The sequence below is a fragment of the Streptomyces sp. ATLC9 genome, from assembly GCF_057196705.1.
The window spans coordinates 1-51,023 of sequence record NZ_JBXUOY010000008.1; the positions used below are offsets into that span (position 1 = coordinate 1).

Annotated in this window: 45 protein-coding genes and 1 riboswitch; of the genes, 11 read left to right on the top strand and 34 right to left on the bottom strand. The window is 72.1% G+C overall.

The features are described from left to right. The 4 genes from AC2CJA_RS01825 to AC2CJA_RS01840 all read right to left on the bottom strand — a co-directional run. Positions 1-2,159: putative bifunctional diguanylate cyclase/phosphodiesterase (locus AC2CJA_RS01825; RefSeq protein WP_484600855.1), on the bottom strand; the 2,159-nt coding region annotated here is incomplete at its 3' end. A 223-nt stretch (positions 2,160-2,382) separates the two neighbouring features. Next, positions 2,383-4,575: an NAD-dependent DNA ligase LigA gene (gene ligA / locus AC2CJA_RS01830; protein ID WP_484600856.1), complete on the bottom strand. Its 2,193-nt coding sequence runs from the start codon at positions 4,573-4,575 to the stop codon at positions 2,383-2,385. Between the two features lie 15 nt (positions 4,576-4,590). Then, a complete protein-coding gene (locus AC2CJA_RS01835; protein ID WP_484600857.1) occupies positions 4,591-5,616 on the bottom strand; it encodes a methionine synthase in 1,026 nt (341 codons plus the stop codon). Then, on the bottom strand, positions 5,613-6,302 hold the full coding sequence (locus AC2CJA_RS01840; RefSeq protein WP_484600896.1) for an SDR family oxidoreductase: 690 nt from the start codon (positions 6,300-6,302) through the stop codon (positions 5,613-5,615). The genes AC2CJA_RS01835 and AC2CJA_RS01840 overlap by 4 nt, the downstream gene beginning before the upstream one ends. A 196-nt stretch (positions 6,303-6,498) precedes the next feature. Between AC2CJA_RS01840 and AC2CJA_RS01845 the strand changes: the two genes are divergently transcribed. Further along, positions 6,499-8,394 carry an NAD-binding protein gene (locus tag AC2CJA_RS01845; RefSeq protein ID WP_484600897.1) on the top strand — a complete coding sequence of 632 codons (1,896 nt, stop codon included), beginning with the start codon at positions 6,499-6,501 and terminating at the stop codon, positions 8,392-8,394. A gap of 28 nt (positions 8,395-8,422) precedes the next feature. Here AC2CJA_RS01845 and AC2CJA_RS01850 read toward each other — a convergent pair whose 3' ends face one another. Both AC2CJA_RS01850 and AC2CJA_RS01855 read right to left on the bottom strand, forming a co-directional pair. Beyond that, positions 8,423-9,268 (bottom strand): class I SAM-dependent DNA methyltransferase, encoded by an 846-nt coding sequence (locus tag AC2CJA_RS01850; protein ID WP_484600858.1) that lies wholly within the window; start codon positions 9,266-9,268, stop codon positions 8,423-8,425. A gap of 189 nt (positions 9,269-9,457) precedes the next feature. Beyond that, complete coding sequence (locus AC2CJA_RS01855; protein WP_484600859.1) at positions 9,458-9,934, bottom strand: ATP-binding protein; 477 nt, start codon at positions 9,932-9,934, stop codon at positions 9,458-9,460. Between the two features lie 269 nt (positions 9,935-10,203). Here AC2CJA_RS01855 and AC2CJA_RS01860 point away from each other — a divergent pair, with 269 nt between their 5' ends. Together AC2CJA_RS01860 and AC2CJA_RS01865 are read left to right on the top strand one after the other, a co-directional pair. Next, a complete protein-coding gene (locus tag AC2CJA_RS01860) occupies positions 10,204-11,058 on the top strand; it encodes a helix-turn-helix domain-containing protein (protein ID WP_484600860.1) in 855 nt (284 codons plus the stop codon). 11 nt (positions 11,059-11,069) lie between these two features. Next, entirely contained in the window at positions 11,070-11,270 is a 201-nt protein-coding gene (locus tag AC2CJA_RS01865) for a DUF397 domain-containing protein (protein ID WP_484600861.1), read from the top strand. A gap of 336 nt (positions 11,271-11,606) precedes the next feature. On the opposite strand, the gene AC2CJA_RS01870 is transcribed toward AC2CJA_RS01865, so the two are convergent. Both AC2CJA_RS01870 and mnmA read right to left on the bottom strand, forming a co-directional pair. After that, on the bottom strand, positions 11,607-12,410 hold the full coding sequence (locus AC2CJA_RS01870; protein WP_484600898.1) for a serine protease: 804 nt from the start codon (positions 12,408-12,410) through the stop codon (positions 11,607-11,609). A gap of 320 nt (positions 12,411-12,730) precedes the next feature. Continuing rightward, positions 12,731-13,888, bottom strand: coding sequence for a tRNA 2-thiouridine(34) synthase MnmA (gene mnmA / locus AC2CJA_RS01875; RefSeq protein WP_484600862.1), 1,158 nt, complete (start codon positions 13,886-13,888; stop codon positions 12,731-12,733). A 72-nt stretch (positions 13,889-13,960) separates the two neighbouring features. On the opposite strand from mnmA, the gene AC2CJA_RS01880 reads away from it, so the two are divergent. Then, complete coding sequence (locus AC2CJA_RS01880) at positions 13,961-14,647, top strand: N-acetylmuramoyl-L-alanine amidase (protein ID WP_484600863.1); 687 nt, start codon at positions 13,961-13,963, stop codon at positions 14,645-14,647. A 48-nt stretch (positions 14,648-14,695) separates the two neighbouring features. Here AC2CJA_RS01880 and AC2CJA_RS01885 read toward each other — a convergent pair whose 3' ends face one another. From AC2CJA_RS01885 to AC2CJA_RS01940, 12 genes are all read right to left on the bottom strand, one after another. Further along, the gene (locus AC2CJA_RS01885) at positions 14,696-15,865 is read right to left on the bottom strand and encodes a cysteine desulfurase family protein (RefSeq protein WP_484600864.1); all 1,170 of its coding nucleotides are present in this window, start codon (positions 15,863-15,865) and stop codon (positions 14,696-14,698) included. A gap of 107 nt (positions 15,866-15,972) precedes the next feature. Next, positions 15,973-16,449 (bottom strand): Dps family protein, encoded by a 477-nt coding sequence (locus AC2CJA_RS01890; RefSeq protein ID WP_484600865.1) that lies wholly within the window; start codon positions 16,447-16,449, stop codon positions 15,973-15,975. Positions 16,450-16,860: 411 nt separating this feature from the next. Continuing rightward, a complete protein-coding gene (locus tag AC2CJA_RS01895) occupies positions 16,861-17,694 on the bottom strand; it encodes a thioesterase family protein (protein ID WP_484600866.1) in 834 nt (277 codons plus the stop codon). 69 nt (positions 17,695-17,763) lie between these two features. Beyond that, entirely contained in the window at positions 17,764-18,429 is a 666-nt protein-coding gene (locus AC2CJA_RS01900) for a trimeric intracellular cation channel family protein (protein ID WP_484600867.1), read from the bottom strand. Positions 18,430-18,531: 102 nt separating this feature from the next. Next, positions 18,532-19,650 carry an ABC transporter ATP-binding protein gene (locus AC2CJA_RS01905; RefSeq protein WP_484600868.1) on the bottom strand — a complete coding sequence of 373 codons (1,119 nt, stop codon included), beginning with the start codon at positions 19,648-19,650 and terminating at the stop codon, positions 18,532-18,534. Further along, on the bottom strand, positions 19,647-20,759 hold the full coding sequence (locus AC2CJA_RS01910; protein WP_484600869.1) for an ABC transporter ATP-binding protein: 1,113 nt from the start codon (positions 20,757-20,759) through the stop codon (positions 19,647-19,649). Before AC2CJA_RS01910 ends, AC2CJA_RS01905 begins: the two co-directional genes overlap by 4 nt. A gap of 4 nt (positions 20,760-20,763) precedes the next feature. Then, entirely contained in the window at positions 20,764-21,717 is a 954-nt protein-coding gene (locus AC2CJA_RS01915; RefSeq protein WP_484600870.1) for an ABC transporter permease, read from the bottom strand. Further along, on the bottom strand, positions 21,717-22,721 hold the full coding sequence (locus AC2CJA_RS01920) for an ABC transporter permease (protein ID WP_484600871.1): 1,005 nt from the start codon (positions 22,719-22,721) through the stop codon (positions 21,717-21,719). The genes AC2CJA_RS01915 and AC2CJA_RS01920 overlap by 1 nt, the downstream gene beginning before the upstream one ends. Positions 22,722-22,811: 90 nt before the next feature. After that, the gene (locus AC2CJA_RS01925; RefSeq protein ID WP_484600872.1) at positions 22,812-24,479 is read right to left on the bottom strand and encodes an ABC transporter substrate-binding protein; all 1,668 of its coding nucleotides are present in this window, start codon (positions 24,477-24,479) and stop codon (positions 22,812-22,814) included. Between the two features lie 263 nt (positions 24,480-24,742). Further along, the gene (locus tag AC2CJA_RS01930) at positions 24,743-25,510 is read right to left on the bottom strand and encodes an enhanced serine sensitivity protein SseB C-terminal domain-containing protein (RefSeq protein WP_484600873.1); all 768 of its coding nucleotides are present in this window, start codon (positions 25,508-25,510) and stop codon (positions 24,743-24,745) included. 171 nt (positions 25,511-25,681) lie between these two features. Continuing rightward, complete coding sequence (locus AC2CJA_RS01935; RefSeq protein ID WP_484600875.1) at positions 25,682-26,461, bottom strand: enhanced serine sensitivity protein SseB; 780 nt, start codon at positions 26,459-26,461, stop codon at positions 25,682-25,684. Between the two features lie 104 nt (positions 26,462-26,565). Then, complete coding sequence (locus tag AC2CJA_RS01940) at positions 26,566-27,267, bottom strand: AAA family ATPase (RefSeq protein ID WP_484600876.1); 702 nt, start codon at positions 27,265-27,267, stop codon at positions 26,566-26,568. Between the two features lie 205 nt (positions 27,268-27,472). Further along, positions 27,473-27,582: riboswitch (glycine riboswitch) on the top strand. A gap of 173 nt (positions 27,583-27,755) precedes the next feature. Here AC2CJA_RS01940 and gcvT point away from each other — a divergent pair. From gcvT to AC2CJA_RS01960, 4 genes are all read left to right on the top strand, one after another. Continuing rightward, positions 27,756-28,871, top strand: coding sequence for a glycine cleavage system aminomethyltransferase GcvT (gene gcvT / locus AC2CJA_RS01945; protein ID WP_484600877.1), 1,116 nt, complete (start codon positions 27,756-27,758; stop codon positions 28,869-28,871). A gap of 119 nt (positions 28,872-28,990) precedes the next feature. Then, on the top strand, positions 28,991-29,368 hold the full coding sequence (gcvH, locus tag AC2CJA_RS01950; RefSeq protein WP_241716060.1) for a glycine cleavage system protein GcvH: 378 nt from the start codon (positions 28,991-28,993) through the stop codon (positions 29,366-29,368). Positions 29,369-29,441: 73 nt separating this feature from the next. Continuing rightward, positions 29,442-30,710 carry a serine hydroxymethyltransferase gene (gene glyA, locus AC2CJA_RS01955; RefSeq protein ID WP_484600878.1) on the top strand — a complete coding sequence of 423 codons (1,269 nt, stop codon included), beginning with the start codon at positions 29,442-29,444 and terminating at the stop codon, positions 30,708-30,710. Between the two features lie 176 nt (positions 30,711-30,886). Further along, entirely contained in the window at positions 30,887-32,317 is a 1,431-nt protein-coding gene (locus AC2CJA_RS01960; RefSeq protein WP_484600879.1) for an L-serine ammonia-lyase, read from the top strand. Positions 32,318-32,797: 480 nt separating this feature from the next. Here the strand turns inward: AC2CJA_RS01960 and ddaH are convergent, their stop codons facing one another. From ddaH to AC2CJA_RS02030, 14 genes are all read right to left on the bottom strand, one after another. Beyond that, positions 32,798-33,613: a dimethylargininase gene (gene ddaH / locus AC2CJA_RS01965; RefSeq protein WP_484600880.1), complete on the bottom strand. Its 816-nt coding sequence runs from the start codon at positions 33,611-33,613 to the stop codon at positions 32,798-32,800. 136 nt (positions 33,614-33,749) lie between these two features. Further along, positions 33,750-35,015 (bottom strand): ATP-grasp domain-containing protein, encoded by a 1,266-nt coding sequence (locus AC2CJA_RS01970; RefSeq protein WP_484600881.1) that lies wholly within the window; start codon positions 35,013-35,015, stop codon positions 33,750-33,752. Between the two features lie 10 nt (positions 35,016-35,025). Then, a complete protein-coding gene (locus tag AC2CJA_RS01975; protein WP_484600882.1) occupies positions 35,026-36,333 on the bottom strand; it encodes an MFS transporter in 1,308 nt (435 codons plus the stop codon). Then, entirely contained in the window at positions 36,330-37,676 is a 1,347-nt protein-coding gene (locus AC2CJA_RS01980; protein ID WP_484600883.1) for an ATP-grasp domain-containing protein, read from the bottom strand. The genes AC2CJA_RS01975 and AC2CJA_RS01980 overlap by 4 nt, the downstream gene beginning before the upstream one ends. An 80-nt stretch (positions 37,677-37,756) precedes the next feature. Beyond that, positions 37,757-39,010: an ATP-grasp domain-containing protein gene (locus AC2CJA_RS01985; protein ID WP_484600884.1), complete on the bottom strand. Its 1,254-nt coding sequence runs from the start codon at positions 39,008-39,010 to the stop codon at positions 37,757-37,759. A 43-nt stretch (positions 39,011-39,053) separates the two neighbouring features. Next, positions 39,054-39,944, bottom strand: a complete 891-nt coding sequence (locus AC2CJA_RS01990; protein ID WP_484600885.1) for a hypothetical protein — start codon at positions 39,942-39,944, stop codon at positions 39,054-39,056. Between the two features lie 47 nt (positions 39,945-39,991). Next, on the bottom strand, positions 39,992-40,738 hold the full coding sequence (locus AC2CJA_RS01995; RefSeq protein ID WP_484600899.1) for an SDR family oxidoreductase: 747 nt from the start codon (positions 40,736-40,738) through the stop codon (positions 39,992-39,994). A gap of 44 nt (positions 40,739-40,782) precedes the next feature. Next, positions 40,783-41,478, bottom strand: a complete 696-nt coding sequence (locus AC2CJA_RS02000) for an SDR family oxidoreductase (protein ID WP_484600886.1) — start codon at positions 41,476-41,478, stop codon at positions 40,783-40,785. A gap of 5 nt (positions 41,479-41,483) precedes the next feature. Further along, on the bottom strand, positions 41,484-42,245 hold the full coding sequence (locus tag AC2CJA_RS02005) for an HAD family hydrolase (protein ID WP_484600887.1): 762 nt from the start codon (positions 42,243-42,245) through the stop codon (positions 41,484-41,486). Then, the gene (locus tag AC2CJA_RS02010) at positions 42,238-43,266 is read right to left on the bottom strand and encodes a beta/alpha barrel domain-containing protein (RefSeq protein WP_484600888.1); all 1,029 of its coding nucleotides are present in this window, start codon (positions 43,264-43,266) and stop codon (positions 42,238-42,240) included. Before AC2CJA_RS02010 ends, AC2CJA_RS02005 begins: the two co-directional genes overlap by 8 nt. Continuing rightward, positions 43,263-43,649 carry an L-rhamnose mutarotase gene (locus AC2CJA_RS02015; protein WP_484600889.1) on the bottom strand — a complete coding sequence of 129 codons (387 nt, stop codon included), beginning with the start codon at positions 43,647-43,649 and terminating at the stop codon, positions 43,263-43,265. The genes AC2CJA_RS02010 and AC2CJA_RS02015 overlap by 4 nt, the downstream gene beginning before the upstream one ends. Next, positions 43,646-44,563, bottom strand: a complete 918-nt coding sequence (locus AC2CJA_RS02020) for a dihydrodipicolinate synthase family protein (protein WP_484600890.1) — start codon at positions 44,561-44,563, stop codon at positions 43,646-43,648. Before AC2CJA_RS02020 ends, AC2CJA_RS02015 begins: the two co-directional genes overlap by 4 nt. Continuing rightward, a complete protein-coding gene (locus tag AC2CJA_RS02025; RefSeq protein ID WP_484600891.1) occupies positions 44,560-45,696 on the bottom strand; it encodes an NAD(P)/FAD-dependent oxidoreductase in 1,137 nt (378 codons plus the stop codon). Before AC2CJA_RS02025 ends, AC2CJA_RS02020 begins: the two co-directional genes overlap by 4 nt. A gap of 4 nt (positions 45,697-45,700) precedes the next feature. Beyond that, on the bottom strand, positions 45,701-47,062 hold the full coding sequence (locus tag AC2CJA_RS02030; RefSeq protein ID WP_484600892.1) for a lysine N(6)-hydroxylase/L-ornithine N(5)-oxygenase family protein: 1,362 nt from the start codon (positions 47,060-47,062) through the stop codon (positions 45,701-45,703). A 980-nt stretch (positions 47,063-48,042) separates the two neighbouring features. Here AC2CJA_RS02030 and AC2CJA_RS02035 point away from each other — a divergent pair. From AC2CJA_RS02035 to AC2CJA_RS02045, 3 genes are all read left to right on the top strand, one after another. After that, on the top strand, positions 48,043-48,408 hold the full coding sequence (locus AC2CJA_RS02035; RefSeq protein ID WP_484600893.1) for a cupin domain-containing protein: 366 nt from the start codon (positions 48,043-48,045) through the stop codon (positions 48,406-48,408). Continuing rightward, positions 48,405-49,997 carry a methionine--tRNA ligase gene (locus AC2CJA_RS02040; protein ID WP_484600894.1) on the top strand — a complete coding sequence of 531 codons (1,593 nt, stop codon included), beginning with the start codon at positions 48,405-48,407 and terminating at the stop codon, positions 49,995-49,997. The genes AC2CJA_RS02035 and AC2CJA_RS02040 overlap by 4 nt, the downstream gene beginning before the upstream one ends. A gap of 13 nt (positions 49,998-50,010) precedes the next feature. After that, a partial coding sequence (locus tag AC2CJA_RS02045) for an ABC transporter substrate-binding protein (RefSeq protein WP_484600895.1) occupies positions 50,011-51,023 on the top strand: 1,013 nt, incomplete at its 3' end.

Genomic DNA, 51,023 nt, shown 5'->3' on the forward strand with positions numbered 1-51,023 from the left:
GGCCCCGGCAGCGCGGGGTGCGCCGTCTCGACCGGCGGCGGCGCCCCGTCGCGCGCCCGCAGCCAGGCGGTGGCCTCGGCGGGGGGCATCGCGGCCGACACCAGCCAGCCCTGTACGGCGTCGCAGCCCAGGTCGCGCAGGCGCTCCCAGGTCTCGTCGTCCTCCACGCCCTCGGCGACGACGAGCAGGCCGAGGGAGTGCGCGAGGTCCACCGTGCAGCGCACGATCTCGGCGTCCTCGGTGTCCACCGCCAGGCGGGCCACGAAGGAGCGGTCGATCTTCAGCTCGCTCACCGGCAGTCTCCGCAGGTGCACCAGCGAGGAGTAACCGGTGCCGAAGTCGTCCAGGGACATCCGCACACCGTGGCCGGTGAGCGCGGCGAGGGTGTCGGCGGCCTGCTGCGGGTCCTCCAGCAGGACGTGCTCGGTGATCTCCAGCTGGAGCGCCCCGGCCGGGACACCGTGCCGGGCCAGCCGGGCCGCCACCGATCCGGCGAAGCCGGGGCTGTGGACGTCGCGGGGCGAGACGTTGACGGCGACCGGCACGGTCAGGCCCCAGGAGCGCCAGCGGGCGACCTGGGCGAGCGCGGTCTCCAGCACGTAGTCGGTCAGGCGCGGCATCAGGCCGGAGGACTCCGCGATGGCGATGAACTCGTCCGGGGGCACCCTGCCCCGCTCGGGGTGCACCCAGCGCACCAGTGCCTCCAGCCCCGAGACGGAGCCGTCGAAGGCGACCTTGGGCTGGTAGTGCAGCTCGATCTCGCCCGCGTCCAGGGCGCGGCGCAGGTCCCCCAGCAGGCCCAGCCGGTCGGGTGTGTTGCCGTCGCGGGTGGCCTCGTACACCTCCACACCGCTGCGGTCGCGTTTGGCCTGGTACATCGCGACGTCGGCACGGCGCAGCAGGCCCTCCGCCTCGCCGGCGTGGTCGGGGAAGACCGCGACCCCCGCGCTGGCCTCCAGTTCCAGGGTCAGCCCGTCCAGGTCCAGCGGCGAGCCGAGAGCGGAGACGAGGGCGCGGGCGATGCGCTGTGCGCTGGTGGGCGAGTCGGCGAGGGGGAGCAGTACGGCGAATTCGTCGCCGCCGAGCCGGGCCACCTCGGCGCCCCGGGGCAGCGCGGCCCGCAACCGGTCCGCGATCTGCAGCAGCAGCCGGTCGCCCGCCAGGTGGCCGAGGGTGTCGTTGACCGACCGGAAGCGGTCGAGGTCGATGAGGACGAGGGCGGAGCGGGCGCCCATCCGGTCGGCCTCGTCCAGTGCGGACCAGGTGCGTTCCAGCAGCCACTGACGGTTGGCGAGCCCGGTGAGGGGGTCGCGCAGCCGCTCCTCGGCGCGGGCGCGGGCGATCCACAGGGCGGAGTCCAGCGCGACCAGCGGCACGGAGAACAGCGGCAGCAGCAGCGGCATGTGGACGGCGACGACCACGATCAGCGGCGAGATGGCCGGCAGCGCGAGGACGACCAGGCCCTGCCGCACCAGGGCGGTGCGGGCGACGGTGGGCAGCTCCCCCCGGCGCGGGGCCAGGATGCACCACAGCAGGGTCCGGGTGACGAGCAGGTAGGCGGCGGCGGCCAGGAAGACCTCGGGCAGCGCGTACGGGCTCCAGGCGGCCGGGCGCCAGGGCTCCCCCACGGAGGGGTGCACGCCGAAGGCCGCCAGGCACAGCGCCGCGGTGCCGATGCCGAGGATGTCCACCGCGCCGTGCCGCAGTGCCTGGCGCCAGCGGTGCCGCCGGGCCGCGCCGACCAGGACCACCACCGCGAGGCTGACCAGGAGGGCCGGGATCCAGCCGTACAGCAGCAGGATGGCCAGGGTGAGGGCGGCGCCGGAGCCGGTGCCGCCCCACCAGCGGTCACGGCCGAGGGCGACCAGGTGGCCGACGATGAGGCCGGTGAGGATGGCGAAGGACCAGCCCGCCGTGCCGCCGGGGAAGAGAGCGCGCCCTTCGGAGACCACCTGGTGGACCCCGGCGGCCAGGACGGCGGCGGCGACCGCCAGGACCGCGCGGGAGAGCCCGGAGGTCTCCGGGGAGGTGACGCGCCGCGGCTCCGGCGCGCCGCCGGAGCCGTCGCCCGGTGGGACGGTGCCCGGCGGGGCGGCGGTCGGTCGAGGCCGCTCGTGGCGGAGCCACTGCTGTCCCCGGCCCCGGGGTTTGTGCTGCATGCGCGTCCCTCTCACAGCCGTCGGTGCCCACGCCACGGCAGGCGCACCCCGTCAACAGTAGGGCGCGGGCGGCCGGCTGGGCAGTGATCGATCGGGGTTGCCCGGATGCCGACCGGTCGATCGCGTCCGTCTGATAAGCGCCGCGCAGCCTCTCCTCATCACTCAGTCAAGGGCATTGCCCTGAAAAGGATTTGGCGATGACGCCACCACCACCGACGATCCGTCATCCGGCGGGCGACTCGGCGTCGGGCTCGGCGGGGGCGACCGCGGCCTCCCGCGCGGCGTCGGGCCCCCGCTCCAGCAGGACGGCGAGACCGGCGTCGTCCAGGATCGGGACCTTCAACTGCACGGCCTTGTCATACTTCGATCCAGGGCTGTCGCCCGCCACAATAAAACCGGTCTTCTTCGAAACAGAACCGGTCACTTTTGCTCCCCGGCTCTGCAGCGCCTCTTTTGCGCCATCCCGCGTGTACGACCGCAGGGTCCCGGTGACCACCACCGTGACCCCCTCCAGCGGACGTGGCCCCTCCTCGGCGCCGCCCTCCTCCTCCATCCGGACGCCGGCCGCCCGCCACTTCCCGACGATCTCGCGGTGCCACTCCTCGGCGAACCAGGCCTTGAGCGAGGCCGCGATGGTCGGGCCGACCCCCTCGGTGGCCGCCAGCTCCTCCTCGGAGGCCTCGGCGATCCGGTCCAGGGAGCGGAACTCCCTGGCCAGCGCCTCGGCCGCGACCGGGCCGACGTGACGGATCGACAGTCCCGCGATGATCCTGGCCAGCGGGCGCTCCTTGGCCGCCTGGATGTTCTCCAGCATCGCCAGCGCGTTCTTCTTCGGCTCGCCCCTGAGGTTGGCGAAGAAGGTGACGACCTTCTCCTCCCCCGTCTTCGGATCCCGCTTGGGCAGGCCGCTGTCCGGATCCAGCACGTAGGTCCTGATGGGCAGCAGCTGCTCGACGGTGAGGTCGAACAGGTCCCCCTCGTCCCGCAGCGGCGGTGCGGCCGGCTCCAGCGGCTGCGTCAGCGCGGTCGCCGCCACGTACCCGAAGTGCTCGATGTCCAGGCACTTGCGCCCCGCGAGGTAGTAGAGCCGCTCACGCAGCTGGCCCGGACAGGAGCGGGCGTTGGGGCAGCGCAGGTCGACATCCCCCTCCTTGGCCGGCTTCAGCCCGGTGCCGCACTCGGGGCACTCGGCGGGCATCACGAACTCCCGTTCACCGCCGTCCCTCAGATCGGCGACGGGGCCCAGGATCTCGGGGATGACGTCACCCGCCTTGCGCAGCGCGACGGTGTCCCCGATCAGCACGCCCTTGGCCCTGACCACGTCCTGGTTGTGCAGGGTGGCGAACTCCACCTCCGAACCGGCCACCGTCACCGGCTCCACCACGGCGAACGGCGTGGCCCGCCCGGTGCGGCCGATGCTCACCTTGATGTCCAGCAGCCTGGTGTTGACCTCCTCCGGCGGGTACTTCCAGGCGATCGCCCAGCGCGGCGCCCGCGAGGTGGAGCCCAGCCGCCCCTGGAGTGGGATCTCGTCCAGCTTGACGACGACCCCGTCGATCTCGTGCTCCACCGAGTGCCGGTTGGCGCCGTGGTACGCGATGAACTCCCGCACCTCGCCGATGGAACCGGCCACCCTGTTGTGCGCGGCGGTCGGCAGGCCCCACTCGCGCAGCAGCCCGTAGGCGTGCGAGAGCCGGTCGATGTCGAGGCCCTCGCGGGCGCCGATGCCGTGCACCACCATGTGCAGCGGGCGCTCCGCGGTGACCTTGGGGTCCTTCTGCCGCAGCGAACCGGCGGCCGCGTTGCGGGGGTTGGCGAACGCCGGCTTGCCCGCCTCGACCAGCCGCGCGTTCAGCTCCTCGAAGCGCTCCATGGGGATGAACACCTCGCCGCGGATCTCCACCAGGTCCGGGACGCGCTCCCCCTTCAGCCGCTCGGGGATCTGCGCGATGGTGCGGACGTTGGGCGTGATGTCCTCCCCGGTGCGGCCGTCGCCGCGGGTCGCGGCACGCGTCAGCCTGCCGTGCTCGTACGTCAGGTTGACCGCGAGCCCGTCCACCTTCAGCTCGCACAGGAAGTGGTATGGCACGCCGCCCAGTTCGCGCGCGATCCGGTCGGCCCAGGAGTCCAGCTCCTCGTCGTCGAAGGCGTTGTCCAGCGACAGCATCCGCTCGCGGTGCCGTACGGCGGTGAACTCCGTCTCGTAGGAGCCAGCCACCTTCTGCGTCGGCGAGTCCGGCGTGGCCAGCTCCGGGTACCTCGCCTCCAGCTCCTGGAGCTCGCGCATCAGGGCGTCGAACTCGGCGTCGCTGACGACCGGTGTCGTCACGTAGTACCGGAAGCGGTGCTCGTCGACCTCCTGGGCCAGCCGCGCGTGCCTCTCGCGCGCCTCACTGTCCGGGCTCACCGTCTCCATGTGTCAAGCCTCCCGTTACTCAGGGTCGTTCGCGAGTGAGCGTGCGGCCCGGACACAGTGCGCGAGCGCGGCCCGCGCGTAGGCGGGCGAGGCGCCCGCCAGACCGCAGGCGGGCGTGACGACCACCGATCGCGCCAGCAGCTCCGGAGACAACCCCAGCCTGCGCCACAGCGTCCTGACACCCATGACGCTACCGGCAGGGTCTGACAGCGCGCTCGAGTCCGGCTCCACCGCCGGGACCGCCCCGGCGAACAGCGCCGTACCCGCCTCGACCGCTTCCCCGACCGCCTCGTCGTCACGTTCGGTGAGCAGCGAGAGGTCGAAGGAGATCCCGTCCGCGCCCGCCCTGCGCAGCAGCCCGAAGGGCACCCCCGGAGCGCAGGAGTGCACCACCACGGAGCCTCCCTCCGCCGCCTCCCGGGCCGCTCCGACCACCTGCCGCAGCGCCCCCTCGGCCACACCCCGGTCCACGGCCGGATGGGTGCGGTAGCCGCTGGCGGTGGACACCCTGCCCAGCAGCACCGCCGTCAGCGACGGCTCGTCGAGCTGGAGGACGACCCGGGCCCCCGGCACCCTGCGCCGCACCTCGGCCAGATGGGCGCGCAGCCCCTCGGCCAGGGACTCGGCCAGATAGCGGCAGGCTCCCGCGTCGCCGAGCATCGCCTCGCCGCCGCGGCGCTCCAGCGAGGCCGCCAGCGTCCACGGCCCGACGGCGGAGACCTTCAGCGCCCCGGTGTGGCCCTGGGTGAACTCCTCCAGCGCGTCCAGGTCCTCCCCCAGCCAGGACCGGGCCCGCCGGGTGTCGCGCCCGGGTGCGTCGCCCACCCGCCAGCCGCTCGGCTCCAGGCGGACGTACAGCTCCGCCAGCAGCCCGGCCGTCCGCCCGATCATGTCGGCGCCGGGCCCGCGCGCGGGCAGCTCCGGCAGGTACGGGAAGTGCTCCAGGCTGCCGGTGACGGTCCTGGCCGCCTCCCGGGCGTCGGTGCCGGGCATCGACCCGACGCCGGTCGCGGCCTCCTTGCCCCACACGTGCTCCCTCACGCCGACGGCCTCACCCTCAGGTCGGTGATCTCCGAGCCCGCGGGCAGATCGAGGGCGGTGAGGACGGCGGTCGCCACCGCGGACGGGGGGATCCAGCGCGCCGGGTCGTACTCCCTGCCCTCCTGCCGGTGCACCCTGGCCTGCATGGGCGTGGCGGTGCGCCCCGGGTAGACGGAGGTCACCCGCACCCCGGCACCGCCCTCCTCCGCGCGCAGCGAGTCGGCGAGCGCCTTCAGCCCGTGCTTGCTGGCCGCGTACGCGCCCCAGTCGGCGTTGGCGTTCAGGCCCGCGCCGGAGTTGACGAAGACCACGTGGCCGTGGGCCGGGCGGAGTTGCGGCAGCAGCAACCGGGTCAGCTCGGCCGGGCCGACGAGGTTGACCGCCAGGGTGGCGTTCCAGACCTTCGGCGTCAGCTCCCCGATCCTCCCCAGGTCCACCACTCCGGCGACGTGCAGCAGCGAGTCCACCCGCTCCGGCAGCTCCTGGTGGGACAGCGCCCACGACAGCCGCTCGGGCTCGGCCAGGTCCGCGACGAGGGTGCGGGCGCCGGGGAAGCGCTCGGCCAGTTCCCTGGCGCGGCCCGCGTTCCGCGCCGTAAGCCACAGTTCCTCGCCCCGCTCCCGAAGACGCTCGGCGATCTCGGCCCCGATGCCGGAGCCCGCCCCGGTGATCACATGCGTTCCCATGCGCACATCGTCCCATCCGCCGCCCCGGGTGGCGGGAATGGTGCCGTCCACCGCGGCGGGCGTGGTCGAATCAGGTCCCATGGCCGCTCCCGTACCGCAGCCCCCTCGGCCGGAGTCCTCCGCGCCCGCCGCCGTTCCCGTCCCCGCCGTCCCCCCGCAGGGCGGCCACCGGCGGGGCGGCGGGCGCTCGGGCCACATGGTCGTGTGCGGCGACAACTCGCTGTCGCAGCGGCTGGTGCGCGAACTCACCACCGTCTACGGCCAGCGGGTCACCGTGGTCCTGCCCTCGCTGCGCGGCGGCGACCAGGGCCCGCAGATCGCCGCGCTGGTCGGCGACCGGCGTCTGGACGTACGGGCGGTGGAGGCCCAGGCACCCGACGACGAGGCGCTGCGGGAGGCGGGCGTCGAGCACGCCGCCGCGCTGGCGCTGACCTCCGGCGACGACCAGATCAACATCCACACCGCCCTGCGCGCCCGTCGCATCAACCCCGAACTGCGCCTGGTCATCCGGATGTTCAACCGGACACTGGGCCGCTACCTGGAGGACCTGCTCGACCGGACCATCACCGCCCGCGTCCCCGGCCTGGACCAGAGGGTCGTGGACGCCTCCACCACCGTCCTGTCCGACGCGGACACCGCCGCCCCCTCCATGGTGGCGGCGGCCGTGGTCGGCAGCAGCAAGGTCGTCCACGCCGGCGGGCTGTTGCTGCGGGCCAAGGAGCGCACCGTCGGCACCGCCGGCCGCCGCGCCCCGCTGTGCACCCTGGCCCTGCTGCCCGACGCGCCGGACTCCGACGAGGGCGACGTCTACACCGACCCCGAGGACCACGACGGCCCCGTCCTGCTGCCCGACCCGCGCGAGCTGGAGGGCCTGCCCGACGAGCGCGGCACCGTCGTCCTGGAGGCGATCACCCGCCGCCCCGACCGGGCCGGCGCCCCCGCCCCCCGTGTACCGAGACTGCCGGTGGGCAGCTTCTTCTCCCGGAAGCTGCGGGCCGCCCTGCTCGGGCTCACCGCGGTGGTCGTCCTGCTCGCCGCCGCTAACTGGTACGTCACCCGCGAGACGCCGCTGCACGCCGCCTACATCACCCTGCTCAACGTGATGTCCATCAACGAGCCCGAACTGGGGGGCGGCACCGGGGAGCAGGTCCTGCAACTGCTGGGCGGGCTGGCGGGCACCGCGCTGCTGCCGCTGATGTTCGCCGTCGTGCTGGAGAGCTACGGCACCTTCCGCCGGGCGGCCGCCCTGCCGCCCCCGCCGCCCGGTGTCGAGAAGCACATCGTCCTGCTGGGGCTGGGCAAGGTCGGCACCCGTGTGCTGGACCAGCTGCTGGAACTGGGCATCCCCGTGGTGTGCATCGAGCGCGACGCCGAGGCCCGCGGCATCGCCACCGCCCGCGCCCGCCGGGTGCCGACCCTGATCGCCGACGTCACCGAGGGCGGAGTGCTGGAGGAGGCGGGGATAGCGCGCAGCCACGCCCTGCTGGCACTGACCAGCGACAGCGGCACCAACCTGGAGGCCACGCTCTACGCCCGCCAGGTCAACCCCGGTCTGCGGGTGGTGATGCGCCTGTTCGACGACGAGTTCGCCGCCACCGTCTACCGCACGCTGCGCGACACCTACCCCGCCGCGCAGACCCGCAGCCGCAGCGTCTCGGCGCTGGCGGCCCCGGCCTTCGCCGGCGCCATGATGGGACGCCAGGTGCTGGGCGCCATACCCGTGGGCCGCCGGGTGCTGGTCTTCGCCGCGGTCTCGGTGGAGGGCAACCGGCTGCTGGAGGGCCGCACCGTCGGCGAGGCGTTCCGCCCCGGCTCCTGGCGGATCCTGGCCCTGGACACCGCCCCGCCCGACCGCCGCCGCGCCGATCTGGGCTCCCTCACCTCCGGCGCCCGCACCTACACCCTCACCGGCGATCTCGCCTGGCGGCTGCACGACGGCTACGTGCTGACGGCCGGCGACCGCGTGGTGGTGGCCGCCACCCGCGAGGGCCTGGGCACCCTGCTCTCGGGAGAGGACCCGCGCGGAGCCGGCGCAGGCGGGACGAGTGACACGGACGGCGCGGGAGCGGGGGACCCGGCTCCCGCGCCGTGAACCGCGCCCCCGTCCGCGCCGGGGCGCGCTACACGGGGCTGCGCTCCGGTTCAGCGCCACCCGCTGCCGCCCGGTCGGGCGCCGGGCGGGTGACGCGGATCTTGGACTGGCCGTGCGGGCGCCGCTCCCAGTCGTCCATGAGACGGGCCTCCAGGCCGTGACCGGCCGCGAGGCCGGTCAGCGTCTCGGTACGGTAGTAGAAGTCCTCGCGCAGCACGTGGTGCTCGCGGCCCTCGGTGCGGTCGAAGGTGAAGTCGAAGAAGCCGCCCGGCGCGAGGACCCTCCCCACGTTCTCCAGGCACTGGTCGATGACCTCCAGTGGTGAGTGGGAGAAGACGCTGTGGGCGTGGACGACCGTGAAGTGGTTCTCCGGCAGGAAGTCGAAGGTCAGGTCGTCGGCGATCGTCAGATGGGGCAGCTTGTCCTGGAGCCCGTGGCGCACCACGGTCCGCTTGGCCTCGATCAGGATGTCGGGCGAGATGTCGATGCCGTGGTAGTGGCCCGGCTCCAGGTGGTCGATGAACAGCCGGCCTGCCCGCAGGTTGCCGCAGCCGATCTCCAGCATCCGGTCGTCCGGCCTCAGCCCGTGCTCCATCAGGTAGTCGAACTGCATCTGCCCGAGGGCCAGCCAGCGCTCGTACGACGGCCGGCCGCCGACCGCCGCCTCGGGGCTGCGGGCGGCGTCGGAGGCCATCACCGCCCGGTAGTAACCGATGTGGTCGCCGCGGTACCTCGCCCGCAGCCAGGCGTCCCGGGCGGTCCGCCGCAGATGGGCGGGGACGCGTCCGGGGTGGGCGAGTGCGTACCGCGCCCTGTGCGCGAGGGCGGCGCGGTTCCGGGAGAGCTTGGAGTCGGACGGATTCCTGGCTCCCATGGGCACCTCCGTGTCGCTGGGTGACGGGACGGCCGCACACGGTTCAGGCGATCCGCCCGGTTACTCCGATTGGTCAGTGTTCCCCGCACTCCGCCTGATCACAACCGATGCCGCACCGGGCAGGCCCCGGCCGGAGAACACGCGAGCGCCGACCGCGGGAGCACCCGGTGCACCGCGCCCGCCGCTCCGTCAGGCGGCGGGCACCAGGGCGGACGGAGGCGGAGGCCCGCCCCAGAGCAGTTCGAACCAGACGGTCCTGCCGCCCGGTCCGGCGGGTCCGCCCCCGGCCGGGCAGTCGCCCCAGCGGTCGGCGAGCACGTCGAGGATGAGCAGCCCGCGCCCGCCCTCCCGGTCGGGAGGCGGCGGGGACGAGGACGGCGCGGGCACCCCGCCGGGCCCGGCGTCCCACACGCTGACCCGCAGGACGGGATGGAGCCACCGCAGCGTCACGGCGGCGGCGTGCTCGCCGTACCTGACGGAGTTGGTGGCCAGCTCCGAGGTCAGCAGTTCCGCCCGGCCGGCCAGTTCGGGCAGCCCGTGCGCGGCCAGGACGGCCCGCAGGGTCCTTCTGGCGATCCCCGGGCCGCGCGGGTCGCGGGGGAAGCGCAGTTCGTACTCCCAGGGTTCGGCGAACGGGATCGGCTTCGGGAACGGTGGCGTGCTCACGCGGTCCTCCGGTGGGGTGTGAGGGCTGGTCGCGCCGCCGGGCGGCCGGTACACGGGGCGGTGGCCTGCCGTACGCCCTCCCGGGCAGGCCGCACGGTGCGCTTCCGCCGCGCGCTCGGCGGTGCGGCGCGGTGCTGTGACCCACAAGTTAGGGCAGAACGACTCACAGGTGAGCCCAAGAATCACGAAAGAGTGAAACATTGGTTGACTCACTGGAGCGCTCCGCGCACTGCTGGAAAACTGTCCACGCCCACGGCGAGAGAGGACAGATGGCAGCCCGGAACACCCCTACCGCACGTCAGCGCCGCCTGGCGACGGAGATGCGCAGACTGCGCGAGCAGGCCGGTCTCTCCACCACGCAGGCAGCCGCCCTTCTCGGCTCCGACCGGACGATGGTCTCCAACATCGAAGCCGGACGGACCGGACTCAGCGGAGAGCGGGTCCGCCAGATCGCGTCCCTCTACCGCTGCCCGGACCCGGCACTCGTCGATGCCCTGGCCGCCATGGCCGGAGGCCGTCGGAGTCACTGCTGGTGGGAGGAGTACCGGGGAAAGCTGCCGGACGGATTCCTCGACGTCTCGGAGATCGAGCACCATGCGGCCCGGATCCGCACCGTGCAGACGGTCCACCTACCAGGTCTGCTGCAGACCGAGGACCACGCCAGGGCGCTCTTCGAACTCGTCGTACCCGAACTGTCCCGACTGGAGGTCGAGTTGCGCGTGGCCCACAGGCTGGGCCGCCAGGCCGTTCTGAGCGGAGCCGACCCGACTCCCTACTCCGCCGTCGTCCACGAGACCGCCCTGCGCATGCGGTTCGGCTCCCGGAGGACCGTCATCGCCCAGCTCAGGCACCTGATCGAAGCAGGCGAACGGGACAACGTCACCCTCACGGTGATCCCCTTCCACGCCGGCGGCTTCCCCGGAGCGGACCAGTCCGTCCTGTACGCGGAGGGCGCGGTCCCGCAACTGGACACCGTGCAACTCGACTCCGAGTTCGGTCCCGTCTTCATCGACTCCCCGACACCGCTGGTCAACTACCGGACGCTGCTGCGACTGATCGGGCAGTGCTCCTTGCCTCCGGCCGAGTCACGGGATTTCATCCACTCGATCGCCCGTGACGTGTGAGAGGAACAGCGGTGTCCGAACCCTCCTGGCAGAAGTCCTCGTTCTCCGGCGGCGGCGGCAACAACTGCGTGGAGGTGGCCGCCGATGACGGCGACGGCATAGCCGTCCGCGAGAGCACCGACCCCGGCCGCGTCCTCACCACCGACCGCGCCGCCTTCCGCGCCCTCGTCCGGGGTGCGAAGGCCGGGGCGTTCGACCGTCTCGTCCGGTAGGGCCGCCCAGGCGGTACTCCAGTCCGGTTCCGCGATCTCGCTGGTGGACCCGGCTGGAAACGCGTACGGCCACCGCGTGATCATCGGGGGCCGTGCGGACCCCTGAAGACCGTACGGTGGCCGCGAACCACGGCGTGGACACTGTCCGCCGGCGGCAGATGTCCGGCCGGGCCATGGCCTGGATCGCGTTACATTCCGGCCGAGTTGAGTCGCGGACTGTCGCCTGGGCCGGAGCGGTTGACCGGCCGGCCGCCGCTCCCCGTACCGCCACCCGGTCGGCGGTCCCGCGCGGCCACGGTCATGCGGCGGTCCCGTGACGGGTGGCGGACAGCGATGTCATCGCCAGGAGTCGGCCTGGCTCGGCCTCGTCGCGTAGACGGCGCCGGGGGTGTTCCGGAGAATCCATTCCAGGTAGGAGGAGACGCGGGTGTTCACGCCGGGGCTGCTACCGGCGCAGCCCCTGCCGTGGGAGATGACGCCGACCAGGACGGGGTAATGGGCGTTGCGTTCGGCGTAGTGGATCACAGGACCGCCGCCGTCGTACGTACAGGCATCCCGGCCCGGTGCGTAGGTGCAGATGCTGTCGGAAGTGATGTCGGGCCAGTCTCGGTTGACGCACTCGGCGTTGGTCATCGTGTCGAGCTGGGCGCTCTGCAGGACACTGCTCACCGGGCCGTTGAGACTGAGGGCGCCCCAGCCCATGGCCTCCACGGCGACGTTGTCGAAGCTGTCGGGCGCGTGCTCCCAGGGCAGGTAAGCCACATCGATCCCCAAGTTCGTCTGCACCGGCTCCACGAGTTGCACCAAGGCGATGTTGTTCGCCATGGTCTCGGGGACGTAGTTCTCGTGAACCACGATGCCCTTGGCCTGGACCATCCGCGTGTAGTAGGAATCCTCGGACGTACTGTAGTCGTGATCGCCCAGCAGAACCCCTACCGATTGCACAGATCTGCGGTCAACGCAGTGTGCGGCGGTCAACACATACCTGGGGGAGATCAGCGTCGCCCCGCAGAACAGGCTCCTCCGCTCGACATCGATCAGGCCGGCCATGAACTGATGGTGACGGGGCTTCGCCTCCTCTCCTCCGACGATGGCCGCGGCCGGTCCGGCCTGCGGGCCCGCCGCCAGGCACACGCCCATCAGCAGCACAGCCAGTTTCCTCTTCCAGCGCACAGTGGTTCCCTCCGTTTGCCCGATACGTCAGACGACCATGGCATGGTCGCGCCAGCTCCCCGGTCGAGGGCACCGGTTTCCAGAAATCACCCGAACGGGTGACTGTGCCACCCAGAGCAATCAGCCCTCTTGCCGACACCGGGAAAAGGGCGCCCGGATCCACGGGCTTGCCGGACCGCGGGACGGACGGCGCTCCGAAGAGAGGACGAAGGGCGGCGTCCCGGAGGAAGAGGCCGGGTCGCTCCGTCACCCACTGAAGACGGTCCGATACCCGCCCGGCGGAAGGGCTACCGGACGGCGGCAGCCGCGGCGCGGCGTTCGGTGGCGGCGATGGTGGCCGAGCCGACCACGCGGGTGCCGTCGTAGAGGACGATCGCCTGGCCCGGGGCGACGCCGCGCACCGGCTCGGTGAAGGCGACCCTCAGCTCGTCGCCGTCCGGACCGCCGACCAGCTCGGCCGTCACCGGCGTCTCGCCGCCGTGGGCGCGCAGCTGGGCGGTGTAGGTGCCCGGCCCGGCGGGCGGGGTGCCGCACCAGCGGGGGCGGATGGCCCGCAGCGCGACCACGTCCAGCGCGGAGGCCGGGCCGACGGTGACGGTGTTGTCCACCGGGGAGATGTCCAGCACGTAGCGCGGCTTGCCGTCGGGGGCGGGGTGGCCGATGCGCAGCCCCTTGCGTTGGCCGACGGTGAAGCCGTACGCGCCGGAGTGGGTGCCGATCCTGTTGCCGTCCTCGTCGAGGATGTCGCCCTCGGCGGTACCCAGGTGCCTGGCGAGGAAGCCCTGGGTGTCGCCGTCGGCGATGAAGCAGATGTCGTGGCTGTCGGGCTTCTTCGCCACCGCCAGGCCCCGGCGCTCGGCCTCGGCGCGGATCTCCTCCTTGGTGGTGGCGGTGTCGCCGAGGGGGAACATGGCGTGGGCGAGCTGCCGCTCGTCCAGCACGCCCAGCACATAGCTCTGGTCCTTGGCCATGTCGGTGGCGCGGTGCAGCTCGCGGGCGCCGTCCTCGCGCAGCACGACGGTGGCGTAGTGGCCGGTGCACACCGCGTCGAAGCCCAGCGCCAGGGCCTTGTCCAGCAGCGCGGCGAACTTGATCTTCTCGTTGCAGCGCAGGCAGGGGTTGGGGGTGCGGCCGGCCTCGTACTCGGCGACGAAGTCCTCCACCACGTCCTGGCGGAAGCGCTCGGCCAGGTCCCACACGTAGAAGGGGATGCCGATGACATCGGCGGCGCGGCGGGCGTCGCGGGAGTCCTCGACCGTGCAGCAGCCGCGGGCGCCGGTGCGGAAGGACCGCGGGTTCGCCGAGAGGGCGAGGTGGACGCCGGTGACGTCGTGGCCGGCCTCCACCGCACGGGCGGCGGCGACGGCGGAGTCCACCCCGCCGGACATGGCGGCGAGGACGCGGAGGCGGGGGGCGGGGGTGGGCGCACCGGTCGTGTCAGTCATAGCGCCTCCAGGGTACGGGTCCGGGCGCGGGCCGATGGAACCGTACGGGTGTTCCCGGGCGTTGTGCGGTGTGTGAGTGAGAGAGAAGCCCCCGCACGCCACCGGGCGGACGGGAAGGGGCGGCCGGTGGGCCGCCGCGCCCTGCTGGTCGGCGGAGCGGCGGTGGGCCTGGGCGCCCTCGGATACGCCGCCCGCGACGACCTGGCCCGGACGTGGTGGAAGGTGCCGGGCGTGGACCGGCCGCGCACCGAGGGCGAGGTGGACCACCCGGGCGCGGACTGGGTGCCGGCCTCCGGGGCGAACTGGCGGCGGGCCGACCGGCCCTACGACTACACCGTCGACCGGGTGGTGGTGCACGTCATCCAGGGTTCCTACGAGGTGGCCCTGAAGGTCTTCCAGGACCCGTCCCACCGCGCCGCGACCCACTACGTGGTGCGCACCTCCGACGGGAAGGTGACGCAGATGGTGCGGGAGCTGGACGTGGCCTACCACGCGGGAAACCGCGAGTACAACGAGCGCAGCGTCGGCATCGAGCACGAGGGCTTCGTGGGCCGCCCGGAGACGCTCACCGACGCCACCTACCGGGCGTCGGCGGTGCTGACGGCCGGGATATGCGACCGGTACGGCCTGCCCCGGGACCGCGAGCACGTCGTCGGCCACGTCGAGGTGCCCGGCACCGACCACACCGACCCCGGGCCGCACTGGGACTGGGAGCGGTACATGCGGATGGTGCGGGACGTGCCGGTCCGCAAGGCGTGAGCGGGCTCTGAGCGGGCCGTGGGCCGCGCCCGGCCCACGACCCAGCCCTTACGACAGTCCGGCGCCGCGGGCGCGCTCCACGGCCGGGCCGATGGCGGCGGCCACCGCCTCCACGTCCGCCCCGGTGGAGGTGTGGCCCAGCGAGAAGCGCAGGGTGCCCCGGGCCAGCTCCGGGTCGGTGCCCGTGGCCAGCAGGACGTGGCTGGGCTGGGCGACGCCGGCGGTGCAGGCCGACCCGGTGGAGCACTCGATGCCCTGGGCGTCCAGCAGGAGCAGCAGCGAGTCGCCCTCGCAGCCGGGGAAGGAGAAGTGGGCGTTGGCGGGCAGCCGGCCGGCCGGATCGGGGTCGCCGCCCAGGACGGCGTCCGGCACGGCCTCGGTCACGGCCGCCACCAGCGCGTCCCGCAGCGCGCCGATCTCGCGGGCGAACTCCTCGTGCCGCCCGGCCGCCAGCCGTGCGGCGACCGCGAAGGCGGCGACGGCGGGTACGTCCAGGGTGCCGGAGCGCACGTCGCGCTCCTGGCCGCCGCCGTGCAGCAGCGGCGTGGGGGCCCACTGCCTGCCCAGCAGCAGCGCGCCGATGCCGTACGGGCCGCCGATCTTGTGGCCGCTGACCGTCATCGCGGCCAGGTTGGAGGCGGCGAAGTCCACCGGCACCTGGCCGACGGCCTGGACGGCGTCCGCGTGCATCGGAATGCCGAACTCGGCCGCGATCGCGGCCAGTTCGGCCGTGGGCTGGAGGGTGCCGATCTCGTTGTTGGCCCACATCACGGTGATCAGGGCGATGTCTCCGGGCTCCTTCTCCACCGCCTCGCGCAGCGCCTCGGGGTGGACCCTCCCCAGGGAGTCGACCGGCAGCCACTCCACCCGGGCGCCCTCGTGGTCGGCGAGCCAGTGGACGGCGTCGAGGACCGCGTGGTGCTCGACGGGGCTGGCCAGGAGGCGGGTACGGACGGGGTCGGCCGCGCGCCGGGCCCAGTACAGGCCCTTGACGGCGAGGTTGTCGGCCTCGGTGCCGCCGGAGGTGAGGACCACCTCGCTCGGCCGGGCGCCGAGGGCGGCGGCGAGGGTCTCGCGCCCCTCCTCCACCGTGCGCCGGGCCCGCCGTCCCGCCGCGTGGAGGGAGGAGGCGTTGCCGACGGCGCCGAGCTGGGCGGTCATCGCCTGCACCGCCTCCGGGAGCATGGGGGTGGTGGCGGCGTGGTCAAGGTAGGCCATGGTCAACCGATTCTACGAGCCGCCCGGGCCGCGGCGGGAGCGAGGACCGGCCAGTGGACCGGTCCTCGCTCTCCCGCCCCGGAAAGCCGTGAGGCGGGCGGCCGTCCTCAGTCGACCTTGTGCTCGGCCTGGAACATCCAGTGGTGCTTCTCGAGGTCGGCGATGATCGCGATGAGGATGTCCTGGGTCACCGGGTCGGGCTTCTCCGTGGCGTCCATGCGCTCGCGCATCCGGTTCACCACGGAGGCCAGCGCTCCGACCATGACCTCGACGGCCTTGTCGTCCTGGTGCCAGCCGCTCTCCACTCCGGTGATACCGCTGCCGGACGCGAGGGCGGAGGCACGGCCGTCGGGGGCCAGACCCAGGGCCGCGGCGCGCTCGGCGACGGTGTCGGAGTAGGTGCGCGCGGTGTCCACGACCTCGTCGAGCTGGAGGTGGATGGAGCGGAACCGCGGGCCGATCACGGTCCAGTGGACCTGCTTGGCCACCAGCGACAGGTCGACCAGGTCCACCAGTGCGCCCTGCAACGCCTCTCCGACGACCTTGAGGTCCTGGTCGGGCAGTGTGCTCTTCACGGCGTACATCCGTTGACCACCTTCACTTCTCTCACTGGGGAGCTTTGTCGCACATAGTGTTTTTCACGTTGTCCGTCCCTTTTCAGGCTACCCGTGAAGGGTTCCGTCACTCCCGTGCCGCCGGCCCCGCCGATCCGGTCGCGCACCGCGTTCACGCCGGTCACAGCGGGTGCCGGGGCACTGGGGCGACATCGCTACGTGTGCCCAGCGCCGCCCGGCGCATGCGGAAGCGGGGGGGGGGGGGGGGGGGGGGGGGGGGGGGGGGGGCGGCGGGGGGGGGCGGCCGGGCCGCCGCGCGCGCCGGGGGCCCCCCCCCCCCCGCCGCCCGGGGCGCGGCCCCGGCCCCCGCCCGGGGGGGGGGCCCCCGGGCCGCGAAGCGCGCGACGGAGACGGCGGCCGGGGTCGAGTCCGGGTCCGGGCTCAGACCGGCAGGGTGCGGGCGAGCTGGCGGGACTGGGCGACCAGCCGGTCCTCGCCGTCCCAGACCTCGGCGTCCTCCTCCAGGAAACCGCCGGCCAGGTTGCGGGTGGTGACGGCCACCCGCACCGGCCCGGGGGCCGGTCGGCGGCGGACGTGGACGGTCAGCTCCACCGTCGGCACCCAGCCGGACAGGCCCAGCTCGAAGGCGGTGGGCGGCAGGGCGTCCACGGCCAGCAGCAGGGAGAGGGGATCGTGGTCGCGGCCGTCGGCCAGCCCGAACCAGCCGCGCATCTCGCCGCGCCCGCTGGGCGCGCCGACCGCCCAGCCGACGGTGGCCGGATCCAGACGCAGGTCGACCTGGTGGGTGATGGGCGGAACGGCGGACGGATCCATGCCGTCCGCGGCCCCGAGGCAGCTCTCGTACGGCGGGATCCGCGGCGGCTTGGCGCTGGTGCGGACGTCGTCGGGCAGCGCGGCCAGGTCCCCGTAACTCGCCAGCACGCGGATACGCTCGACCTCCTGTCCGTCCTCGTCCCGCTGGAGGAGGGAGGCGGCGCCGGTGGACAGGGTGCGGCCGGCGCGTACGGCGGTGGTGCGCACGGTCGCCGGGCCCGGCCGGGAGGCGGTGAGGTAGTGCGCGGTGATGGAGAAGGGGTCGGGGTGCGGCAGGGCGTCGCCGAGGGCCCGGCCGAGCAGGGCCAGCAGATAGCCGCCGTTGACGGCGTGCCCGATGGTCCACTGGGCGGAGAGATCGGCGCCGTAGACGCCCTCCCCCTGTGCTGTGACGGCCGTGTCGCGATCGAACGCGCTGGTACCGATGGTTGCCTCGGTCATGGCAGTACACGGTACAGGTTTTTATTACCGGCTAGTAGCCAAGTTCAGGCAGGACCTGCCCGCGTCCGCTCAAGCCTCTCCCCCGCCCTCCTCGGTCCGCCGGCTGCGGCGGTGCCAGGCCCGCGGCGCGCGCCAGTTGTAGCGCAGGGCCAGTAGCCGCAGGACGAAGGCGAGGGCCGCCGCCGCGCCGCTGGTCACCCCGTTCAGCTCCCCGGCCTTGACCAGCAGCGCCACCGCCGTCGCCCCGACGACGGCCGGTACGGCGTAGACCTCGCGGTCCCAGCGCAGCAGTGAGGGCACCTCGTTGGCCAGGACGTCGCGCAGCACGCCGCCGCCGGCGGCCGTGGCCAGCCCCATGACGACCGAGGCGGTCAGACCGAGCCCGTAGGCGTGCGCCTTGACCGTGCCGGTGACGCAGAACAGGCCGAGCCCGGCCGCGTCGAAGACCATCACCGCCCGGTTGATCCGCTCCACCTGCGGGTGGAGGAAGAAGACCAGCACCGTGGCGGCCAGCGGGGTCAGCAGATAGCCGAGGTCGGTGAAGGCGGCCGGGGGCACCGCCCCGATCACCAGGTCCCGGAAGAGCCCGCCGCCCAGCCCGGTGACCGAGGCGAGCAGCGCCATGCCGACGACGTCGAAGTTCTTGCGGACGGCGAGCAGCGCGCCGGAGACGGCGAAGACGAAGATCCCGGCCAGGTCGAGCCAGTGCTGGACGGAAGGGGTGAACAGATCCACCCCCCGGTTGTAACAGGTGCCGTACGCGCGCCACCGCCCGCCTCCGGCCCTTCACGGGTGCGGAGGCGGGCGGTGGCGACGGCGGGGCGTGCGTCGTGCGGCTCACTCGGCCGCGGTCGCGGCCTCCTCCGTCTTCTCCGGCCTCACGGCCTTCTCCGGCTCCACGGCCTCGGTCGGCTCGGTGTGCCCGGCCGGGACCACCTGGGCCGCGTTGTGCGCGGGGCCGATCCGGCCGTCGGCGATCTCCTGGGCCCAGTGGCAGGCCACCCTGTGCCCGCCGCCCAGGTCACGCAGCTCGGGACGGTCGGTCGCGCAGAGCGTGTCCTGCTTCCACGGGCAGCGGGTGTGGAAGCGGCAGCCTGTCGGCGGATCGGCCGGGGAGGGCAGGTCGCCGGTGAGCAGGATGCGCTCGCGGTTGTCCTCGACCTCCGGGTCGGGCACCGGCACCGCCGACATCAGCGCCCGGGTGTACGGGTGCCGGGGCTCGGCGTACAGCATGTCGCTGGGCGCCTCCTCCACCAGCGAGCCCAGGTACATCACACCGACGACGTCGGAGATGTGCCGGACCACGGCCAGGTCGTGGGCGATGACCAGATAGGTCAGTCCCATCTCCCGCTGGAGCTCCTCCAGCAGGTTGATCACCTGCGCCTGGATGGAGACGTCCAGCGCGGAGACCGGCTCGTCGCAGATGATCACGTCCGGTTCCAGGACCAGCGCCCGGGCGATGCCGATGCGCTGGCGCTGCCCGCCGGAGAACTCGTGCGGGTAGCGGGAGAGCGCGCCCGCCGGCAGACCGACCCTCGCCAGGATCTTCCGGATCCTGGCGCGGCGCTCCTCCTGGTCGGCGCCGATGCCGTGGGCCTCCATGCCCTCGGAGAGGATCGACTCGATGTTCTGCCGGGGGTTGAGGCTGCCCAGCGGGTCCTGGAAGACCATCTGGAGCCGGCGGCGGAAGCGGCGCATCTCCTCGTCCGGCAGCTTCGCCAGATCGGTGCCGTCGAAGACCACCTCGCCGTCGGTGACGTCCACCAGCCGCAGGACCGCCCGGCCCAGCGTGGTCTTGCCGCAGCCCGACTCCCCCACCAGGCCGTACGTCTGGCCGGGTTCGACGGAGAGCGAGACGCCGTCGACGGCGTGGACGTGGCCGACCGTGCGGTCGAAGAAGATGCCCTTCTTCACCGGGAAGTGGACCTTCACACCGTTCAGTTGGAGCAGGCTCATGCTCCGGCCTCCTTCTCGGCCGTGCCGGCCGCCGCGTTCTCCCCGGCCGCCGCGGATCCGCCGTCGCCGGCGGCGCCGGTGCCGGGCACCTCGTCCGGCTCGGGCAGCGCGGACTCGCGCAGGTCGGCGGCGCCCCCGGAGAGCACCGGGTTGACGCACCGCACCTGGTGCCCGGGCTTGCGCGGCTCGTCCAGCGCCGGAGTGCCCTGGAGGCACTCCAGCGTGTAGTGGTCGCACCGGGGGGCGAAGGCGCAGCCGTCCGCCCAGGCGATCGTGTCGTTGATGGAGCCGCGCACCGGCCTCAGCGGCTCGCCGCGCGGCGCGTCGAGCCGGGGGATGGACCCCAGCAGCCCGTTGGCGTACGGGTGGGTCGGCGCGTCGAACAGCTCGCGCCGCTCGGCGGACTCCACCACCTTGCCCGCGTAGAGCACGTTGACCTGGTCGCACAGGCCCGCGACCACGCCCAGGTCGTGGGTGATCATCAGCAGGGCGGTGCCCTCCTGATCGACCAGTTCCCTGAGCAGCTCCAGGATCTGGGCCTGGATCGTCACATCCAGCGCGGTGGTCGGCTCGTCCGCGATCAGCAGCCGCGGCGCGCAGGCCACCGCCATGGCGATCAGGGCGCGCTGGCGCATGCCGCCGGAGAGCTGGTGCGGGTACTCCTTCAGCCGCCGGGCGGGATCGGGGATGCCGACCCGGTCCAGCAGGGAGGCGGCCTCCCTGCGGGCGGCCTCGCCCTTCATCCCCCGGTGCCGGGCCAGGATCTCGGTGACCTGGACGCCGATGGGCACCACCGGGTTCAGCGAGGACAGCGGGTCCTGGAAGATCATCGCCAGCTGGGAGCCGCGCAGGTCGCGCATCCCCCTCGGGCTCAGGGTCAGCAGGTCGGTGCCGTCGAAGTCGGCCCGGCCGCCGGTCCTCACGCCCCGGGAGGGCAGCAGCCCCATCAGGGCCAGCGAGGTGACGGACTTGCCGCAGCCCGACTCGCCGACCAGGCCGACGACCCGGCCCTGGTCGACGTCGAAGGACACGCCCGACACGGCCCTCACGTCGCGCCGGCCGCGCTGGGTGAAGGTGACGGTCAGTTCGTCCACGGAAAGCAGGGCCATGTGATCAACTCCGCAGTTTCGGGTCGAGGGCTTCCCGCATCGCCTCGCCCAGCAGGGTGAAGCCGAGCGCGGTGACGATGATGCCCAGCGCGGGGTAGACCGCGAGCATCGGTGCGCTGTCGAAGTAGCCCTGCGCCTGGGCCAGCATGACGCCCCACTCCGGTTCGGCGGCGTCGGGGTTGCCCAGGCCGAGGTAGGACAGCGCCGCCGCCTCGATGATGGCGGTCGCCAGGCTCAGGGTGGCCTGGACGATCACCGGGCTCAGCGAGTTGGGCAGCACATGGCCGAGCGCGATGCGCCGCTTGCGCACTCCGAGCGCCTGGGCGGCCAGCACGTAGTCCGAGCCGCCCTGTGCCAGCATGGCGCCGCGCAGCAGCCGGGCGAAGATGGGGATCTGCACCACGCCCACCGCGATCATCACGGTGGTCAGGGACTGGCCCAGGACCGCCGCGACGGACACGGCCAGCAGCAGCGAGGGCAGCGCCAGCATGATGTCGATGACGCGCATCACGGCGGTGTCGATCCGGCGGCCGGCCCTGCCGCCCAGCACCAGGGCGGCGCCCGAGGCGCCGCCGACCAGCGCGCCGACGGTGAAGCCGAGCAGCGTGGCGACGATGCCGACCAGCAGGGTCTGGCGGGCTCCCACCAGCAGCCGGGAGAACTCGTCGCGGGCCAGGTGGTCCAGGCCGAGCCAGTTCTCGGCGCGGGGGCCGACGAAGACGTTCTGGTTGGTGAGGACCTCACCGCGCCACAGCTGCGCGGTGGGGCTGTACGGGGCGACCCACGGGCCCACGATCGCGACCACCACGAACACACCGATGACGCACGCGCCGATCACGGCCATCTTGCTCGTCTTCAGCCGCCGCCATGCCTCGACCCACAGACTGGCGCCCGTGGAGGTCTCGGTGGAGGCGGTGAGCTCGGCGAGCCGGTCGATCTTGTCGGTCTTGGTGCTCATCAGTGCACCCGCACTCTCGGGTCGATAAGGCTGTAGGCGAGGTCAACCAGCAGGTTGATGACGACGTACGCAGCCGCGATGAACATGATGAAACCCACCAGGACCGGGTAGTCGCGCTCGTCGATGGCGGTCTTGATGAACGAGCCGATGCCGCCGAAGGCGAAGACCGACTCGGTGAGCACCGCGCCCGACAGCAGGCCGCCGGTGAGCAGGCCGACGGCGGTGACGATCGGCAGCAGCGCGTTGCGCAGCACATGGCGGCCGCGCACCACCTGGCGGCTCAGGCCCTTGGACTCGGCGGTGCGCACGTAGTCCTCGCCGAGCACCTCCAGGACGCTGGCCCGGGTCATACGGGTGATGATGGCCAGCGGGATCGAGGCGAGCGCCAGGGCCGGGAGCACCAGGTGCCTCACCGCGTCCCAGGCCGCGTCGAGCTCGCCGGTGAGGATGCCGTCCAGCACGTAGAAACCGGTGACCTCGGTGGCGTCGAGGCCGGTGGTCTGGCGGCCGAAGCTGGGGAACCAGCCGAGCTGGACGGCGAAGACGGCCTTGAGCAGGAAGGCCAGGAAGAACACCGGGATGCAGATGCCCACCAGGGAGCCGGAGACCGCGGTGACGTCCAGCCAGCTGCCGCGCCGGCGGGCGGCGAAGTAGCCCAGCGGGACACCGACGGCGACGGCGATGATCATGGCCGAGATGCCGAGTTCCACCGTGGCCGGGAACGCCCGGGTGAACTCGTCCCACACCGGCTGGCCGGTCTGGGTGGAGACCCCCAGGTCCAGCTCGGACAGCCGCCTGAGGAAGCGGCCGTACTGGACCCACACGGGCTGGTCGAGCCCGAGGGCCGCCTCGATGCGGGCCTTGTCCGCCTCGGTCGCACGCTCGCCGAGCATGGCCGCGGCGGGTCCGCCGGGAAGCCGGTTCAGCCAGATGAACAGCAGAACGGACAGGCCCAGCAGGGTGGGTATCAGTTGGAGCAGTCTTCGTACGACGAGACGCAACACCCCGCGACGCCCCTTTCTTGGTCCTCATGGGCAGGTCCGCCCGGCCACTTCGGATGCCGTGGCCGGGCGGACCTGCGCGCGGTCATGCGTTTACTTGAAGGAGACCTCTGCGAAGTTCTCCTGCGTCAGCGGGGAGACCTTCGGGGGGTTGACGTCCTCGGCGAACGCGATGGAGGGCGGGGAGGAGGAGATCGGGATGCCCGGGATGTACTCCATGATGGCCTCGTTGGCCTTCTTGTACAGCTCCACCCGCTTGACGGCGTCCGCCTCGGCGCTGGAGCCCTTCACCGCGTCGAAGACAGTGTCGTCGCGGAAGCCCCACTGCTCGTCGTAGCCGGCGAACCAGGTGCCGATGAAGTTGTAGGCGTCGTTGAAGTCACCGGTCCAGCCCAGCAGGTGCAGGTCGCAGGTGCCGGCCTCGACGGCGTCGATGTAGTCCGGGGCCCACTTCATGGGCTTGGGCTCAACGGTGACACCGGCCTCCTCCAGGTCGGACTTCATCAGCTCGAACATGTCGGCCGGGGCGGGCATGTACGGGCGGGTGACCTCGGTCGGGTAGCAGAAGGTGACCTTCAGTTTCTCCTCGCCGGCCTTCTTCAGCAGGTCCTCGGCCTTGTCCGTGTCGAACTCGTAGGTGGGGACCTCGTCCGAGTGGCCGTCGACGGTGTCCGGCATGAACTGGGTGGCCACCACGCCGCCCTCGGGCAGCTGCGTCTTGACGATGTTCTCGCGGTCGATGGCGTGGGTGATCGCCTGGCGGACGTCCTTCTTCTCCAGGGCCTCGTTCGCCTCCTGCGACATGCCCATGTAGAAGATGTTGAACACACCGCGGACCGGGACCTGGAAGCCCTCGTTCTCCAGGGTCTTCACGTCCGAGGGCGCGACCAGGTCGTAGCCGTGGATGTTGCCGGCCTGCAGCGCCTGGCGGCGCGCGGACTCCTCGGAGATGGTGCGGAAGACCAGCTTCTCGACGCCGGCCTTGTCGCCCCAGTAGTCGTCGAACCGCTCGAGGGTGACTTCCTTGTTGCCCTTGTCCCACTCGGTGATCTTGAAGGGACCGGTGCCCGCGACGGTGCCGGCCTCCTGGCTGTACTTCGGGTAGGAGATGGTGTCGCCCTCGCCGCTCAGCTCCTCCTCCTTGTAGGCGTCGATGGCCTTCGGGGAGTGGATGGCCAGCGCCTGGAGCGAGAAGCCGCCGGGCAGGTTGGCGGTGGCCTCGTGCACGCTGATGACGGCGGTCAGCTCGTCCTTCGCCTCGCAGCCCTTGTAGTTGGCCTCGGACGTGTCCTTGTTCTCGTTCTCCGCGAAGCCGCCGAAGATCTTCTGCCAGTAGTAGGAGACCGCGATCTCCTGGTACGTGCCGGTCCAGTTGAACCAGTGGTCGTAGTTCTTGCACACCGCCTCGGCGGTCAGCTCCTCGCCGTCGTGGAACTTCACCCCCTCGCGGAGATTGAAGGTCCACTCGGTACCGCTCTCGTCGGCCTCCCACGACTCCGCGAGGCCGCCGACCAGCTTGCTGCCGCCCGGCTCGTGCTCGATCAGCGCCTCGAAGGCCTGGCGGGTGACCCGGAACGTCTCACCGTCACTGGCCAGTGCCGGGTCCAGGGAGCCCGGGTCCCCGGCGGCGCCGAAGACGAAGGTGTCACCACCCTTGCCCTCGTTCTCCTCGCCTCGTTCACTGGCACATCCAGTGGCGATCACACCAACCGCGAGGGTCGCCGCGATCGTCTGGACGACCCTGGAACCGGTTATTCGCATGTTCCACCTCAGGGGTCGGTGACGGTTTGACTGCTGGTCGCCCGAACAGTACTGCGCCCAACCATCGGTGTGAACTGTCCGCATGTCGGTGATATAGACCTGAGACCCTGGTGCCCGGAACGGCGGCGGCGCAGGTCAAAGCATTGATACCGGATGAAACCACCGATCTCCGGTGGACTGGGGGCCGGCGCCGGGGAGCCCCGGGCGCACCGACGCGCCGCCCCGGGCCGGGCGGGCGGATGGGGCCGGGCGGTGAGGTCGCGTCAGCGGGGGCGGGGGTAGCCGTAGCCGTGTCCGGGGGCCGCCGCGGGGACGGCGGCGTGGGCGTCGCGGTCGAAGAACGGCCGGGAGTTGGCCCGCAGCCACATGGCGACCGGGTCGTACTCGTCCGACATCGACACCGTGGAGACCGCCAGTCCCTCCGGCACCGAGGCCACCGACTGCCGCATCATCGCCCGTACCGACTCCACCGCCTGCGGCGCGAAGTCGTACAGATCGAGCCCGATCACCAGGCGCGGGGCGCCCAGAGCGGGCTGCACCCAGGCCCGGCGCAGGGTGCGCACCGCGGGCGTGCGGTGGGCGTTGTGCACCAGTTGGGCGTAGAAGTTCGGTACGTCCACGGTCGGTTCGCCGATGCGCAGCGGCCCGGCGGGCAGCCTCTCCAGTCCGCCGGCGATCCGGCGCAGGTCCAGCCAGGGGATGCCGACGCCGCCTCCGGGCGCGTGCGGGTTGAGCCACAGTCCCCAGCGGTCGGGGAAGAGGGCGGCGGCGACGTCGCGTCCGCCGACCACCTCGTGGGCCCTGCTCCAGCCGGAGGAGGCCAGCTCGTGCCCGGAGGTCACACAGGGCGCGTAGCCGTGCCCGGCGACCTCCATGTTCCCGTACTGGGCGTCGGGGGAGCCGGCCTGGCCGTGCCAGAGCAGCATCCACACCTGACCGGAGGCGAGGGCGTGCAGCAGCGCTTCATAGGTGTCGTACCGCCCGGGCGCCACCTGCCGCAGCAGTTGCTCAACGCTTCCACCCGCGCTCACGTGGGCCGCCCCTTCTCGCGTCGTCCTCGCTCACCGGGCCGCGCGTGCGTCCCGTCCCGTCCCGACATCCAACCAGCTTACGGTCCGTGCCCGACAGGGTCCGGACCACTCGCCCCGCTCCGGGCGCGGGCCCCGGGGCAGGGCCGCACGGGAGGCCGGGCGGCCCGGACGTCAGTACGGCCGGTCCTGGCGGGTGTAGAAGGGCCGCACGCACTGGCGCATCCAGTCCACGACCGGATCCTGGGCCGCGTCCAGCAGCACCATCTGCACCGGCCAGCGCACCGGCTCCCGGCCCAGCGCGCGGCCGAGCGCGTCGTGCGCCGCCGCACGGGCCTGCGGGTCCAGCAGGTCGAGCTCCACTCCGACGAACAGCGCGGGCGGGTCGCCCTCGGCGCTGGCCAGGCCGCGGCGCGCGGTGCGGACCTGCGCCAGCACCGCGAACTCACCGGCCGCGGCGGCCAGGAAGTCCACCGGCTCCTCCTGCCAGTCGGGCTCGAAGAGCCGGACCCGGGCGCCGCTCGCCATTCCCGGAATCCCCTCGGCCCCGCCCTCCCGGCACAGTTGGGCCACGGCGTCCGGGGGCAGGGGGACACCGACGGCGCCACCGGGGTTGACCGCGATGCCCACCTGCGGCGGCAGGCCGCGGGCGAACTCCCGCGCGGGCGCGACGGCGAAGGGCAGGTGCGAGCCGGCGCACTGCCGGAACTGCCGCTCGGAGCTGAAGACGGGGACGTAGGGCGCCCCGTCGAGCTGGATCGTGGGCAGGTCCAGACTGGGGCTGGCCGGCCCGCCGCCCTCGGGCAGCGGCACCCACAGACTGCTGCGCCCGAGCACCTCCAGCAGCCGGGCGCCCGCTCCGGGGGCGCCGAGGGAGGCGGCGAGGGTCTCCTCCAGCTCGTTGCCGGGCCAGTCGCCGCCGTGCCCCGGTCCGTACTGCTGCGGGATGGTCATGGGAAAACCTTATCGGCGCCGGGCGGGTGCGTCCGCCCGCCGGCCGCGCCCGCCTCCACGGGGTGCGGATGCCGTGGGACGCGGGGGCCGCGGGGCCGCGGGGGTCACTCGAACTCCACCGCGCTCAGCGCCCCTGCCGCCGTCCGGTCCAGCAGCACCGACGCGACGCAGCCCGGGTGCAGCCGCCCGGCCTCCGCGTCCGCCACCAGACGGCGCACCGCCCGCCGGTGCCGGGCGAAGGCGTACGCCGAGACCCCCCGCCCCCGTGCCGCCTGGCCGGCCAGCGCCACCCGGGGCGGTACGTCCAGCAGCAGCAGGTGCACGGCCCGCCCGCGCCGCCGCGCGTCCCGGGCCAGCCAGCGGCGCACCCAGCCCTGGGCTCCGCAGTCGTGCACCACCACGCCGGCGTCCGAGGCCAGGGCCCGCCGCAGCGCGAGGTAGTGCGCGATCCTCACCAGGGGGCGGTAGACGGCGTACGGCAGCCGGGCGGGCATCCGCCGCTCCCAGCGCTCCCGCATGTCCTGGGAGTCGATCCGCACCGCCGCGCCGTCGGCGACCACGCGGCGGATCAGGGTGGACTTGCCGCTGCCCGGCAGCCCGGAGACGACCACCCGGTCCCCGGCGGGGAAGCGCAGGACCCGCACCTGCGCCGTGCCGCGCAGATCGCGTCCGCCCGCGCTCCCCGGCTCGGCGGCCGGCACCGCCGCGGGCACTGCCTTCCGCGGCGCGCTCCTGCGCCGGGGCGGCGCTCCACCCTGTGCCGTACAAGCACTCTCCAGGCTGCTCACCGGATACGCCCTCCCCATTTCGCGCCACGTGCTCGCGGCGTCACCCCGAGCGTGTCAAGAAGGGGGACGGTGAACAAGACGGCCGCTCACCAGGTGTGTCACGGTGCCGTGCCCGTCCCGTCACCCCTCTCGTCGCGGGCCCGGCGGCGCGGCTTCGCGCCCGCCCGGGGGTGGTGCGCGCCGGGCGTGCGATGATGAGCGTGTCAACTGCATACCGGCCGATCGAGTCCGCACGGGAGAGTTCCCGGAAAACGCTGGTCACGACGGTTTCCGGGGCGCCGAAGGAGCAAGTCCTCCCTTGAATCTCTCAGGCCCCGATACCGTGTGGACGAGGCAGATCTGAAAAGCGGGCGGCTCCGAGGGGAGCCGCCCCACCCAAGGTGCAAGCCGTGGCCCGCCCGGGCGACTCTCGGCGAACCTCTCAGGTTCCGATGACAGATGGGGAGGACGTGTCCTTCCCACCGTCCTCGCACGCCATCGCCACCTCGCCCGGGAGCCTGCCCACCATGAGTGATTCCCCCCGCCGTACCGCCCTCGACGCCGTGCACCGCGCCCTGGGCGCGACCATGACCGACTTCGCCGGCTGGGACATGCCGCTGCGCTACGGCAGCGAGCGCGACGAGCACAACGCCGTGCGTACCCGCGCCGGCCTGTTCGACCTGAGCCACATGGGTGAGATCGCCGTCACCGGTCCGCAGGCCGGCGAGCTGCTGGACCGCGCCCTGGCCGGCCATCTGTCCGCCGTCGCCGTGGGCCGGGCGCGCTACACCATGATCTGCGACGAGTCCGGCGGCATCCTCGACGACCTGATCGTCTACCGGCTGGGCGCCGAGGAGTACCTGGTCGTCGCCAACGCCTCCAACGCCCAGGTGGTGCTGGACGCCCTCACCGAGCGGCTCGACGCCTCCGGCCTCACCGGCGCGGCCGTGCGCGACGACCGCGACGCCTACGCCCTCCTGGCCGTCCAGGGACCGCAGGCGCCCACCGTCCTGGCGAAGGTCACCGACGCCGATCTCGGCGGCCTGAAGTACTACGCCGGGCTGCCCGGCACGGTGGCGGGCGTGGAGGCGCTGATCGCCCGCACCGGCTACACCGGCGAGGACGGCTTCGAGCTGTTCGTCGCGCCCGGCGACGCCGAGACGCTGTGGCGGGCGCTGACCGAGGCCGGCGCGGACGCGGGCCTGGTGCCGTGCGGGCTGTCCTGCCGCGACACGCTGCGGCTGGAGGCGGGCATGCCGCTGTACGGCAACGAGCTGACCCGTTCCACCACCCCCTTCGACGCCGGGCTCGGCCGCGTGGTGAAGTTCGACAAGCCCGGCGACTTCACCGGCCGCGCCGCCCTGGAGGCCGCCGCCGAGAACCCGCCGCGCAAGCTGGTCGGCCTGGTCGCCGCCGGCCGCCGGGTGCCGCGCGCCGGGTACGCGGTGGTCGGCGCGGACGGCTCGGTGATCGGCGAGGTCACCTCCGGCGCCCCCTCCCCCACACTGGGCAGGCCGATCGCCATGGCGTACGTGGACGCCGCCCACGCCGCCCCGGGCACCGAGGGTGTGGCGGTGGACATCCGCGGTACGCATGAGCCCTACGAGGTCGTCGCGCTGCCGTTCTACCGGCGCGAGCGCTGACGGCTCGGGCCGCCGTACCGCCCGCCCGACCGCCCCTTCCCGCACCACCCGCCCGGGTTCCCGTCCCACCTGGCAAGACCCGTTTCTCACACCACACCCCTGATCAGGAGAATCACGCCATGAGCAACCCCCAGCAACTGCGCTACAGCAAGGAACACGAGTGGCTGTCGGCCGCCGAGGACGGCGTCTCGACGATCGGCATCACCGAGCACGCGGCGAACGCCCTCGGCGACGTCGTCTTCGTGCAGCTCCCGGAGGCCGGCGACACGGTGACCGCGGGTGAGACCTGCGGCGAGCTGGAGTCGACCAAGTCGGTCAGCGACCTGTACGCGCCGGTCACCGGTGAGGTCACCGAGGTCAACCAGGACGTGGTGGACGACCCGGCGCTGGTGAACTCCGCCCCCTACGAGGGCGGTTGGCTGTTCAAGGTCCGGGTGACGGACGAGCCGGAGGACCTGCTGTCCGCCGACGAGTACGCCGCCTTCACCGGCGAGTGAGCGGCGGCCCGCCCGCCTCCTCCGCCCCGGATCCGCCCTCCGCCGCCAGCCCACCACGATCGGAAAGACCCGGATGTCGCTTCTGAACAGTTCCCTGCACGAGGTCGATCCCGACGTCGCCGCAGCCGTCGACGCCGAGCTGCGCCGTCAGCAGACCACCCTGGAGATGATCGCCTCGGAGAACTTCGCCCCGGTCGCGGCCCTCCAGGCCCAGGGCTCGGTCCTCACCAACAAGTACGCCGAGGGCTACCCCGGCCGCCGCTACTACGGCGGCTGCGAGCACGTCGACGTGATCGAGGACATCGCCCGCGAACGGGTGAAGGCCCTCTTCGGCGCCGAGGCCGCCAACGTCCAGCCGCACTCGGGCGCCTCGGCCAACGCCGCGGCGATGTTCGCCCTGCTGCAGCCGGGCGACACCATCCTGGGCCTGGACCTGGCGCACGGCGGCCATCTGACCCACGGCATGAAGATCAACTTCTCCGGCAAACTGTACGACGTGGCCGCCTACCACGTCGACGCCGAAACCGGCCTGGTCGACATGGAGGAGGTCGAGCGGCTGGCGCGGGAGCGCCGCCCCAGGCTGATCATCGCCGGCTGGTCGGCGTACCCCAGGCAGCTCGACTTCGCCGCCTTCCGCCGCATCGCCGATGAGGTGGGCGCGCTGCTGATGGTGGACATGGCGCACTTCGCCGGCCTGGTGGCCGCGGGTCTCCACCCCAACCCGGTGCCGTACGCGGACGTGGTCACCACCACGACCCACAAGACGCTGGGCGGTCCGCGCGGCGGGGTGATCCTGTCGAAGCAGGAGCACGCCAAGAAGATCAACTCCGCGGTCTTCCCCGGCCAGCAGGGCGGCCCGCTGGAGCACGTCATCGCGGCGAAGGCCGTCTCCTTCAAGATCGCGGCGACGGAGGAGTTCAAGGACCGCCAGCGCCGCACCCTGGAGGGCGCGAAGCTGCTGGCCGAGCGGCTGACGCGGCCGGACGCGGCCGAGGCGGGCGTCGCCGTGCTGTCGGGCGGCACCGACGTCCACCTGGTCCTGGTCGACCTGCGCGACAGCGAGCTGGACGGCCGGCAGGCCGAGGACCGCCTGCACTCCATCGGCATCACCGTCAACCGCAACGCCGTCCCGAACGACCCGCGTCCGCCGATGGTCACCTCGGGCCTGCGCATCGGCACCCCGGCGCTGGCCACGCGCGGCTTCACGGCCGACGACTTCCGCGAGGTCGCGGACGTCGTCGCCGAGGCCCTGAAGCCCTCGTTCCACGAGGCGGAGGCCAAGGAACTGGCCGGCCGCGTCTCGGCGCTGGCCGACAGGCACCCGCTGTACCCGGGCCTGTAAGGCCCCGGCACGGCACCCGGGTGCGCCGCCTCCACCGGCGGCGCGCCCGGCCCGCCGACACCGTCCGGCACCGTTTCCCGCCCGACGACGCTTCCCCGCCCCGCACACCCGCGGGACCCCACGCCCGCCGCACCCGGCGGGCCGCGAACCACGAGCAGACAAGGGAGTCCGCCACCGTGGCCATCTCCGTCTTCGACCTCTTCTCCATCGGCATCGGCCCCTCCAGCTCCCACACCGTCGGCCCGATGCGGGCGGCCGGGATGTTCGCACGCCGGCTGCGGAAGGAGGGCGTACTGGACCGCACCGTCTCGCTGCGGGCCGAGCTGTTCGGCTCGCTGGGCGCCACCGGCCACGGCCACGGTACGCCCAAGGCGGTGCTGCTCGGCCTGGCGGGCCACTCGCCGCGCACCGTCGACGTCGAGGCCGCGGAGGCGGAGGTCGAGCGGGTGCGGCACTCGGGCCGGCTGGGGCTGCTCACTGCCGGCGGGGAGGGCGGCGATGAGAGCGGCTCCGGGAACGGATCCGAAGACGGCGGGGGCGGCGGCCACGAGGTCGTCTTCGACGTCGACCGCGATCTGGTGCTGCACCGCCGCCGCTCGCTGCCGTACCACGCCAACGGCATGACCCTGGCCGCGTACGGCGCCGACGGCACGCCGCTGCTGGAGAAGACCTACTACTCGGTGGGCGGCGGCTTCGTGGTGGACGAGGAGGCGGCCGGAGCCGGCCGCATCAAACTCGACGACACGGTGCTGAAGTACCCCTTCCGCACCGGTGACGAACTGCTGCGCGCCACCCGCGAGACCGGCCTGTCCGTCTCGGCGCTGATGCTGGAGAACGAGCGGGCCTGGCGCGGTGAGGAGGAGATCCGCGCGGGGCTGCTGGAGATCTGGCGGGTGATGCGCGAGTGCGTGGCCCGCGGCCTGTCGCGGGAGGGCATCCTGCCCGGCGGTCTGAAGGTGCGCCGCCGCGCGGCCGCCTCGGCGCGGCGGCTGCGCGCCGAGGGGGACGCCGCCGCGCACGCCATGGAGTGGCTGACGCTCTACGCGATGGCGGTCAACGAGGAGAACGCCGCCGGCGGGCGCGTCGTCACCGCGCCCACCAACGGCGCGGCGGGCATCATCCCGGCCGTACTGCACTACGCGATGGAGTTCGTGCCCGGTGCGGACGACGACACGGTCGTGCGCTTCCTGCTGACCGCGGGCGCCGTCGGCCTGCTGTTCAAGGAGAACGCCTCCATCTCCGGCGCCGAGGTCGGCTGCCAGGGAGAGGTGGGCTCGGCCTGCTCCATGGCCGCCGGCGGCCTCGCCGAGGTCCTGGGCGGCTCCCCCGAACAGGTCGAGAACGCCGCCGAGATCGGCATCGAGCACAACCTGGGCCTGACCTGCGACCCGGTGGGCGGCCTGGTCCAGATTCCGTGCATCGAGCGCAACGGCATGGCCGCGGTCAAGGCGGTCACCGCGGCCCGGATGTCCCTGCGCGGCGACGGCCGCCACCACGTCTCCCTGGACAAGGCCATCAAGACGATGAAGGAGACGGGTGCGGACATGAAGGTCAAGTACAAGGAGACCGCCCGCGGCGGGCTGGCCGTCAACGTCATCGAGTGCTGAAGGGGCCGCCCTGACCTGCGGTTCCTGTCCTTTCGGAACTGTCGGGCCTTTTCTCGTCCACACGACGGAAAGTCCCTGAGAAGTCCCTGGGAAGGGGCCGGGCGGAGCACCCGCACAGTACCTGATCAGCTCCGGAGTCCTCAGGCGGGCAGCCGTACGGCTGCCCGCCTGAGGACTTGCTGTCTCGGAAAGCGCAGCGCAGCGGGTCAGCCACCCGGCTGGCCCGCCTCGTGAGGCCTCCGCCTCACCCCTCTTTCTTCCTGCCCACCGCAGCACCGCTTCTCCGTCGCCATGTCCAGTCCCGTGTACACGGCCAGCGGGCGCAAGGTGGTGTCCCCGCCAGGACGTGCCCCGAGTCCGTGGGCGAGGGTGAAGCGTCGGCGAGCAGGCACTCCCGCCCGGGCGATCATGATGAGTCGGTATCCGTCCGCCCGCACGGCGGGCCGAGCACTGCCCGTCCCGCCGCGACCGTGCGTCGGCTCAGGAGCGCAGTTCCAGGGTGCAGCACTTCACGCTGCCGCCCGCCTTGAGCAGTTCGGTGAGGTCCACCCCGATCGGGTTGAAGCCGCGGGCCGACAGTTCGGCGATGAGGCCTTCGGCGATCTCGGGGAGGAAGACGTTGAGACCGTCGGAGAAGGCGTTGAGCCCGAAGACGGCCGCGTCCTCCTCGGAGGCCAGGATCGCGCCGGGGAACATCTCCCGCAGAACCGCCTGGCTGCCCGGGGTGAAGGCCGCCGGATAGTACATGATCTCGGTGTCGGAGAGGACCGCCAGCGCGGTGTCCAGGTGGTAGTAGTGCGGGTCCACCAGGGTCAGGCTCGTCACCGGCAGGCCGAAGAACTCCTGCGCCTCCTGGTGGGAACGCGGGTCCGTGCGGAAGCCGGTGCCCGCCAGGATGCGGCGGCCGACCGGCAGGTAGTCGCCCTCCCCCTCGTTGATGTACTCGGGCCACAGTATCTCGCGGTACCCCTGCCGGGTGAACCAGTCAAGGTAGGCGGGGCCTTCCGCGGTGCGCTCGACATGGCGGAAGCGTGCGCCGAGGACCTTGCCGTCCACCACCGTCGCCCCGTTCGCGGCGAACACCATGTCGGGCTGTCCGGGCAGGGGGTCGATCACCTCGACGGTGTGGCCGAGCGACTCGTAGAGTCTTCGCAGACGTTCCCACTGGAGCATCGCCAGACCGGTGTCGACCGGCTTCTCCGGATGCATCCACGGGTTGATGGAGTACGACACCTCGTAGTGGACCGGTCGGCACATCAGGAAGCGACGCGGGACTGCGGTGCGGGTCACGGACATGTTCGGGTCTCCTTTGCCTGCACTGTCAAGTGATTGCACGGGGTTGCCCGCAACACGGTCTCGGCCGTGTCGCGGGCCGATGGGGCGGGATCGTCCACCGTCGGCGTCCCGTGGCGGTGCGGGTGCTGTACGCGGGTCAGGTTCGGGGCCGGACCACTACCTCGATCGACGCGGCGGCGCCCCGGGCGCGCCGGCGCGCCTCGGCCGCGTCGGCGCCGGTGGCCATGACCGAGCCGACGCGGTCCCGGCCGGAGCGCAGCGCCCGGGTGACCGACCCCGGCCCGGCGAGAACGTCGGCGGAGACGACCCCCGGGAGGCGGGCTGCCGCCGATACGCCCTCGACCCGGATGACCTCGCCCGGTTCCGCGGAGACGAACCAGCTCGCGGCACCGCCGGCCGCGCGGTCGGGCAGGTCGGCGCGGGGTGCGTCGCCACGCATCACCGCCAGGTATTCGTGGGTGATGTCGATGCCCCAGGCGAGGTCGATGAGCGTGATGATTCCGTCGCCGGGCATCCGTCCCGCGCACTCCACCAGGTGCGGCTCGCCGTCCACCACGATCCACTCGCAGTGGACGAAGCCGGTGGCGAATCCGACGGTCCCAAGGAGGTGCTCGGTCGCCGAGCACAGGCGCTCGTTCAGCTCCGCGGGGATGTCGGCGGGCACGGTGTGCCCGAGCTCCACGGGGCGATCGCCGGGGAAGAGCGACTTGGCCGTCACGTTGCCGAAGAGGACACGGCCGTCCCGGATCAGGAGTTCGACACTGAACTCCGGTCCGGACAGGAAGGATTCGGCCAGCATCCGGACCGGTGCGGTGCTCTGCGCGGCCATGGCCCGGTGCTCACGGACGGTGCACTCCGTCCACGCCTCCGCCACGTCCTCGGCGGTGCGGATGATCCTGGTGCCGATCGAGCCCTGGCGGTTGGCGGGCTTGAGGACCACCGGCCCCCCGGTCTCGGCCATGAGCTTGCGGACCTCGTCCGGGTGGGTGACCGGGCGCGATGCCGGGTTGCGCACCCCGCTGTCCGCGGTCACTTCCCGGAGCAGCCCCTTGTCGCGCAGCCGATCGGCCGCCAGGGGGCCCGCGCCGGGCAGGCCGAACAGTTCGGCGAGCCGCGCCGCGAACGGCACGGCGTACTCGATGCCGGGGATGACGGCGGCCGGCGGCCGGCCCTCGTACTCGCCGTGGAACCGGGCCGCAGCGCCCTCGGCCTCGTAGTCGGCCGTGATCAGTTCGCAGGGAGCCTCGGCGGTGGCGAGCACCGCCGCCAGGTTCTTCTCGCGGGCCGCCGTCGGCGTGTCCACGAAGAGCGTCGTGGTGTCGCGGTGGTGCTTTCGCGCGACGTGCTTCCAGCCCGCCGTGTAACCGACGATGATCACCGGGCGGTTGTCGGACTCCACCACTGAACGCCTCCTAGGGGGTTGGTGTGGCAGTGGGGGCACTGTGCCGGGCGGGCTCCGCGCGTGGACGCATCGCGACTGCCGCGGCCAGCGTCGACAGCAGTCCCAGCGCACCCCAGGCCAGCCACACCCGGTTGCCGAGCGCGTCCCAGCCGAAGGTGCCGATCACCGGCCCCAGCGCGCTGCCGAGCCCGAACGCGGCCTGGGTGAGGCCGAGGTAGCGGCCCTTCGACCCCGGGGGGGCGAGTTTCGCGGGGTAGGTCCACATGGTGGGCCCTCCGACCATCGTGCCGAGGACCCCCACCAGCGTCGCCGCCACCAGCAGGGGGACGTACTGAGGCGCGACGTACATCGCCTGTCCGCATCCCAGGAGCAGCAGTCCCGAGCAGGCCGCCAGCCAGGCGGGCCAGCGCTGGGTGAACCGGGTGATGAGCAGCTCCAGGGCGATGATGGCCGCCGCGGACAGGGTGATCACCCAGGTGTAGGCGGTGGGTGTGTAGCCGGCTTCCTTCATGGACAGCGGCAGGGCCACGAACGACTGGATGAAGATCGCCGCACTGAGGAACATCGCCAGGAGGAAGAGCATGAAGCGGACGTCACGGATGATGAGCGCGTAGCCGGCACGTCCCGGGACCCCTCCCTCCCCGGCCTTCCCGGAGTCCGCGGTCTCCGCGCGTACCGTGCTGTCCTTCGGTATCGCGATGACCGCGATCAGGGCGTACGCCAGCGAGGCCAGTCCGCTCACCCAGAACAGCAGGTTCCAGGAGACCGTCACCAGCCAGGCCGCGAACAGCCGTCCCACCGTCGCGCCCAGGTTGAGCGCGATCCGGTTCATCGAGAACACCATGACGTGGCGTTCCTCGGGCACCAGGTCAGTGAGCAGGCTCAAGGACGCCGGGCGGTACGCCTGGATCATCGCTCCGGAGGCGGCGACGACGGCGACGACGACGTGGTAGTTGCCGATCATCGGCACGGCGGCGGTCAGTGTCGCGGCACAGGCCATGGCCAGCACGATGGTCCTGCGGGGACCGAGGCGGTCGGCCAGCTCGGCGCCGAACATCACCCCCACGATGGTGCCGACGCCGTACGCGGTGAGCGCGATACCGGCCTGCCCGGTGGAGAAGCCGCGCCAGACAAGGTAGAGCACCAGGAAGGGCTGGACGAAGCCGCCGACCTGGTTGACGAAGACGCCCAGGAGCAGGAAGCGCACAGCCGGGTGGCTGTGGCGCAGAGTCCTGACGGCGCCCCACGTCCCGGCGTCCCCGGCCGCCTCGTTCCGCTTCCCTCCCTTCCCGTCCTTTTCTGCCGGTACGGCGCTCATCGGTTGTTCTCCGTCCCGGTGGCGGTCCGGTCCGCGGCACTCGGTGTCGTCTGGGACCACACCAGCTCGGGTGCCGCGTTCGCGTCGAGTGCGGGTGCGGGACGGTATTCCAGACCGATCGCCTCGCGGGCGCGGGTCAGGCCCGCCTCGCATTCCTCGACCGTGTCCGCGACGCATATCGCGTAGGCGTAGCGGGAGATGTAGCCCCGCGGGGGGAGGCGCAGGACATCGCCCGGCTCGACCAGGGCCGCGGCCCGGTGCAGCCCCGGGACTTCGCCGGGCCGCGGAAGCCGCACCCGATCGACCGTGCAGTCCTCGTCCGGGTAGGCGAAGTGGATGGCCGCGGCACGGCCGCGGCCGTCGGTGGTCAGCTCGACCGGGCGGCCCAGGGCGGCGCGGGCCGCGACCCGACCGGGGTCGATGCCGTTGGACAGGGCACCGAGGTAGGGGATGAGTCCGCCGCCCGGGCGGGCGTTGACCTCGATCAGGCGCGGCCCGGAGTCCGTCAGCTTGAGCTCGGTGTGGGTGATGGCGTCGGCGGCGCCGAGCAGCCGGTGGACATCGGTGAGGAACGCCGTCAGGTCTTCCGAGGACAGCAGCGGGTCGCGCGGGTCGACGAGGTGGCCCTCCTCCTCGAAGTAGGGGGGCAGTGCCACTCGTTTGCGGGCGAGCGCCAGGGGCTGATAGACGCCGTCGGCGAACAGACCGTCGACACTGATCTCCGGGCCGTCGACGTACTCCTCGACCAGCACGGACGCCGTGAAGACCGGCACGCCCGGATAACTGGGTGCGGCGGCCTCCCGGTAGGCGCCGGCGAGTTCTTCCGCGCAGGAGACGAAGACGACGCCGAGGCTGCCCGCCAGTCCCCGGGGCTTGAGCACCACGGGATAGCCGATCGCGTCCGCCGCCTCGGCGGCCTCGGCGAGCGAGGAGACGGCCGCCGAACTCGGCTGGCCCACACCGGCGGCGGCCAACAGCTTTCGGGTACGGCCCTTGTCCCGGCAGTTGCGGACAGCCTCCGTGCTCATACCGGGCAGGGACAGGGCGTCGGCCACGGCGGCGGCGGGCTCGACCAGCGCCTCCGAGAAGCAGAAGACACCGTCGACCGGGCGGCTGCGCCGCAGTTCCCGGGCGGCGTCGACGAGCGCCTGCGGACTCGAGGTGTCGACCTGGGTGAAGCCCGCCAAGTATGGCTTCTGCCAGGTGGGTTCGCCAGAGTCGAAGAGCCAGAGCGGATGCTCCGCGGCGGCCCCCGCCAGCAGGTACTCCCGGTACAGGCGTATGCCGCTGCCGACGACGACGAGGACGCCGTCGTGCGGGTCGGCCGATTGCGGGTTCGTCATCTGGTTCCATCTCCTCCTGTGGGCTGTAGTCGTGCCCTGCGGCTCGGCTGGAGACCGGGTTCCGGTCGCGGCGGGGCGCGTCAGCCGATGGTGTAGAAGCCGTCGCCGTCGAGCTGGCGGATGGTCCCGTGGTCGCGGCGGACGATCTCCTCCACTTCGTGGGCGAGGTTGACCAGCAGTGGGATCTTGAAGTCGTCGACGGTCCGGTGGATCGGGTCACCGGGTGCCACGGCCATCTTGAGCTCGTGGAAGCTCTCCAGGATGCGCACCTCGGGAAGCCGGGGGTAGGCGACGAGGGTGCCGGAGCGGGGTGCGATCAGCCCGATGGAGGCGATGTGCCGTTCGATGCGGTAGTCCTCCCCGCACCGGTCGAGGAAGACGTCCGGCGCCAGGTAGGCGTCGGCGGTCCACTCCAACTGGCCCTCTCCGAGCGCGGTCCGCACCAGTGTGGGCAGGCCGCCGCCGCACAGCCGGGCGCCGCTCTCGATAAGACAGGGGCCGTCGGGGGTGAGTTTCAGTTCGGTGTGCGCCGGTCCGTTGGCCACACCGAGCGCGTCGAGCACCGCGAAGGTGTACGCGACCAGTTGCTCCTGTACCTCACCCCTCCGGGGAAGCAGATGCGCCCCGTCGAGGAGGTCGCGCACGCCGTTGGCGGAGATGTGGGTGGTCCGCCATATGTCGCAGACGTGGTGCCGCCCGTCCATGCTGACCGTGTTGACGTAGTACTCGGTGCCGAAGAGGTACTCCTGCACCAGTACGGCGTCGTTGCGGGACGCGACAGCGTTGTCCTTGCCGAGCACGGCGCGGACGGCGGTCCGCACCTCGTGGCCGGACTCGCAGAACCGGACTCCTTCGCTGCCGGCGCTGCGCACCGGTTTGACGACGACCCGGCCGCCCAGCTTGCCGGCCCACTCCACGGCCTCGTCCTCGTCAGAGGTCATCAGCTGCTCGACTCCGCGCAGCCCGGCGGCCCTGACCGTCTCGACCATGCGGAACTTGTCCCGGCGAGCGGCGCTCTTCGCTGTGCCGTTGGTCCGCAGGCCCAGCGACTCGCTGAGGGCGTCGGCGAGTTCCACCCCGACTTCGCCGCCCGGCAGTACGGCCACCGGGCGGTGTTCAGCGAGGACCGCGGCGGTGGCGGCCGGGTCACCGCGATGGACGATGTTGGTGTCGAAGTCCTCCGGGACGAACTGGGGGGCGAAGACGGCGGGGATGCGTCCGGTGCTCTGGACATGGACGACGCGGTGGCCGCGCTCCCGCAGCAGGGGGGCGAGGCGGTTCGCCGAGGAGTAGGCGTCGACAATGGCGACGGTCGGCGCGGCGGATGTGGACACGGGGGTTCCTTTGCTCGGAGGGGCTCCTCGCCCTCGCCGACCGTCAGCCGGCGAGGGCGAAGACACCCTCCCGGTTGCGGGAGTGGTAGTGAGCGATGTCGGCGAGGACGGTGGCTTCGTCCTGGTGACGCAGCCACAGCACGAAGGTGGCGTTCTCGTCCAGCGAGGGCTCCAGGAGCGTCTCCGGCTCGGGGATGCGTTCCGTTCCCACGTACGAGGGGCGGGCCAGCAGCTCGGCGAGGCCGATCACCTCGGCGAGCCGGCCGGGGGTGCGGACGATGAAGGAGTAGTCGGCGACGAACCCGGGGTGCCCGGTGTCGGCGAGGGCGACGGGCCGTCCGGTGGTGAGCGCACCGTGCTGGCCGGGTATGCCGAGCAGGTCGCACAGCTCGGGCAGCGGGGAGGCCGCCTGTCGGCGTGCGAACTTGACCACCTTGGTGACGTGCTCGGCGACGACGAGTTCGAAGTGCACCGGTCCATCGGTGATGCCGGCGGCCTTGACGACCTTCTCCAGTTCGGTGGTGAGCCTGGGGAGCAGCGGGGAGTCGGAGGCGACGTTGATGACGCTGGTGAGGATCGTGCGTACGCCCTCCTCAAGGGTGAAGCAGCGCCAGCAGTCGGTGATGACCAGGCGGCCGTCATGCACGACGGCGTTGGCGAAGTGCGGGGTGCCGGAGACCATGGCGTGTGCGACGACGCGGCTCCCGGGCCGCCGCCACAGGTGGGCGGTGTCCTCCTCCGACAGCGGGGCGCCGGGGTGGTGGAACAGCGCGGATCCCATGTCGTCGGAGACGTCCGGGCGTACCACCACAGTGCCGGAGGCGGCAAAGAGGTGGTGGGCCAGGGACGCCGGATTCTCCAGGACGGTCAGATCCAGGGCGAGCGCGGGGTCGCCGGCGGCGACCACCGCGTTCTGGCCCATCTTGGTGCTCACCCCGGGGGGTCTTGTGTGCCGGTCGTCCTGTGGTGGTGTGGGCATGGTCAGACCTGCTCTCGGACCTGCTCGAAGTGGAAGGACTTGATGAAGCAGTCGCGGGGCTGGCCGACGGCGAAGAGCACGCACTCCGACAGCGACTGGGAGGTGAGCATGGAGTCGGCCGTGCGCGGTGCCGTCTCCCAGGCCTCCGACAGCGGGTCGTTGTTGCGGAAGTCCGGCGGGTAGAGGGAGATGACCCTCACGCCCTTGGAGCGCAGGCGCTTGGAGAGCACCTCGGTGAAGCCGGTCTGGGCGTGCTTCGCGGCATAGAAGGCGTCGTGGGCGCTGGAGCGGTGGTCCCCGGGGACTCCGCAGACGGACACCATGGTGACGATGTCGGGCTGCTCGGAGGCGAGCAGCAGGGGCAGGAAGTTCTTGACGGTCAGGACCGTGCCGGTGGCGCCCGAGGCGATGGTGTCGATGACCTCGTCGTCCGAGACGGAGAGCAGGTCGGTGCCCTCGAGCCACCGGGCGGCATTGTTGACCAGGACGTCCACGTGGTCGGTGATCTCGCCGACCCGGGCGGCGAAGCCGCGCACCGACGCGGGGTCGGTCAGATCGCAGGCGAAGGCGTGCACGCGGTCGTGGCCGAGGGCGCGGATCTCGTCGCGCACCTTCTCCGCGCCCTCGGCGGTGCGGGCGGAGAGGAAGACCTCGGCGCCCTCCTGCGCGAAACGGATCGCGAGGGTACGGCCGAAGTCGCGGGAGGCGCCGTTGATGACGACACGGCGGTTGCCGAAGCGGTTGCTCATGGTGGTGTCCAAGGTCGTTGTGGTGTCGGAGGTGGGAAGCGGTTTCAGGGCGCCGGGAAGACGAGGCCGCCGCCGGACGGCTCCTGGGGAAGCCGGTGCAGCAGGTAGTCCACCGCGGCACGGGCCCAGTCCTGCGGGCCGGGATAGGTATGGTGCTCGTCCGGCAGGCAGGTGGCGAGCATCTCGGTGTCCACGGCGCTGTCCGGGGCGACCGCGGCGACCTTGACGTGGGCGGGCACTTCCTTGGCGACGGCGCCGACGTAGCCTTCGACGGCGAACTTGGCGGCGCTGTACGCAGCGAGGAACTCGCGCGGGGTGCGGCCCCAGCCGGAGGAGACGGCGACGAAGGAGCCCCCGGGCTCCAGCATCAGCGGCAGGAACGCGTGGGCCATCGTGTGCACGCCCTCGACACTGACCCGCATGATGCCGCTGAAGACGGCAGGGTCGACCTCCCAGACGGGCCGCTGCGCGTGGATGGCGCCGGCGTTGGCGACGACCAGGCGCGGCACGCCGATCTCGGCGACGGTGGTCCGGGACCACCGCGCGACGGCCGCGGCGTCGGTGACGTCCACGGCCTCGACGAGGTGCCCCGGCCCGAGCCGGTCGCGCAGTTCGGCGACCGCGTCCGCGGAGCGACCGCAGCCGGAGACGGGGTGGCCCAGCTCGGCGAACCGCAGTGCGAGCGCACGGCCCATCCCCTTGGTGACACCGGAGATCACCACCGGATACCTGTCGTTCATCTCTGTCACGCTTTCCCGTCGATGACTGTGATGGGGGTTGCCTCTTCGTCGCACGCGGGAGCGGAGACGGACAGGACCGCTCCCGCGGGGTCGAGGTCGTACACCCGGTGTGCTCCGGCGACGTCGGGGCCGCCGAGCGTCTGGAGCGCGCCGAAGAAGGCGTATCTGCGTACGAACAGGAAGCCGGTGCCCGCGACGGATGCCGCCGTCAGGTCCTGGCGGGAGTCCCCCACCAGGACCGTCCGCCGCGGTGCCGCACCCGTCTGGGCGAGGATCTCACCGAGCCGTTCGGCCTTGGGACGCTCACCGCCCCGTATGGACCGGAAGGCGTCCAGCAGCCCTCTCGTGGCGAGGCACCCCTCGGCCTCCGCGGTGAGCGTTCCCGTCGCGACGTGCAGTTCCACACCGAGCGAGGTCAGTGCGCGGACCAGCTCGCCGGCATGGGCACACAGCGGGACCCGCCGGTACCGCTCGGCGAGCAGCTCGGCGTAGGTCCCGGCGTAGCGGTCGAAGAAGTCCTCGAAACCGGGGCCCTCCCCGGTTCCACCGAGGTACTCGCGGTGGAAGGCGGCGAAGTGCTCGCGCCGGGACCGGCCGAACGTCCGGCGGAACTCGTGGAGGAAGTCCTCCACGAGTTCCGGGCCGAAGTCCGCCAGCGCGGTGCGCACGCACGCGACTTTCAGCTCGTTGGAGTCGACCAGTACGCCGTCAAGGTCGAAGACGACCGCGTCGTGGCCGGCGAGCCAGGGGAGCAGACGGTCAGCCATCGCGCAGCGCGGTCTCCAGCCGGCCGGCCGAGAAGGCGTTCGCACCCGCCGCGGCCAGGGACCGCAGCACCCGCAGCTTGACGTCCAGGCTGCGCTCCGTGGTCTGCTCCAGGCACTGCACGTAGAAGGGGTGGACCCGATGCATGCCCGCCAAGGCGTACAGCGGGTTTGCTCCCCACCGGTACTTGTCGAGTAGCGTGGTGAACCGGCGTGCCGCCGTCTCCAGGAGTGGCCGCAGCCGGTCGGGCGAAGTGCCGAGGGCCACGAGCAACTGCTCGGTCCGCGTGTTGCCGGCGCCTCGCCCCATGCCCAGGACGGTGGCGTCGAGCCAGGTGGCCCCCACGTCCGCCGCGGCGAGGGTGTTGTGCAGTGCGAACCCCTGGTTGTCGTGGGCATGGACTCCCACGGGTGCGTCCTGGCCTGCGCGGAAGCGCTCGACCAGGGCGGCGATCCGCTCCGCGGACATGGAGCCGAGCGAATCGGCGATGTAGACCGCCTCCAGCGGGGCCATCCCGGCGACCGCGTCCACCACCCGGGCGAGCCGGTCGTCGTCGGCGAGGTCGATCTGCATCAGGTTCAGGCAGACGCCGAACCCCGCGGAACGCAGTGCCTCCACCAGGGCCCCGGTCTCGGCGGTCCGGGTGTGGTTGACGGCGATCCGCACCAGGTCGATGGGCAGCGGCCCGGTGGCCAGTCGCCCGGCGAGCCGGGACCCCGCCTCGGCGACGCGGTCGCCGAGCAGCGGCCCGGCGTCCACCATGACCGCGAACCTCGTTCCGCGGTCCCTGGACAGGGCGGCCAACAAGTGCGGGGGGAAGCCGTCAGGGAGTCGACCGTACGGCCCCCGGTCGGCGTCGCCCAGCCCGGCATAGCCGAGTTCGACCACGTCGATGCCGACCTCCGCGCAGGCGGCGAGGTAGCTCTCCACCAGGACGTCGTCGAAGGTCCAGTCGTTGTAGTAGCCACCGTCGCGCAGTGTGCAGTCGAGGACCGTCACCGCCGACCTGTCGAGGGCGCTCACTCCTCGTCCAGGTCGGGAAGGGTGCCGGTGAAGTCCACATGGTGGATGCGGCGCATCGGCGCCCAGTTGAGCTTGCCGTCGTTGCCGGGGTGGCGTTCGAGCAGTCCGCCGTCGGCGTGCATCATCTCATCCCACTCCTTCACCCTGGGGTGCAGGTCGTTGGCGCGCAGGAAGTCGCGGACGGGCTCGAAGTGGTCCTCGGCCTCGACGTACATGAACAGGGTCAGCGGATCGATGTAGAAGATCTGGAGCTTGCGGACGCCGATGGTCTCCAGCGCGCCGCCGGGGCCGACGATCTCGGGCCAGACCTCACGGTGCATGGCGATGTACTTGTCGGCGGCGGCCTCGTCGCGCAGACGTATGGTGAAGGCGTGGTTCTTCATCGGGAGAGCTCCTTGGAGAGAGCGAGAAGGTTCTCGTAGGTGCGATGGACCTCGGTCCACGTCTCGTCGTCCAGCACGTGCCGACTCGGACCGCGGACGAACGTGTTCTTGACGATGCCGCGCTCCTTCAGGAAGCGCTTGGCGATCGACAGGTAGTAGTCGGTGCTGTTCATCATGTGGCACATGAGGTAGGACAGCGGGTGGCCGATCCTCTCGGCGTCGTCCCGCCGACCCTCCTCCAGCAGGCGCCACAGCACCACGACGATCTCGGCGATCTCCGTCGCCGGGATAGTGCCGACCAGGCCGCGGCGGTGGCAGTCGAGCAGCATCATGCCGCCGTCGCCCTCGAAGATCCGGGCCCGGCCACCGGTGGCGTCCCGCAGCTGGCTGACGCGGGGCGGCGTGGGCTGTGCCTCGGGCTTGTACAGCACCCGCTCCTCGCCGTACTCCTCCAGCAGCCGTGCCTGGACGGCGATGGACAGGGGCTGTTTGGCCAGGCTCTTGGCGTGGTGGATGATCACGGGGATCTCCACCGACTCGATGATCCGGCTGTAGTAGTCGGTCATCTCCTCGTCGCCCAGGGGGAGCGTGGTGGGGTGCATCACGAGCAGGGCGTCGACTCCGCACTCCTGCGCGTGGCGTGAGTACTCGATGGCCGCCTCCGCCGTCTCGGCGCCGGTGCTCATCACGGAGACGCCGCGTCCCTCGGCGGCCTTGGCGGAGAGTTCGGCGACCCGCAGCCGTTCGCCGTGGGTCAGTCGGAGCAGCTCCGACATCTGGCCGACGACGAAGCCGTCGCTCCCCACGCCGAACATGTGGTCCGCCTGGGTGAGGAAGCCGCCCTCGTCGAGGGCGCCGTTCTCCGTGTAGGGCATCAGGACCACGGGGAGGACGCCCTTGATCTCCTTGGTCATCGTGCACTCCTGCGTTCTGTGTCGCGACGTGGGACCGAACTGGTAGAGGAGGCCGCCGCTGCTTCGGTGACCAGGTCGGCCACCTCGGCGGCGGCCCAGGGGGCCATCTTGAAACCGCCGCCGTTGAAACCGGTGGTGAGCAGCAGTGAGGAATCACGGGAGAGGGGTCCCACCCGTGCGGCGGTGCCGGGGGCGTGGCATTCCGGGGCCCGCAGCCCTCCGCCGGCGCGGCTGCCGTCCACCCAGCGCAGCCGCTGTCCGGCGGCCTTCCGGATCGACTGCGAGTGGGCCGGGTCGGCCGGTTCGTGCCGGTCGGCGTCCTGGAGGCGCAGACCAGTGGGGTGGCCGACGTAGACGCCGGCGGAGTCCGGATCGGGCCTGCCGTTGAGGTCGTACAGGTCGTCCATGTACGCCGGGTGTCCGGTCAGGGGGGTGGATGGGAACCTCAGGTCGACCTGGATCGCCTGGATCCACATGTCGTGCGGGATACCCCACGAGGAGAGCAGGGCGGGGGTCCACGCGCCGGTCGCCAGGACGACCGTGCCGGCGTGGACGGCGCCCGGTCCGGTGCGGACGCCGGTGACCCGTTCCCCGCTGCGGAGGAGGCCGCGAACCTCGACGCCCTCCATGAGCCGGCCGCCCTTGCGCTGTCCGGCCCGCAGGTAGCCCCGGGTGACACGCTCCGCGTCGAGGTACCCCGAGCGGGGTTCCCACACGGCGCCGTGGCACTCCCCCCCGAGGAGGTGTCCGAAGCGCCGGGTCACCTCGGCGGGGGGCAGCCACTCGACGGGGACTTCGGCGGCGGCGATCCGCGAGGTCTCCGCCCGGGCGTACTCGACGCGGTCGGCCCGCGGCACGTACAGGAAGCCGCACGTGTGGAACGGTGCGTCGACGCCGGTGTGTCGGGCGAAGTCGTGGAAGTACCGCCAGCCGACCATGGCACGGTCGGTCAGCGACGGGTTGTCGTGGTAGCAGCGGACCACACCGCCACACCAGGCGGTGGTGCCGCTTCCGGCCCGGCGGGTGTCGACGGCCGTGACCCGCAGGCCCCGGTCGGCCAGTTCATGGAAGACGGCCGCCCCGATGATCCCGGCGCCGACGACGACCACGTCGGCGGTCGACGTCCCGCTCACGGCTTCACTCATGGCTGCCGCTGAGAACGGCCGACCGCTCGACGGCTCCCGGCTCCGCCTGCGTGCGCCGCAGGATGGAGTCGAGGATCTCGCCGGCCCTTACGGCGACCATGGACAGCAGGGACGAGGTGATGCCGTGGGTGTGCTCCGTGCCGCCCTGGAGGTAGACCCCGGCCCGCACCGCGGGGTCGGTGCGCACCCGGTAGTCGCGTTCGACGCCCAGCTGCCCGGCAGCGTCGCGGACGCAGAGCCGGTCGGCCTCGCCGAGCAGCGCGGCGGGGTCGAAGGACCGGTACCCGGTGGCGAACACCACGGCATCGGCGTGCAGCTCTCTGGGCGTCGCGGTCGTGAGGTCCTGGACGCGCACCACGGCCCCGTCCGGCCCGTCGTGCACATCGGTGACCCGGGAGGTGCGCAGGATGCGCAGCCGCCGCTGGCCGCTGACCTTCTCCTGGTACTCCGTCCGGTAGAGCTCATCGATGAGGTCCATGTCCACCACGGAGTAGTTGGTGTTGCGGTGGTAGCCCATCAGCTGGGCCTTCACCTGACCGTCGGCGTGGAAGTACACGTCCACGGCCTCGGGGTCGAAGACCCGGTTGGCGTACGGGCTGTCGTCGGCGGGGCCGTACCCGTACCGGGAGAACACCGCGCACACCTCGGCGGACGGATAGGTCCGGTGCAGGTGCCAGACGGCCTCGGCCGCGCTCTGGCCGGCGCCCACCACGACGAAGCGGGTGGGGGCGGTGTCCTCCTTGAATTCCTTGAGGTTGGGCAGCAGTTCGCTGCTGTGCCAGACACGTCTGGAGGCGGTCACGTCCTCGGGGAGGAACGGCCGAAGCCCACACGCCACCACCACGTTGCGGGCCCGGTGGATGGTCTCCTCGGTCTCGCCGGGGCGGCGCGAGACCACTTCGAACAGGCGGACCTCGCCGTCCGCGACGACCGGGCGGACGGCGGTCACCTCGGAGTCGTAGCGCACCATGTGATCGACGCCGTCGGCGGCCCACTCGAGGTAGTCGTGGAACTCCTCCCGGGTCGGGAAGAACGTCTTCTGGTTGATGAAGTCGACCAGTCGCCCCTGCTCGTGGAGGTACGGCACGAAGCCGAACCTGCTGACCGGTTTGCGCAGTGTGACGAGGTCCTTGAGGAACGAGACCTGCATGGTGGCGCCTTCGATCAGCATGCCGCGGTGCCAGCCGAAGCTCTGCTTGCGCTCCAGGAAGACTCCGGTGACCGTCCGCTCCCCCCGGGCGGCCTCGTTGTGCTCCTCCATCGCGATCGCCAGCGCGAGGTTGGATGGACCGAAACCGACGCCCACCACATCGTAGACGGGGTCGCTTTCCGCTCTTAATTGCGATTCAGACATTCTCGTCCTTACCGTATGGCAAAGTACACTGGATATCACTGCGGTCAGAGCAGAACGAAATCCGCGACTCCACTGGAGTCCTGGATGATGAATTCGGACTTACACCCCAAAGCCCATGAGATGGGAATCGAATCAACAGCCACCCGGGAAGGGATTCACACCGTCACCGGTCCGGCGTGCAGGCCGGGCGAGCGCGATCGAAATGGATGCCGTCAGAGACGGCTGTCAGCGCAGGCATACATGGCGATCGATGCCTGAAAATCCCGAGCAACGCATACGACCCCCCGTAGAAGCTACTCGACGAGCAACACCCCCGTCTGCGGCTTTCCCCCTCGGGCGGGTCTCCCGCCCATGTGGCAGCCACGGCCACGAACTACTGGTAGAACCAAGGCACTTCGGCACCGGATAGGATGCAGCGTGCACCGGCGACGACAGATCATATGCAGCAAGGATGAGTGAATCAACCCCCTGCCGCATCTTTCTCCGCACGCGCCAAAACCGGCCACGGGCCGCAGCCGCCACCGGCATCACCGCGTCCGGGCATCCGGGAGACACCCTGCGAAGCGCTGCGAGTCGGCGACCGGTATCCACGCCAACTTCCTTTCCAGCGAACGATCTTGATGCATGCTCAGCATGTGTTACCATCCGGCCTTACAGGGCGCCGGAATGACCGGCTTTCCAGTAGGGCCGGCATTGCCAGGATTCCGCTTCGGTGCAGCGAAGCGGTTTGCGATGCCGTTCCTCCCGGGAAAGGCTTGCTGCATTTGGGCTTCGCCCCTGCGGCTACCCCGTGATTCCGCAACCACAGAGTCCCGCTATCCGGAGTCTTTCATTCCACCGCGTCCGCAGGGCGCTTTCCTCTGCACTTTCTCCACCCCCTCGGCATCGGGTCGACCGTGTTCCCGAGCACCGCACCCTCTGTACCGCGCCCATCTCCCAGCAGTCACCGCCGGGCATCCTGCGACAGTTGCGAGGTTCCCTTGATCACCAAGATCCGTATTTCCCTCTCGGACGCGTCCGAGGAATTCGGCATGGCCTGTCAGCGGCTGATCCCCTGGCAGAAGGCCGACGAGTGGGACGAGCCGCCCGTCGGCGCAATGGCCTGTTTCCTGCCCGCCGGATCAAGCTCGGAGCCGGACTGCCACAACCAGGACGAAGTCATGATCGTCCTGTCGGGCACCGGACGCCTGGACCTGGCGCAGGAGACGACCGACTTCCAGGCGGGCGACCTGCTGGTCCTGCCGCGCAACCAGGAGCACGTGGTCCACAATCCCACCGGTTCGCTCCTCTCCTGGGTCTCCGTCTACTGGCCGCTGCACGAGCCCGCTCCGGAGGTCTCCGCGTGACCATTCACACCTGGATCACCGCCACACCCCCGACCCCCAACGGAGACCTACACGTCGGCCACCTCGCCGGCCCGTACGTCGCCGCCGACGTGCTGAGCCGCTTTCTGCGCGCCGACGGCGAGGACGTGCGCCTGACCACGGGACTCGACGACCACCAGGGTTACGTTGCCGTACGCGGTCTCAGGGACGGTGACCGCAAGCCGGAGGAGATCGCCGACGGCTACGGCGACTCCATCGCACGGGTGTGGCGCGAGGCTGCCATCGGCTTCGACCACATCACACGGCCGCGAACCGATCCCGGTTACCGGGAGTTCGTCCAGAAGTTCTTCCAGAAGCTGTACGACGTCGGCCACATCGTCGCGCGCACCAGCCCGCTGCCCCACTGCGCTCCCTGCGACCGCTGGCTGTACGAGGGCTACCTCGTCGGCGAGTGCCCGCTGTGCGGCTCCGCCACCAACGGCAACGCCTGCGAACCGTGCGGCCGTCCCAACGAGTGCGGCGACGTCCTCGACCCGCGCTGCGTGGTCTGCGGTACCCGGGCGGAGCTGCACGACGTGGAGCGGTTCTACCTCCCGCTGGCACCGTTCACCGAGCAGCTGTCCGCCTTCTGGGCCGAGGTCGACATGCCCCCACACCTGCGGGCGCTGTGCGAACGGATGCTCGCGGACGGACTGCCCGACATAGCCGTCAGCCATCCCGCCGACTGGGGTGTCCCCGTGCCGGTCGCAGGCTTCGAGTCCCAGCGGATCTTCGTGTGGTTCGAGATGGCGCCCGGCTACCTGTGGGAGTACGACCCCTCGGACGCCGCCCTGCCCGACAGCGGGCCGATACAGTTCTTCGGGTTCGACAACGGCTACTTCCACGCCGTGCTGTTCCCGGCGCTCTTCCTCGCGTACGACGCGGGGATCCCGCTGCCGCGGGCCTTCGTGGTCAACGAGTTCTACCAGCTCGACGGCCTGAAGTTCTCCACGAGTCGGCGGCATGCGGTCTGGGCCCACGAGGCCCTGGCCGAGACCGGCCCCGACGTGCTTCGCTACCACGTCCTCTCCGACCGCCCCAACGGCCGCCAGACCAGCTTCAGCCTCCCTGCCCTGACGCGCAGCCGGCAGCACCTGGCCACCCTGTGGGACGGCTGGCTGGACAGACTGCTGACGGCGGTGGCACAGGACTGCGGCGGCCACGTTCCCCAGGAGACGCCCTCCGGGCCGGCCTGGGAGCGGTTGCACGGGCGGCTCACCCGGATCGTCGACGAGCTGCGCGAGGCGTACGGCGTGCCCGGCTTCGACCCGCGCCGAGCGATCGCCCTGCTCGACGAGGTGGTGGCCTGCGCCGCCGACTTCGGTCACGTCCACGCGCACGAGCGCGACCGCCCCACCGGCGGGCCCGCCCACCGGGCCGCCCTGCGGGGGCAGTTGACCGTGGCCGCGGGACTGTCCGCCTGGGCGGCCCCTGCCCTCCCGACGGCCGCCGGGCGGCTGGCCGCCCTGCTGGGAGTGCCGGCCGACCGCCCGGTGCGCGCCTCCGCTCTGGTCCCGCCTCCGGCGGGACGGGAGATCGCTCCCGCGACCGGTCCCCTGTTCAGTGGCTGACGGGGGGCGGGACATGACGCGGATAGCGGTGGTGGGTCCCTTCAGCGGTCCTCGCGCGCCGTGGGGCGAGCTGCTGAAACGGGCGGCGACGGCGCACGGCCGCCCGGGGATCTCCTGGGAATTCCACGACGACCGGGGCGACGCCGACCACGCGGCGCACGTCGCCGAGGCCGTCGTGGCCGACGGCGGCCACACCGCCGTCATCGGCCACTTCAACAGCATGGGCGCCGGCCGGGCGCTGCCCCACTACAGCCGTGCCGGTCTGCCGCTGCTGCTTCCCCTGGCCACCGCGCCGGGGCTGCTGAACCGCGCGGACGGCGCGGAAGACGAGCACGGTGCACGGGAGGCGGACTCCGGCCGGACAGCCTGGGCCCTGCGGTGGTGTCCGCACGACACGGGGCAGGCCGAGGCGATCGTGCACGCGATCGGCGAACTCGGCCACAGCTGCCCGGAGGTCGTCGACGACGGCAGTGCCTACGGCCGTCAAATCGCCGACCGCATCCGGCTGCTGTCCGGCGGCAGGGCGGCGTCCGTGCAGGAGGCCGACGCGGTGGTGGTGTGCGGCACCCACTTCGGAGCCGCGGCCACCGCCCGGCGGCTGCGCACCGAAGGCTTCGGCGGGCGGCTGTTCTTCACCGACGACTGCGCGGTGGAGGACTTCGCGCGCATGCTCGGCCCCGCCGATGCCCGCGACGCCCGCGTCGTACAGGTGCGGGGCGGAGCGTATGCGCACGTCGAGGCGGCTTTCGACTGCCTGGTCCGCACCCTCGGCGCACATCCCACGGCCCGGGGGGAGCAACTGCTGGCACATCTGCGCCAGCACGCGGGGGTGGCGTTCGACCGGCACGGTGACCCCGTGGACGCCACCGACGCGGAGGCGTGGGAGGTGACACCGGTGTTCCGGCCCGGGGGGGGGGGGGGGGGGGGCCGCGGCCGGGAGTCGGTCGGGGAGGGATCAGTGTATGTGCGGGCGCCCGCGGTGTGCGACCACCTCCCGTGCCCGTCCCCGCCCGGCCGGGCCCCGCC

What these genes read in the sequence shown, in the direction of transcription:
- ligA (WP_484600856.1), bottom strand. Translation starts at nt 4,575, where the DNA reads ATGGAGACGGTGAGCCCGGACAGTGAGGCGCGCGAGAGGCACGCGCGG.
- AC2CJA_RS01840 (WP_484600896.1), bottom strand. Translation starts at nt 6,302, where the DNA reads ATGGGAACGCATGTGATCACCGGGGCGGGCTCCGGCATCGGGGCCGAG.
- AC2CJA_RS01845 (WP_484600897.1), top strand. Translation starts at nt 6,499, where the DNA reads ATGGTCGTGTGCGGCGACAACTCGCTGTCGCAGCGGCTGGTGCGCGAA.
- AC2CJA_RS01850 (WP_484600858.1), bottom strand. Translation starts at nt 9,268, where the DNA reads ATGGGAGCCAGGAATCCGTCCGACTCCAAGCTCTCCCGGAACCGCGCC.
- AC2CJA_RS01860 (WP_484600860.1), top strand. Translation starts at nt 10,204, where the DNA reads ATGGCAGCCCGGAACACCCCTACCGCACGTCAGCGCCGCCTGGCGACG.
- AC2CJA_RS01870 (WP_484600898.1), bottom strand. Translation starts at nt 12,410, where the DNA reads ATGGGCGTGTGCCTGGCGGCGGGCCCGCAGGCCGGACCGGCCGCGGCC.
- mnmA (WP_484600862.1), bottom strand. Translation starts at nt 13,888, where the DNA reads ATGACTGACACGACCGGTGCGCCCACCCCCGCCCCCCGCCTCCGCGTC.
- AC2CJA_RS01885 (WP_484600864.1), bottom strand. Translation starts at nt 15,865, where the DNA reads ATGGCCTACCTTGACCACGCCGCCACCACCCCCATGCTCCCGGAGGCG.
- AC2CJA_RS01890 (WP_484600865.1), bottom strand. Translation starts at nt 16,449, where the DNA reads ATGTACGCCGTGAAGAGCACACTGCCCGACCAGGACCTCAAGGTCGTC.
- AC2CJA_RS01895 (WP_484600866.1), bottom strand. Translation starts at nt 17,694, where the DNA reads ATGACCGAGGCAACCATCGGTACCAGCGCGTTCGATCGCGACACGGCC.
- AC2CJA_RS01905 (WP_484600868.1), bottom strand. Translation starts at nt 19,650, where the DNA reads ATGAGCCTGCTCCAACTGAACGGTGTGAAGGTCCACTTCCCGGTGAAG.
- AC2CJA_RS01910 (WP_484600869.1), bottom strand. Translation starts at nt 20,759, where the DNA reads ATGGCCCTGCTTTCCGTGGACGAACTGACCGTCACCTTCACCCAGCGC.
- AC2CJA_RS01915 (WP_484600870.1), bottom strand. Translation starts at nt 21,717, where the DNA reads ATGAGCACCAAGACCGACAAGATCGACCGGCTCGCCGAGCTCACCGCC.
- AC2CJA_RS01925 (WP_484600872.1), bottom strand. Translation starts at nt 24,479, where the DNA reads ATGCGAATAACCGGTTCCAGGGTCGTCCAGACGATCGCGGCGACCCTC.
- AC2CJA_RS01935 (WP_484600875.1), bottom strand. Translation starts at nt 26,461, where the DNA reads ATGACCATCCCGCAGCAGTACGGACCGGGGCACGGCGGCGACTGGCCC.
- AC2CJA_RS01940 (WP_484600876.1), bottom strand. Translation starts at nt 27,267, where the DNA reads ATGGGGAGGGCGTATCCGGTGAGCAGCCTGGAGAGTGCTTGTACGGCA.
- gcvT (WP_484600877.1), top strand. Translation starts at nt 27,756, where the DNA reads ATGAGTGATTCCCCCCGCCGTACCGCCCTCGACGCCGTGCACCGCGCC.
- gcvH (WP_241716060.1), top strand. Translation starts at nt 28,991, where the DNA reads ATGAGCAACCCCCAGCAACTGCGCTACAGCAAGGAACACGAGTGGCTG.
- glyA (WP_484600878.1), top strand. Translation starts at nt 29,442, where the DNA reads ATGTCGCTTCTGAACAGTTCCCTGCACGAGGTCGATCCCGACGTCGCC.
- ddaH (WP_484600880.1), bottom strand. Translation starts at nt 33,613, where the DNA reads ATGTCCGTGACCCGCACCGCAGTCCCGCGTCGCTTCCTGATGTGCCGA.
- AC2CJA_RS01975 (WP_484600882.1), bottom strand. Translation starts at nt 36,333, where the DNA reads ATGAGCGCCGTACCGGCAGAAAAGGACGGGAAGGGAGGGAAGCGGAAC.
- AC2CJA_RS01980 (WP_484600883.1), bottom strand. Translation starts at nt 37,676, where the DNA reads ATGACGAACCCGCAATCGGCCGACCCGCACGACGGCGTCCTCGTCGTC.
- AC2CJA_RS01995 (WP_484600899.1), bottom strand. Translation starts at nt 40,738, where the DNA reads ATGAGCAACCGCTTCGGCAACCGCCGTGTCGTCATCAACGGCGCCTCC.
- AC2CJA_RS02000 (WP_484600886.1), bottom strand. Translation starts at nt 41,478, where the DNA reads ATGAACGACAGGTATCCGGTGGTGATCTCCGGTGTCACCAAGGGGATG.
- AC2CJA_RS02005 (WP_484600887.1), bottom strand. Translation starts at nt 42,245, where the DNA reads ATGGCTGACCGTCTGCTCCCCTGGCTCGCCGGCCACGACGCGGTCGTC.
- AC2CJA_RS02015 (WP_484600889.1), bottom strand. Translation starts at nt 43,649, where the DNA reads ATGAAGAACCACGCCTTCACCATACGTCTGCGCGACGAGGCCGCCGCC.
- AC2CJA_RS02020 (WP_484600890.1), bottom strand. Translation starts at nt 44,563, where the DNA reads ATGACCAAGGAGATCAAGGGCGTCCTCCCCGTGGTCCTGATGCCCTAC.
- AC2CJA_RS02030 (WP_484600892.1), bottom strand. Translation starts at nt 47,062, where the DNA reads ATGTCTGAATCGCAATTAAGAGCGGAAAGCGACCCCGTCTACGATGTG.